Consider the following 57,671-nt stretch of genomic DNA (forward strand, 5'->3'; position numbering starts at 1 on the left):
CATTGTATTCAAAAGGATTTATCACAGAGATAACAATCCTCGAATAAACAATAAATTTTCATACCTGATTATTGTACAGATATTTAAATGATTTGTCAAGTATTATTTTACAAGAGCAAGTGTATCTTTTGCAATAGCAAGCTCCTCATTTGTAGGAATTACATATACTTTAACCTTGCTGTCAGGAGTAGAAATAAGCATGTTCTTACCTCTTTCCTTATTGGCAGCATCATCAATCTTGATACCAAGATACTCAAGGTTTTCACAGATATCTTTTCTGGTAGTGGAGCTATTCTCACCTACTCCAGCAGTAAATGCTATGGCATCTACACCGTTCATCGCAGCGGCGTATGCACCGATATACTTAATTACTCTATACTTAAAAGCATCGTTTGCAAGTTTTGCTCTTTCATTGCCCTCAGCAGCAGCCTTGTCAAGGTCTCTGAAGTCACTTGATACCCCTGAAAGTCCAAGTACACCGGACTTTTTGTTGAGGAGGTTGAGGATTTCGTCAATGCTCTTATTCTCGTGATTTGCAATAAACTGAATAACTGCAGGATCTATATCACCTGATCTTGTTCCCATAATAAGACCTTCAAGCGGTGTAAGTCCCATAGAGGTATCAACACACTTACCGTCAATAGAAGCTGAAATTGATGAACCGTTTCCAAGGTGGCAAACTATAACCTTTCTATGTCCCTCAGGTAGCTCACCAAATCTTATGGTTTCAGCAGATACATATTTGTGGCTTGTTCCGTGGAAGCCGTAACGACGGATAGAGTATTTCTCATAGTACTCATAAGGAATTGCATACATATGAGCCTTAGCAGGCATAACCATACCAAAACCTGTATCAAATACGGCTACATTAGGAGTACCTGGCATAGCCTCTTCACAGGCTTCGATACCCATAAGGTTAGCAGGATTGTGAAGTGGTCCAAGGTCGAAACAGTCTCTTATAACCTTCTTAACATCTTCAGTAACTATTACAGGATCGCTGTAAACTGTACCTGCGTGAAGTACTCTGTGACCAATTGCAGCTATCTCTGAAACATCAGAAATCACGCCATGGTCTTTATCTGTGAGTGCATCCATAACAAGCTTAACAGCTACTGTATGGTTAGGCATTTCGTGCTCAAGAACAAAATCATCTTTTCCTACAGCTTTATGTGTAAGAAGAGAGCCGTTGATACCTATTCTCTCACAGAGTCCCTTTGAAATAACTTCCTCTGTTTCCATATCAATGAACTGATACTTAAGAGAAGAGCTTCCACAATTGATAACTAAAATTTTCATAAACATACCCCTTTTTTTGTTTTTTGTTTTTAGATTAAGATGTCAAGTACTTTTACACCTGTATCATATATATAAACCAGGTTTATATATTATAATCCCGATTCATTTCTAACTATTTGCTTTTGTCGTTAGCCATAAGCTATAACCAAAGATTACATCTGAGCCTGAACTGCTGTAATTGCAACTACACCAACTATATCACTTGCTGAACATCCTCTTGAAAGATCATTTACAGGACCTGCAATTCCCTGTGTAAGAGGACCATAAGCCTCAGCCTTTGCAAGACGCTGAACTAATTTGTATCCGATATTGCCCGCATCAAGGTTAGGGAAGATAAGTGTATTGGCATGACCTGCTACAGTACTGCCCGGAGCCTTAAACTTACCCACCGATGTAACAAGGGCCGCATCAAGCTGTAATTCACCATCAAGGGCAAGTCCCGGATTCTCAGCCTTAGCTATCTTAGTAGCCTCCTGTACCTTGGTCACATCATCGTGTTTTGCTGAACCCATGGTTGAGTATGAAAGCATAGCTACTTTTGGCTCTGCTTCTACCAGTGTTCTAAATGACTCTGCTGAGGATTTAGCAATGGCAGCAAGTTCTTCCGCATTTGGATTCTGATTAAGACCACAGTCAGAGAATACAAAGGTTCCCTTCTCTCCCATGTCACAGTTAGGAACTTCTACTATGAAAAATGAAGAAACAAGCTTAGTGCCTGGCTTTGTCTTAAGTATCTGGAGGCTAGGTCTCAGTGTATCAGCTGTAGAATGGCAGGCACCTGAAACCAGTCCGTCGGCATCCTTCATCTTAATCATCATAACACCATAATAAGTATTGCTGGTAGTAAGTATCTTTCTAGCCTCTTCCTCTGTCATACCCTTGCTTTTTCTAAGTTCAACGAGAGCTGCTACATAAGAATCTAATTTATCACTATTTTCAGGATCTACAATCTTAGCACCGGTAACATCAAATCCGCCTTTTTTAGCATCTTCTAATATCTTCTCTTCCTTTCCAAGAAGTACGAGGTCGGCAATGCCTTCCTTAAGTACTGTATCAGCAGCCTCTAATGTTCTCATATCCTCACTCTCAGGAAGAACTATGACCTTCTTAGATGATTTTGCCTTAGCTTTGATTTGATCAATAAACGACATGACTTTATGCTCCTTTCAAATTTTGTAAAAATTAATACTTTTATTTTCATTGGAAAAACTGTTTATAGTAAAATTCTATGAATTAAATAATTTTTTCCCACATTCTATTATAAACCCTTTATGAAAAACATACAAGGACAGTTGAGAAAAAAATATAAATATATTAGAATGATTGTAAAAAAATACAAATAATCAGGAGACTTATGATAAATAATCGTAAAGTAGGCGCTATAATTGCGGAATATAACCCTTTTCACAATGGTCATGCCCACCATATCGCAGAGACAAAAAGAAGAACAGGAGCTGACTATATAATTATCCTTATGAGTGGTAACTTTGTTCAAAGAGGTGAACCAGCTATAATTGACAGGTATCTGAGGGCAAAGTCTGCAATTTCATCAGGGGCAGATGCCGTATTCGAACTTCCTGTTACCGTGTCAACAGGCAGCGCTGAGACCTTTGCAGACGGTTCAGTTGCTCTTGCACACAAGCTTGGAATTGTTGATTTTCTCTCTTTCGGAGCTGAGAATGAGAATATAGATGAACTGATAAACTGTAGTAAATTCCTTGTTGAAAAAGAACATAATAATGACATTGTTAAACTCATGTCAAAGGGACTAACCTATCCTGAAGCAAGAGAAGCCTACCTTAGAAACACCGGGCATGAAAAAGAGGCTGATTTGCTTAAGACTTCAAACAATATACTTGCAATAGCCTATCTGAGCAAGCTTCTAAGGCTTAATTCAGCAATTACACCAGTTGCAATAAAAAGAGCCGAGGTCTTTCATGATGCTTCAATCGTGCCTGAAGATAACTCCTTATTTGCATCTGCAAAAGCTATAAGGGAAGATTTAAGGACCAACTCCGGAAAAATAAGTGGCAGATATATTCCTGACTCTACTAAAGATATACTTAATCCTAAAGGAAATTATATAAAGAACAATGATTTTTCTGATGTCTTATTTTACAAGCTTGGAAGCATTATCTATATGAATGATAAGAAGGCTGCAATACAAACTTTAATGAGTTACAGCGATGTAACTGAAGATATGGCAGGAAGAATATATAACTTATTTGGCAAGGTCACTACCTACGATGACTTTGCGGCTGCGCTTTGGTCTAAAAATTATACTTATTCCAGAATCGACAGGGTTTTGTACCATATCATTGGCAATATAACGAAAGAGCTTATAGAAATAAATAAATCCTTCGACTTTTGTCCTTACATAAGACCTCTTGGCTTAAGAAGCGAATCTTCCATCATCTTAAATGAAGTAGGTAAGGCTGTTAAAAACAGTGAAGGTGTTGAATTAATAAGCAGAATAGGTGATGCAAATAAGCTGGAAAATAAAGCAGCCATAGAAACCTTCAATACAACAAGATTTATGACTGCTCTATATAATCAAATTTCATATAAGAACTACGGTATACAAAACTATAACGAAGCCTCTGAAAGTTTTATTTATTTTTTCTCTTAAATGAGAATCTGTCACTGAGGTCTACGAGTTCTTCCTCCTCATCCTCTTCTTCAAACTCATCATCTTCGTCATATTCATCAGGGACTCTGTCATCATCGTCAGAGTCCTCTTCTTCAAAGTCTCCGGACTCAACTTTTACAGTGAATTTATCCTCTTTGGCTTCACTATCAGCATTTGCATCGTCTTCATCAGAGCTATAGCCATTTACTTCTCTTGCTTCAAGAATCTGAGCATTTAACTCATCTCTGTTGTTCTTAACTATTTCTAAGTTACTCTTTAAGGTGTCAATTACGCTGTTTGAACTATCTATAGTCATCTTAAGATTATGAGACACCATTTTTTCAACTGCCCCTAACATTTCCTCTGCATAAGAAAGTGCACCTATTTTAATCTGTGTAGCCATCTCTTCGGCCTCTTTAATTATAGCATCTGCATCTTCATCAGCCTGTTCAAGTATTCTTTCGGCTTCTTTATCTGCAGCAACAACAACGGAATCTTCTTTTACAAGCTCCTGAAGCTGATTCCTTGCTTCTTCTTCAATTTGGGCAGCTTTGTTGGAAGCAGCCTTTAATATTTCATTTTTAGCCTTTGTTATTTTATAAGCTTCTTCAAGTTCATTTGGCAATGTCTGCCTTAAATTGTCAATGTAATTAAGGAGCTCATCCTTAGAAATCTTAATTTTATCCCTTGATAAAGGACCTGCATTGTGACTGTCAACAAAATCGGACATCTCATCTATCATTTTAACTATTTTATTGTCTGCCATAACTTACTCTCCAAATTTATTTTTTTCTTAAAAACAAATGTCTGTTGTTTTTATATATTTTATCTTTAACTATCTTGAGTCCCAGATAATCCACGAATGAAAAATCTGTGTTCTTACTTGCCTCAACTATAATTATAACCTCATCTTCAAGTATAGCCGAACCAACAAGTGCAGTCAAGATGCCTTGTTCTAATCCCTGATTATACGGAGGATCTACAAAAACAATGTCAAAACGCTTCTTTTCAAGTTCAAGCGCTCTTATGCCTGATAGAACTTCGAGTTTAAGAATCATAGATTTGTCGGCAAATTTTGTCTTATCAACATTTGCCTTGATGCACTTAACTGCCTCATCCGACTTCTCAACAAATGCTGCAAACTCCGCACCACGGCTTAGCGCCTCTATACCTATCTGTCCACTTCCTGCATATAAATCAAGGAAATTTGAGCCCTCAATATAGCCTTGAAGCATATTAAACAAGGTTTCCTTTATTTGGTCCGAAGTCGGTCTCGTTTCAAGACCTTTAGGCGTAATAAGGGGCACGCTCCTGGCAATTCCCGCAATAACTCTCATATTCCCTACCTTTTCTATCTTTCTATTTCAAAATCCTCTGCCTTTATGACTGACAAATCTTCAACAGACGGCTCAAACAGATGAGACAATCTATTTGCCTGTCCTACAAGCATTTTCTCAAAGATATTTCGTATGCCTCTTGCATTACCAAAGATTCTTTTACCCTGTTCATCCATTGAAGCAAGATATGTCCTCAGTTTTTCCATTGCATCCTCTTCAAGCCTCATTTCCATTTTTTCAGCCATAGAATACATGATTGCAAGCAGCTCATCCTCATTATAGTCCTTAAACTCAATGAACTTATTAAATCTGGATATCAGTCCTGTATTCGCCTTGAGAAAAGCTTCCATTTCTTTGGTATAACCGGCAACAATAACAACAAGGTCATCTCTATGATCCTCCATAAGCTTTACGAGAGTATCAATAGCTTCAGAACCAAAGTCATTTGCAGCACCCGGAGATGAAAGAGAATAAGCCTCATCTATAAATAATACACCGCCTAAGGCCTTAGTTACTACTTCATTAACCTTAAGTGCAGTCTGTCCAACATAGCCTGCGACAAGGCCTGAACGGTCAACCTCCACAAGACCTCCCTTTGAAAGTACACCGAGTTCCTTGTATATGCCTGCTATAAGTCTTGCTACTGTTGTCTTTCCTGTACCCGGACTCCCTGTAAATACCATATGGTAAGACATATCAGGGGAAGGAAGCCCTTTTTTCTTCCTAAGCTGTCTGATATTGATTAGATTTATTAATGAATGAACCTCTTTTTTCACATCTTCTAATCCAACCAATTCTTCAAGCTCAGATACAAGCTCGTCAAGACGCTTCTTTTTATCTTCTTCCTTAAACGGAATAGGCTCAACTACAGCTACATTTGGAAGTTCATCATCCGCAATAGGTTCTTCATTTGCTACTGCTTCTTTTAGTATTGGCACTATCTCATCAGTCTCTTTATTCTTATCATCCTCATTGCTTTTTATTTCATTCTTTACTGAATCATTATACTTAAAGCTCTCTCCGGGCATTGAAATATCTCCCGATGCCTTACGGAAGAGATATCTGTCATTTATCCGCTCAGCTCTGTCTGAAAAGAAAATAAAAGCGTGAACCGAGTTGTAATAATCAACTATAAACTGTGGCAAATACTCATCTCTGTTTGAATTCAAATACGACATTGCGACAATGATATTTAATACCATATCCATGTACGCACTTGACATATTGGAGTTCTTTTCTCTATCGCGTAGTGAGCAAAGCTGCATTATAATTGGTGGAGCTTTAACTACAGCCTCAGCCTGTCTGATTATTTCCCCGCTAATGTCCTCTACATCAGAAATATCATATTGCTTACTGTCAGGTAGAGATACAATGAACTTTACCTCATCCTCTCCAAGCTTGCCTCCATATATCGCAATATTGATTAAAAGCGACTGTATATACAAATCAAGTGTCTGAAAAATAGTCTTGTGGAGAATCTTTTCTGCCTGAATAAAGTAGCCTTCACTTTCAAGCTTATTGCAGAAACCAACAAGACTTCTATAGTTAGCCTTTGCTATATCAAAGACCTGTCCTGCGTTTGTGTACATATACTTCCCCTATCTAACCAAATCATCTAAAGAGTCATAACATCTTCTCCATAGCCATATCCTCTGGAGTAAAATTTTCTCCCTCTATCATAACATTCATTTTTGGTTTTGTCACTCATGCATTTTACAGTTTCTGAAGTTAGTTTTAAAATATCTGCATCACCTATGATGTCTCCTATGTTAAATGCCATTTCGCCGCTCTGTCTTATGCCAAATACATCTCCCGGGCCTCTTAGCTTCATATCTTCTTCTGCTATCTTAAATCCATCGTTGGAGGTATTTAGTATATTAAGCCTTTCCATAGCCTCCTTGGAGGTATTTCCAGACATAAAAATGCAATAAGATTGAGCTCCTCCTCTCCCTATTCTACCTCTTAACTGATGAAGAGAAGCAAGTCCAAAACGGTCAGCATTTTCAATCATCATTACAGTTGCATTAGGCACGTTCACACCAACTTCTACAACTGTAGTAGAGACCAACACATCTATTCTACAAGCAGCGAATTCATCCATGATTTGATTTTTTTCTTCATTCTTCATCTTGCCATGGAGGTATCTAATCCTCGCCTTATTTCCAATCAATGCAACCAACTCTTCCGTATAGCTTATTACATCTGAAAGCTCATCATTGTCCTCAGACTTCTCAATCATCGGACAAATAATGTATGCCTGATGGCCTTTCTTTACCTCATCTAAAATGAACTTATAAGCTGTCATCCTATAATCCTCATCAACTACACAGTTTTTTATAGGAAGCCTGTCGGCAGGAAGCTCATTAACGATTGAAATATCAAGATCTCCATAAAGTATTACTGCAAGGGTTCTTGGAATTGGTGTAGCACTCATGACCATAGTATGAGGCTCATCGCCCTTGTCCGTGAGTCTTTCTCTTTGTTTTACACCAAAGCGGTGCTGCTCATCTGTGATTACCAAGGCTAATTTATCATAAACCACCTTTTCCTGAATGAGTGCATGGGTACCTATAATAATATCTGCTTCGTGCTTTTCTATTTTAGATAATGTTTCTTTTCTTTCTCTGCCCTTAACCGAACCTGTTAGAAGTACAACACTTACTCCATATTTTTCCAGTGCTGTAGAAAAACTCTCGTAATGCTGCCTGGCAAGCACTTCAGTTGGCACCATTACACTTGCCTGATAGCCGTTTTTTGCCATTAATAGGCAGGAAAGCATTGCTATAACAGTCTTGCCGGAACCCACATCTCCCTGTACAAGCCTATTCATTCTTTTGCCTGACATGATATCAGCCTTAACCTCTTCCCAGACTTTCTGCTGAGCGTTTGTCAAAGAAAATGACAGTGAAGAAACAAAGTCTACCACTGTAGAATCATCATTTACAATATAAGGCGATGGTGTTTTTTCTCTCCCAAGCTTCAATCTATCTATTGAAAGTGCAAATAGAAAGAATTCATCAAATACCAGTCTTCTTCTTGCATCTACTAAAGTATTGTAGGATTTGGGAAAATGTATTTCCTGCAAGGCATCTTTTAGTGAAATTAGAGAATTCTCATCTCTAATATTCTTTGGTAAATAATCTATACTTGAAGTTACTTCTGCAAGAACTTCTTTTAATGACTTTCTAAGGAGATTGCTGGTAACTCCCTTGGTTAAATGATAAATAGGTTGAAGCACCTCAGTCTTTCTTCTGTATTCTGCTTCAGTGAGTATTTCAGGCTGAACTATGTTAATAAACTTACCTTTTCTTACTACCCTTCCTCTGAATATCATATGTACACCCTTTTGAAGTTTTGACTTCATAAAAGGCATATTAAACCAGTTCAGTTCGATTTTTCCACTGCCATCACTTACCTCACAGATTAAGATACTCTTCTTACCCATCTGCTTCAACATAGGACATGATACAGGCATAGCAGATATTATAGCTGTCATTCCGCTTTTTACCATGCTTATTGGTATTATTTTATCGTATTTATCATAATTTCTTGGGAAATACTTTAATATATCTCCTTTGGTAAATATACCTAGCTTATTAAGAAGGATGGCAGTCTTTGCACCTATTCCCTTTATGGCTGTAATGCTCTCTTCTAAAACCATAACACCTCCTGTTAAGCCTTGTACTCCCTTGCCTTTATAGCGTCTATATTAACCTGTTTTTTTACGTCTTCAAGTGAGTTAAACTTCATCTCAGGTCTGATATAGTCTAAAAGCTTTACCTTGGCGAAATGGCCATAAACGTCCCTGTCAAGACCGAAAAGCCAGGTTTCTACACCAGCTGCATTATCTTTTCCCACTGTAGGCTTAACTCCTATATTGGTTATGCCTCTATAGACCTTATAGTCCAGCTCTGTGTCAGACACATATACTCCAAATGGAGGCAGTAGTTTATCAGACTCAGGCTTAATATTGATTGTTGGCATGCCTACTGTATGTCCCAGATGATTTCCGTGAATAATTTCACCTGAAAATGAGAACTCTCTTCCAAGAAGCTCGTTTGCCAACCTTATATCACCTTTTTTTATTAGACTTCGTATTCGGGTACTTGAAATAACCTCGCCGTACATTTTCTTTTTTTCTATAACCTTTAATACATAGCCATAATCTTTACTTCTTTTTTCAAGAAGGTTTACATCACCAAGCCTGTCTTTACCAAATCTGAAATCCGTTCCTACAACAAGCATCTTGGCATCTAATTTGTCATGAATAATTGTTTTTATGAAATCATCTGCTTCTGTATTGATAGTTTCCTTAGTAAAAGGATAATCTATCATATAATCAAAGCCTGAATCTTTCATCAAATTTATTCTCTCAGCACCGGTTTCTATTACCTTAAATTCTTTATCAGAGAGTATGCTAAGAGGGTTCACATCAAAAGTGAATAGAACCTTTGTAAGACCATTTGTACTTAACACAATATCAATAAGTTCTTTATGACCTAAGTGTAAACCATCAAATTTACCCAGTGTAACCACAGTATTATGTAACTTAAAGTCACTACCCTTTATATACTCCATATCTCCCACCTTAAAACATCTTATCTATTTTAAATCCTTCTACATCCCCATTATAGCTGTAAACAGCCTTAAATTCTCCCTTATCGTTATACATCCTGAATTTTTCACCGTCCTGAGGCTGCAATGAGTGAAAGTCTGGACTAATCGCTTCAGCCCTTATGATACCCCCATTTTCAAGCAATACTGAGGCATATCCGCCCACATCAACTCTTCTTAGATTCTTGAATACATCCTCAATAGGAATGATGATTTCTGATATTCTGTTCTCTTTAACCAGTTTCTCTATATCACCCAGCTTATAGCTGTTCTCAAGGCAAAATTCTCCTGTTTTTGTTCTTAATAGGCTTTTCATTGCTGCCTTACAGCCCAATTCATTACCTATATCCTTACATAAGGTCCTAATGTAAGTTCCCTTTGAACAATCAACTACAATTGTAGCTTCTCTGTTAGGGAGGTCTATATTTTTAATTTCGATATCGTAAATAGTTATTTCACAAGGTTTACGCTCTATTACCTTACCTTCCCTGGCAAGCTCATAGAGGCGTTTTCCTCCTACCCTCTTTGCAGAATACATAGGCGGCGTCTGAAGCTGCTTGCCTACAAACCCTGATATTACCATAGAGAGATTATCCTCAGTCAGTTTTTCCTCGTACCAGTCATCAGAAAAGCTCGTTTCTTCAATAATTTCCCCTGTAACATCCTCTGTATCTGTAGCTATTCCAAACTTTATTACAGCTATGTACTGCTTTTTATGGTCAGTCAGTAACTCACATAGTTTAGTTGCCTTGCCTATGCACATAGGCAGCACACCTTCGGCTGCGGGATCAAGTGTCCCTGTATGACCGATTTTGCGCTGCCTAAGAATTCCTGTTAACTTAGATACTGCATCTCTTGAAGTAAATCCTACTTCTTTATATACATTTATAATTCCATTTAGCATTAAATATAACCCTTTTCAAGTAACTGAAATTGCAGTTGCTTTGTAATATTATTGATTACATCATGTACTTTTCCACTAGAAATAGTACAGCCTGCAGCCATTTTATGACCACCTCCACCGAAAAATGCGGCAACATTGCTGACATCAATATCAGGCACAGTAGTCCTCATACTTACCTTATATGTATGAGGTTCCTTTTCATGGATAAATATAGCTACCTTAACGCCTTCCGTAAGTCTTAGCTGGTCAATGATGCCTCCAAGGTCATTATTGCCAACCATATAAAAATCAAGCTCTTTTTGAGTAACGTAGGATACTATACCAGCTCCATCCCACAATATAAGGCTCTCCATCAGGCATCTTCCAAGTACCTGATTCTGCTTGAATGTTCTTGAATAGAAATTATGGTCAATAATATGTCCAAAGTCTATGCCTTTAGCCATAAGCTCACCCGCAATTTCCATTGTACGCTTTGATGTACAGTTGTGATGAAATACACCTGTATCATGAATTATCCCCGTATACAGGCAGGCTGCCACATCCTTACTAATAAGCTCCACATCCATCATCTCAAAAACCAATTCGCAGGTAGAGCTAAGTGATGGGAAAATAAAGTTCTCATCAGCTACTCCCTTGCTTGTTATATGATGATCTATACAGATAGTATTCTTTGCTGTCTCAAATAACTTAGACGCAACACCAATCCTCTCAGTATCCCCTAAGTCCATCATAAAGAACACATCGTATACCTTGTTCTCTGCCTTATTTTTAATAACGTCAGAACCGGGAAGTTCCTTAAACTCACGTCCAATAGGTTCAAGATATACATCAATTGCCTTACCTGTATGTTTAAGATAATTATACATTGCAAGCGTAGAGCCGATGCAGTCTCCATCAGGATTGACATGACCTGCAATTGCAATTGTCTCTGCATCCTTTACAAGCTCTAAAATATGTATCAGATCATAATTTCCTACAAACATCGTGCCTCCCCCTCTAAGGTATATCTATACCTCTTCATCATCAGAGTCATCAACATTATCTTCATTCTTAGGTTTTACCTGATCGATTAGTGCAGACATGTGCATTCCATACTCAATCGAAGTATCCAGCTGGAACCTAAGTTCAGGTGTATTCCTCAAATTAATACTTTTTGCAAGCTGACTTCTAAGGTATGGCATTGCACTTTTAAGTCCTTCCAAGGTATCTTTTTGCTTTTTCTCGTCTCCAAGTACGCTTACAAATACCTTGGCTGTTTTAAGGTCAGGGGCTACTTCCACGTCTGTAACTGAGGTGAGTGAGCTTACCCTTGGGTCTTTAACTCCCATACGGATAAGTTCACCCAAAGCTCTCTGAACCTCGGAATTTATTCTGACATTCTTAATACTGTTTTTACGCATTTTAACTCCTTGGTACTTCTACCATCTGATAAAGCTCAACCTTATCTTCCTCTTTAACATCATTGAATTTTTCAAATACAAGACCACATTCATATCCTGCATTTACTTCTTTGACATCATCCTTAAATCTCTTAAGAGAAGCAAGATTTCCGTCAAATATAAGGTCCTTATCTCTTGTAATTCTAGCCTTACAGCCTCTTATTATCTTACCGTCAAGTACGAATGAACCTGCTATATTACCGATACCTGAAGCCTTAAATACCTGTCTGATTTCTGCATGTCCTATAACCTTTTCTTCATAAATAGGCTCAAGCATACCCTTCATCGCAGACTCAACGTCAGAAATAATATTGTAAATAACCTTGTAGAACCTTACATCTACCTTCTCCCTGTCTGCTGTATCCTTAGCAACAGCATCCATTCTTACGTTAAATCCTATTACAATTGCATTTGAAGCACTTGCAAGAGAAATATCAGACTCATTGATAGCACCAACTGCACCGTGTATGATTCTTATAGCTACTTCATCATTGTTAAGCTTAACAAGACTCTGTCTGATTGCCTCAACAGAACCCTGTACATCAGCCTTAATAATAACATTAAGCTCCTTAACTGTACCAGCCTTAATCTGATCAAAGAGACCGTCAAGAGAAAGCTTCTTCCTACTCTCGTCTATAAGCCTTGCCTTGTCCTGTGCTATAAATGTCTCAGAAGCAGCCCTGGCTTCCTTATCGTCCTTAAAGCTAAGCATGGTATCGCCTGAGTTTGGTACTCCGTTAAGTCCCAAAATCTCAACAGGGATAGATGGACCAGCCTCAGTTACATTATTTCCCTTATCATCGAGCATAGCCCTAACCTTACCAAAGGATGAACCTATAGATATAGAATCACCTACATGTAAGGTACCCTTTTGCACAAGAACAGTAGCAACAGGTCCTCTACCTTTATCAAGGCTTGCTTCAATAACTATACCTCTTGCACTTCTATTAGGATTAGCCTTGTACTCAGCAACATCTGCAGTTAAGAGCACCATTTCAAGAAGCTGTTCAATACCTTCTTTGGAATGTGCTGAAACAGGTACGAATATGGTAGAGCCACCCCAATCCTCAGGAATGAGTTCATACTCAGTAAGCTCCTGCTTTACCTTATCTACATTTGCACTTGGCTTATCTATTTTGTTGATTGCAACTATTATTTCAATACCGGCAGCTCTAGCGTGATTAATCGCCTCAACTGTCTGTGGCATCACACCGTCATCTGCAGCTACAACAAGGATAGCTATATCTGTAGACTTTGCACCACGCATACGCATAGCTGTAAATGCCTCATGCCCCGGTGTATCAAGGAAGGTAATCTTTCTACCGTTGATATTAACCACTGAAGCACCAATGCTCTGTGTAATACCGCCTGCCTCGCGGCTGGTTACATTTGTAGAACGGATTGCATCAAGAAGGGAAGTCTTACCATGGTCAACATGTCCCATTACACATACAACAGGAGGGCGCTTAATCATAAGTGACTCATCTTCTTCATCTTCCTTAAGAAGCTCAGCTACAAGGTCAACAGGCTCCTCAAGTTCACAAATGATGTTATATTCTAAAGCTATTTCTTCAGCTTCTTCAAAGGTGATGTCCTGAGTTACGGTATACATCTTGCCCTGTAAGAAGAGTTTCTTAATGATAGCTGAAGGCTGAACCTTCATCTTATCTGCAAGTTCCTTAATAGTCAAGGTATCAGGAATAATGATATTCTTGATTGTATCCTCCTCAGCAGGCTTAGCTACAACTTCAGGCTTGATAAATGCACCCTTTCTGTTAGGGTCTTTCTTCTTTCTGTGTGCTACGTTGTCGTCATCATCAATACTTGAGAGAGCTTTATTCTTGTCAAAGCGCTTGCCAAGGTTCTTCTCTGCACGCTCTCTCTCCTTAGCCTTCTCGCGCTCTCTCTCACGCTCTCTGTCACGATTGCCTGTCTTTGTTACAATGCGCTCTTCTCCGCCTGCACTGCTCTGATTTCTACCCTGTCCACCTCTTGCCTGTGGCCCTCTTGCACCGGCATTACCTCCTGTACGTGAACCACCTGCAGGAGTTCTTTTTTCATTTGAAGAATTTACGTCTTTATTAAATGGCTTATCACCTCTACCTGACTGTGGTCTGTCAGAATTTCTATTTCCTCTAAAGCCTTCACCATTTCTATTCTGACCATCTCCCTGTCTCTGACGGTTATCTCTATTTCCGTCCTTTGAAGCGTCTCTTGAGCCCTGGGGCTTATCACCTCTTTTTCTGTCGCCAAACTTCTGAGACTTGTTTCCTGAAGACTGTGCACCACCCTTTGGAGATAGTGCAGCTGCCTGGCTTGCTTTCTTTCTGGCAAATTCAATAGCTGCCTCTTCAGGTGTAAGACTACGAGTTTCAGGAGTCTTAGCGCTCTCTGCCTCTTTAGCTTCAGAATCCCTAGGCTCTTTAGTTTCTTTTTTATGTTCCTTTGCCTTTGTCTCCTTGGACTTTGTTTCCTTAGCCTTAGTTTCTTTTTCTACGGCTACAGTCTCAACTGAAGAGGCACTGGTAGTCTCAGCTTCTTTTGCAGGAGCTTCCTTTGCTTTCTTTGGCTTAGGAGCCGCTTCTTCTTTGCCGGCAGCCTTCTTAGCTTCAGATTCAACAGAAGCTTTCTTAGCCTTTCTTTCAGCAGCCTCACGAACTTCAGGAGACCTTCCGTCAAAAGTCTGCTCTATCTGCTTCTCTACAGGAGCTGCCTTTACTTTCTTTGGCTTAGGCTCTGCCTTTGCTTTAGGCTTCTCCTTCTTAATAGTTTCAGGAGCAAACTCCATACGTGCAGCTTTCTCCTCTTCATCACTAAGAACGCTGTTCATGTTCTTGACATTGTCATAACCATTTGCTTTAAGGAAATCAACAATTTCCTTACTCTTCTTATTTATTTCAGCAGACAACTCACTTACTTTCATTTTAGACATTTTATCGCCTTTCCCATTTAATAGCTAATTCAATATGTTTAAGATAGCTTTTGCAAATCCTTCATCAAGTACAGCCATTGAGGCCTTCAGTGCAGAGCCCGTAGCATTGCCAAGTTCAGCCTTGGTCTTGTAAAATCTAAGCTCTACCTTGTGGTGATTACATCTATCAGTGAACTTTTTCTTAGTATTGTCTGATGCATCTTCAGCAACTATTACCAGAACCGCCTTCTTTGAATAAATAGCATTTTCAGTAAGGAATTCACCAACTGCCAGCTTTCCTGCCTTTCTAGCAAGTCCTAAGTAAGATAATACCTTATCCATATTCACCTTCCTATAATGACTGTAATTCTTCTATAAGTCTGTCATATACATCGATTGATACTTGTGACTTGAAGGAACGATCCAGCCCTTTGGATTTTTTCAGAGTCTCAAAGCAATCTGAATCCTTGCATATATAAGCACCTCTGCCATTTTTCCTGCCTGTAGGATCTAACTCTATCTCTCCCTCTTTTGTCCTCACTATCCTAATCAGTTCCTTTTTATCTTTAACGCTTTTGCATGCTATACAAGTTCTCTGTGGATTATTCATCCTCTACCTCTTTATTCGGATAATATCTGTGATTCACTCTTTATATCAATCTTATATCCGGTAAGCCTTGCCGCGAGTCTTGCGTTTTGTCCTTCTTTTCCTATTGCAAGCGAGAGTTGTGAGTCTGCCACAACAACCTTAGCTGTCTTTTCCTCAGGATTTGCTTCTACGGATATTGCTCTTGCAGGAGAAAGTGCATTCATAATAAATACTCTTGGATCCTCACTCCATACAACTATATCTATCTTTTCACCTCTTAGCTCATCGACCACAGCCTCAACTCTGGAACGATTTACACCTACACAGGCTCCTACCGCGTCTACTTCAGGGTTGTTGGAGTAAACCGCTATTTTAGTTCTTGAGCCCGGTTCTCTTGAAATACTTTTTATCTCAACTGTTCCATCCTTAATCTCTGTAACCTCTGATTCAAAAAGCCTCTTAACCAAATCAGGATGTGTCCTTGATACCGTTATCCTAGGTCCTTTGGAAGTATCCTTAACCTCTACAACATAGAGTTTAATTCTCTCTGTTGACCTGAATCTCTCTGTCTTAACCTGTTCAGCCTCAGAAAGAAGTGCATCAACCTTTCCAAGATTTATACTAATATTATTGCCTGTATATCTCTGTACTATACCTGTAACTATATCATGTTCTTTGGCAAAATACTGATTATAGAGTACTTTTCGTTCCTCTTCCCTTATTTTTTGCACTACAACCTGTTTAGCCTTTTGGGCTGCAATTCTTCCAAAGTTTTTAGGAGTTATTACTACATTTACTATCTGGCCCTCAATAGCATTAGGGAATGTAGCCTTTGCCTCATCAAGACTAATCTGGGAGATAGGATCCTCGACAGTCTGGACAACCGTTTTCTCTGCAAGAACTGATACTTTTCCGTTATCTCTGTCAATAGTAACCTTTACATTATCGTTCTTACCAAATTCATCCTTGCAGGCAACAAGAAGTGAATTCTCAACAGCTTCAAGTATTACTTCCTTGCTTATGTCATTTGTTTTTTCAAGCTGGTCTAGAGCTGCTATCAGTTCCATACCGCTATCCGGCTGTTCTTTTTTTCTCATTTTGTAATTACCTCCGTTTAACTTTATCAGAAATCAATTGCTAGCCTTATTAAGGCTATGTTTTTTCTTTCGAATGTTGCTTTTGTGTTATCTTCAAAGCCCAGCGTTACTGTATCCGCATCATAAGCCTCTAAGGTTCCTGAAAACTCCTTCTGCCCTTCCAGTGCTTTGTATAGCTTTACCTCTACTTCTTCCCCAAGACTCCTCTCAAAATCCTTATCCTTCTTAAGAGGTCTTCCAAGCCCTGGAGAACTGATTTCAAGTATGTAGGATTCCTCAATGAAGTCTTCCTTATCTAAAAGGTCAGAAAATTCACGGCTTACCTTTTCACAGTCATTCACTGAAAATCCGCCTTCTTTGTCAACATAGGCCCTAAGAAACCAATTGGAGCCCTCCCTTACAAACTCGACATCAACCAACTCATAATTATTCTTGGCTATAATTGGTAAAATAAGTGCTTCAGCCTTTTTTTCATAGCTTTCTCTTTTACTCATAATTCTCCTTTATTGCATAAAAAAAGCGAACCTCTAACGGTTCACTTCCTAAAAAAAATAATAGCCTGTAGGGGAATCGAACCCCTGTTTCTGCCGTGAGAGGGCAGCGTCTTAACCCCTTGACCAACAGGCCATACAAATATGTGTTGCTTGACAACGAAGACAAGTATACATTATTGAAAATAATATGTCAATAGGTTTTTAAAATATTTTTTCAGCCCCCACTCCTGCTCTCTAGGTCCTTTTCAAGTCCTTCAAGATAAGGCACTGTCGTCTTCCCTGTCACATCTAAGTAATATCCTTCAGAAAACTCTTCTCTTTTGATACTCTTTCTACCTCCATTTATAGCCCTGTCCCAATATTTCTTAATTTCCTTAAATGGTGCGTAGTAGTATTCATCAGTATCAGAAAAATAAATAACCATAAAGGCTATCCCATCCTGCGCCTCAAAGTCCTCCATGAATTTAACTTGATGCTCATGAATATTTTGAAGCGGGAAGGTAGTCTTATTACATTCTTTCGCATCAAAGCAGACAGGAATTCCCTGTACAATTCCAATATAATCCACAGTACTCTTGCTGTCAAAGTAAGCGAGGGTAATCTGTCCTTTATCATTTATATTTACAGGGGTAATCGGGGTTGGAACCTTTTGAACTAGAGCAAGTCCCTGTTCTCTGTATTTATCATTGGTCATATTTATAAGAGTCTCAAGTAAAGAGCCTCTAAGACCTCTTGAATTCCAAGATGGCATACTTTCTCCTTTTCACTATAAAGCTAAAACTACATTCATTTATAAATTACTTTGAAATAATCTCGTATAATTACTAAAACCATCTCGCACTTAAGTTTCAATAGCTTTTACTATATATATATTCAAAAACTATAACGCTCTACCACTTTACAAATTTAGTTCGCTAAATTATTTTAATGATCAATAATTATAGAGTTTATAATAATTATTTACTTACATATGGCTAATCATTACCTAGAGTACAGTCCTATAAATTAAAATCCAGCTTATCAGCAACCCGCTTCAGTCTCTCAGGTAAATCGGCCTTAAAGCTCTTACCGCTTAGATATGAAAAATCTCCGTCAACATCAGGAAACTTAATTTCATGGGAATGTAAAAACTGACTATTAAGTCCCATTCTTCTATAGATTGTATTCTCTGATTTAAGTCCGTACTTGCCATCTCCTATCACCGGATAACCAAGGAATGATAGATGCGCTCTAATCTGATGGCTTTTACCGGTAATAAGCTTCACCCTTAACAGGCTGTGACCCAAGCTGACCTTTAGAACTTCATAGGCTGTCTTTATATAATCCGCACCTTGCACCTTGTCTTTATATATTCTAACAGTATTGTGGCTGTCATTTTTAAGAAGATAGGCTTCGGCTATAATATTTTCTTTCATCTCCCCCTTAACAATGGTGAGATAGTACTTTTCTATCTTTCTTGTTTTAATTATATCAGAAAGAAACCTAAGTCCTGAAAGGGTCTTTCCGGCAAGAATTATTCCACTTGTATTTCTATCAAGCCTATTTGCTACAGCAGGCTTAACAGTAATAAGGTCATTTGCACTTAGACTTCCTGATTTGATTAGATAGCTTATAAGCCACTCATTCATAGATACATCGCCTGTCCTAGCTATCTGAGAAAGCACATTTACAGGCTTATTAAGTATAATAATATCTCTATCTTCATAAATGACCTGTGGCTCGTCAAATTCCCACTTCAGATTCTTTAAGCTGTCATACAAAGAATTGTCTGCCTGAACCTCGACCTCATCCTCTGCAGTTGCCACATATTCCCTATCAGCAGCCTGTGAAATAGTAACTTTCCCTCCAAACTTAACCACAGTCTCATCCGAGAGGAAAAGCTTAATTTCATCATCTTCCTTTAAGAATTCACTTCCAGCAGCTTTCTTGCCGTTAAGCACTATGTTCTTCTTCCTTAACATCTTATATATGAAGCTCGCAGGAGCCTCCTTTAAGAACTTCATAAGATACTTATCAAGTCTCCCACCTGCTTCTATATGCTTTATTTTAAGTAATATCATTATTAGTTACCTTTTTATCACACTATAAAGTATTTCATACTCTCAGTAAAACTTTTAATCTCATCCATATCTGTTTCCGATGCCTTTTTTTCAGGAAATGCTTTGATAAACTTCTCCATATCATCAAAAACAACTAAATTATCGCCCCTGCCCTGATTTTTAAGATGTTTATCTATATAAGCCTTGGCTGTATCTACCCTTTTCTTGAAATCATATTCATTACGAGCTGTAGTTCCATCTTTCACCTTATAAGCTAAAACCCTACCCTTGAACACTGCTATAAGGTCAAAGTGCATTACATTTTCAGATGAAGTAAATACAGGAGAATACAACAAAATTCCCTTTCCCTCAATGCTTTCTTCTGCTTTTAACAAATCGTTATCTTTCATTTCTTTATACGGCACAAGAATGAAAAATGTAGCAAGACTCCTCCCTACAGGAAGTACAAACAATAAGGCAAGCACAGAAAATATATTTTTTGCCTGCATTTTATTGAGAAATAGTCCAACTATAAAAATAACAACTGCCACTAACACATTTAGGGCTACATTCAAAAACAGTTTACGCTTTCTAAAGGTTAGATATCCTTTTTCAAACTTATTATATTTTTTCATAAATCCTTGCTCCAATTGTACAGTGATATACCCTAATCACAAAGCTCATCTATTTCATCCTCAGTCAGTTCCCTTACTTCTCCAAGTTCAAGATTCTCATCAAGTACAAGACTACCCATTTGAAGCCTTTTAAGGTAGATAACCTCATTATCGACAGCCTCAAACATCCTTTTTATCTGGTGAAACTTACCTTCAGATATTGTAACCCTCGCTGTAAACCTATTATCATTATCACATATTTCAATTTCTGCAGGCTTACTTATAAAATCTCCCAAATCCAAGCCTTCCCTAAAAGCAGTTATATCTGAGTCTTTAACAGGATATTTAAGCTCAGCAAAATATACCTTATCTACATGGTTTTTAGGCGATAACAGCCTGTGATTAAGCTCTCCGTCATTGGTGATAAGCAACAGCCCTTCTGTATCCTTATCAAGTCTGCCTACAGGTGAAAGTTCAGCAAATCTTGGACAATCTATACCATTTTCCTTAAAAACATCCATAACAGTCTTGGTTTTACCCTTTTCGGTAGAGGTAATCACTCCCTGCGGCTTGTTCATCATATAGTAATAATATTCTACATATCCCACAGGCTTACCATCCAAACAAACTTCATCATTATCTGTGTTCACCTTTGTATCAGGACTTTTAACAATGACTGTATTAACTGTTATTCTACCTTTCCTTATATACTCCTTCACCTTGCTTCTGGTTTCAGAAGTCATATCAGAGAGGTATTTATCAAGTCTTATAGTTTTTGACATTGGTTACATCATCCTCCAGCCTGCAAAGTATTTATTCTTTACTGTAGTTCCGGATAACTTTCCAAATCCCAAAGGAAAGCCATTTATCCCTATCAGAATAAATTCCCCTTTTTTTGCCTTATCAAGTCCGTTCTTTACAAGTTCATCTTTGGTAACCTCTATGGTTTCGCACTTTAGGTACTTAATTACTCTCTCATCATCCACGCCCAAATCAAGAAAATACTTAGATTCAGCCTTAGTTCTAGACATAGCAAAAGGCTCACTTGGCTCAAACCTGCCTTTTTTTCTATCACCTACATAAAGCCCATTCCTAAGGATTCTAAGCCCGGATACATCAGGCAGACCTTCAGGAATGAGGTAGAGCTTATCTCCATGAAGCTCAAGCCTGGTAAGTTCATCATCCTTTAGTCCCCAACTCTTTAGGAAGACTTCTTCCTCCTTCGTGAGTTTAATATTCTTGACATGAGTGTCAAAATACTGCGGGAAACTACTCATCTTCTTATGAAGGAGGCAGAGAAAATGCCCCTCTCCATCCATCCTGTGAGGCCAGATACGGACAGCTCCCTTAATCTCATCTCTTTCAGAGCCTATCCATTCAGGATGTCCGTTATCAAAGCCTTCATACCCTTCATTAATTGGCACTACTTCAAGTTCAGGAAACATAGTTAATATATAGTCTATTGTCCCCTCATTTTCATCAGGAGAAAATGTACAGGTCGAATAAAGGAGATATCCATCATCAGCAAGCATATTTACTGCATTAGGTAAGATGTCCTTTTGTAAATCATTGTAATAACCTGTGCCATACTGTTCCCAGTTCTTTATAATGGCAGGCTCTTTTCTAAACATTCCCTCACCTGAGCAAGGTGCATCTACTAAGATTTTATTAAAGTAACTCTTAAATACATTGCTCAGGTTCTTCGGTGTTTCGCTGGTAATAAGTGCATTCTTAATACCGAACACTCCTAAGTTTTTAAGCAGAGCCTTTGCCCTTGTTGCAGATATGTCATTTGAAACGAGCACACCCTTTCCATCTAACTTGGCTGCAAGTTCCGTACTTTTGCCACCCGGAGCGGCACAAAGGTCTAAGACCCTGTCACCAGGATTTACATTAAGTACATTGGCGGGGGTCTGAGCAGATGGCTCCTGTATGTAATAAAGCCCCGCATAATAATAAGGATGCCTGGTTGCGGCAAATACATTAGCATCAAAATAATAACCATTGTCTATCCAGGGAATCTTATCCATCTTAACCACAGAAAGTCCCTCCCATTCATCAGGAGAGACCTTAATTCTGTTTAGTCTTAGGCCCTGTAAAGGACTTTTATTATAACTTTCAAGGAAATTATCATAATCCTCACCAAGCAGGTTTTTAATTTTGCTTAAAAAGCTTTCAGGTAAATTAATCATCTATACTACAAATTCCTTTCAGGCAGGCTTTGGCTTCTATAACCCTCTGATATATTGTCTAACTCCTTGCTAAATTTAATGAGGGTATTCAGGTCATCTTTTGCATAAATATCATAAAACTCTTTTTGAATCTTGGCTACCTCCCTGTCATTGGCAACCTTATAGAGATTTTGAATATTATTTAGTATCTGGGATACAATCCCAGCCTTGATTCTAAATGAATTCTGGGCGTCCACAATTTCATTTCTTATTGCAGACATTTCAGTATCCAGCTGAACTATAGCGGCGGCCGCATTTTTAAGCCTCTTAGACACAGTTTCAGGCATATTTCCTTTGTACTTATACTGAAGCGAATGCTCTATAATAGCCCAAAAATTCATAGCTAAAGTTCTAACCTGTATCTCAACCTTAACAGTCTTTTTCCCTGTCAGGGTTTCTACATCATAAGTAGCAATTAAATGATAGCTTCTGTAACCACTGCTTTTCTGATTGCTTATATAATCTTTTTCCTCATGTATTTGTAAATCTGAACGGCTTTTTATCATTTTGATAACATTGGCGATATCATCTTCAAACTGACAGATAATTCTAATACCGGCAATATCTTCAATTCTGTTTTCTATATCATAGAGTGGAATTCCTTTTTTCTGTGCCTTTTCAATTATGCTTGAAATCCTTTTCACTCTTCCTACTACCTGTTCAATGGGAGAATACATTCCCATTGCCCTATACTCCTCGGTTATATGATTTAGTTTTACAACCAGCTCATCCACCGCAAGTCTGTAAGGTGCCAAAAATTCACTCCACATCGTTGTTTCCATAGATAACCCAACCTTTAGTTTACTCAATACTGAGAATTTTGTATATCATTTTCAAGGATTAATTCTTAAAACTATGTATAGGAGCAGGGATTCTGCCACCTCTATTGATAAATTTTTCACATGAAAATCCATTTACAGGCATAATAGGGGCATAGCCTAAAAGCCCTCCAAATTCAGCCTGTTCACCAACATCCTTGCCAACTACAGGTATAAGCCTTACTGCTGTGGTTTTTTGATTTATCATACCTATAGCCATCTCATCGGCAATAATACCTGAAATGGTCGCAGATGAAGTATTGCCTGGAATCGCTATCATATCAAGTCCCACTGAGCATACACAGGTCATCGCCTCGAGCTTTTCGATGGTCAGTGCCCCATCAAGCACAGCATTTATCATCCCCTGATCTTCACTCACAGGAATAAAGGCTCCGCTAAGGCCTCCTACATAGGAAGAAGCCATAACTCCGCCCTTCTTAACCTGGTCATTAAGAAGCGCAAGTGCAGCAGTAGTACCGGGAGCTCCTGCGTGTTCAAGTCCCATTTCACGGAAAATATCTGCAATAGAGTCGCCTATAGCAGGCGTAGGGGCAAGAGACAGGTCTACTATTCCAAAAGGAATGCCTAGCCTTTTCTCAGCCTCAAGCGCTACAAGCTGTCCTATTCTCGTTATCTTAAAAGCTGTCCTCTTAATCTTCTCACAAAGAGTGCCAAAATCATCCCCTTCAGAGTGTTTAAGTACAGCTCTCACCACACCGGGACCGCTTACTCCGACATTGATAATCTTATCTGCTTCTGTAACTCCGTGGAAAGCTCCTGCCATAAAAGGATTGTCGTCCGGTGCATTGCAGAAAACAACGAGCTTAGCACAGCCAATTGAGTCTCTGTCCTTGGTAAGCTCTGCTGCCTCTTTGATGATTTCACCCATTAGCTTTACAGCATCCATATTGATGCCTGTACGGGTAGAACCTAAGTTTACAGAACTACAGATATGCTCTGTTTCTTTAAGAGCCTTAGGAATAGACCTGATTAAGAGATTATCGGCAGGAGTGCTTCCTTTACATACAAGGGCAGAATAACCACCTATAAAGTTAACCCCTGTTACCTCTGCTGCCCTGTCAAGAGTCTTAGCAATAGATACGAAGTCCTCCTCTGTTTTGCAGGCAGAATTGCCAACTATAGCAATAGGCGTAACTGATATTCTCTTGTTCACAATAGGAATACCGAATTCCTTGCCTATCTCATCACCTGTTTTTACCAAGTCCTTTGCGGTCTCGGTAATCTTCTTATAGATATTTTCATTTAACTTATCTAAATCATCTGTAATACAGTCTAAGAGGCTAATTCCAAGTGTTATGGTACGTACATCAAGATGCTCATTCCATATCATTTCATTTGTCTCAAATACCTCTCCAATAGTAATCATTACTTCCTCCTAATCAACCTATGGTTAAATGTGATGTTTGTACTCTTAACACTACTAGATACGATGCATGTTGGCAAAGATCTCTTCGCGCTGAATATTTGCCTTAAGTCCGCATTCCTCACCAAGCTTCATAAATCCGTCCGATACAGAAGCAAAATCATCATCAAATCCGGTTACATCAACTATAATCATAAGGTTGAAAAATCCACCTACAAGAGTCTGTGAAACGTCAAGTATATTGATTTGTTTTTCCGCAAGGAAATTGCATATTTCAGCCAGCTTTCCCACACTGTCCTTTCCTACTGCTGTAATTACCGCTCTTTTCATAACTTCTCCTTCTTGGGAACTACCCATATATAATATTAAAATTGTATAGGTGTCAAAATCATAAGACACCTGGTTGTACCCTATGCACTCTTATTACCCGCAATTTCTTCTGCCTTAATTATAACTCTATCAGACAAAGCATTACGGTTTGCTACTATCAGCTTGGTAAAAGACTCAAAATCCTTATGCTCCATCAAAAGCTCACACCTTACTGTCTCAAGTGCAAGTTCCGGCATATTATTCTCATCACTAAGGTGGCCTAGAAAAATCTGCTTGACCTCCTCATTCCAGAGCTCGGCTATAAGCTTACCTGAATTCTCATTTGAGATATGTCCCTCGTCCCCAAGTATTCTTCTTTTTAGCCTAAAAGGATACCTTCCTGCCTCAAGCATTCTCTCATCGTGATTTGCTTCAATAACCATTGCATTAGAGCCGCTTAACCCCTCTTTAATTTCATCGGTTATCATACCGAAGTCCGTACATACAGAGAGCTTAACGTCATACTTTTCAAAGGTAAAGCCCAAAGGTTCTGCCGCATCGTGAGGGATATTAAAACCATTCACCATAAAATCATTAAAGCGGAAAGGCCTGTTTGGCTCAACCTTATACATTAACTTCTTATAACTGCTGTCAAATCCCTTACATCTCGTTATTTCTGAAAGGGTACCGAGGCTTGCAAATACAGGTATCTTATACTTCTTAATAAGCATCATAAGTCCGCTTATGTGGTCTGTATGCTCGTGAGTAACAAAAATTCCTTTTATTTGCTCAGGTAAAACCGATAGTTCACTTGCACTCTCAATTATCCTCTTGCAACTGATACCACAGTCTACAAGAATGTTATTTCCTTCTGAGTCTCCAATAAGGCTTGAATTCCCACTGCTTCCACTGGCAAGGGTAGTCAGCCAGACTGAAGGACTATTATCCATATTACTCACTCCACGCCATCCTAATCTGATCTCCGTCCTTAATAGGTGAGGTGAAGTCCATATCCCCCACACCGTTTACTTCAAGTATCAGCCTTCCTCTATATTCAGTCATATCAAATGTATAGAAGTCCAGTACATCTACAAGCAGATAATGCATCTTGCCTTCTAGTGTTACTACTGTGCCATTTACAGTAACCGTGATATTCTTTGCTGATGGATTAATCTTCTTTTTCAGTCCATTCATCACATCCACTTCAGTCACTGCCGCACTCTTATAGCTTCCTCCGATATTATTTTCTTTAGCACCGCCTGAGTCGCTGTTCTTCTTAGAATAGTCTGCTATAGGAACAGATATAGCATCTTCTCCACTGCCAAATGTAATACTGTCTGCTGTTTTCGTATAAGAAGGTATGTTTTCTGTAGCATTAAAACTAATCTCTTCGCTATACTCATCATCAGGCAGCTCTTCAAAGCTGTTATATTCAGTCTCTTTTGAGATAACCGCCTCAGTATATGAAGCATTATCAGTTATTGTAAAATTGTCATATATCTTAGTATTCTCATCTGCAGGCATATTGTTGACAAGGATTCCTTCATGATAAGGTAAGTCAAGCATTTCCATAACCTGAAGCAGAGTATAGTAGTTCCTTAGAATCACATTATCTCCATCATCAACAGCATAAAAGCCTGATACCAGCTTACCATTTACCTCGGCAAGCTTTGGACAGCTAAGCTCCTTCCCATTAAACATAATATGGAAGGTATTGTCCATCTCTCTTATCTTGCTTACCAGAAGCTTTGCAGGTTCTCCTGTTGTAGATGGTTTGACCGTTAACATATCATTTTTGGATATAGGCTTACTTATACTTACAAGTTCTCCATTTAACCTAATCTCCGCAGGCTCACCGACCTCTCCCCTTTCAACCCTTCTTGCACCATCAAGTGTATAAGTAATTGATTTTCCACGTTTAGGGAAGATATCGTCATTTGAGAAACCATCTTTACTTAAGACATCATAAACTGTCAGCTTAGAGTTATCATAAAGCTTGATTCTTTTGCCATTAAGGGTTACATAGATAAAGTTGTTTTTAGCCTGATAGTAGCTGTAGCATATACCAATAGGCGTAACCAAAAGGGGATCTTTCTCTACACCCTCATCTGCAAATTCAACCTCGCCAAGCACTTCCTTGCCTCTTAGTGCCACTCTTTCCTCAGGAAGCCCTAAGATTTCGGAAATATGCGAGGTAAAGCCCTTTACCTTTCCTCCTCCACCTACTATAAATACTGCACTTACAGTCTTGCCACCATTTAATTCCTTGATTTTATCAACTATTTCTTCGGTGATTGACTCTATGGTAGGAGAGATTGTTTTCAGTATATCAGCAGAATTCATAGTTTGTGTAATGTCCATTACATCCTTAAATTCAACTTTGTCATTATGTAAATCTCTTTTTATTTTATCGGCTGTATTAAAGTCAACCAGACAAAGCCTTGCAATAATCTCAGTGATTTCATCGCCTGCATGAGGAATCATGCCATATGCAATAACACAGCCGTCATTGGTTATGCAGATATCAGAAGTACCTGCTCCCACATCGACAAGCGCAATGTTAAGAAGCCTGAATTTCTCAGGAATTGCTATGTCAATCGCAGCTATAGGCTCGAGTGTAAGGTTGGCTACATTGAGTCCGGCATTTTCAACAGCAGCATACAAGTCATCCACAACATCCTGTGGAAGGAAGGTAGCTATTAACTCAGCATCTATTTTAGTCCCCTTATGCTCTTCAAGGTTGACCATCTGCTGACCGTTTATATAGTAACGCATTACAGAGTAGCCTACACAGTAAAAATCGCTTTCAGCATCCTCAGACTCCCTGATTGCCTTGTAGGCTTCTTCCACGCCCTTCATCTCAAGAGCGTGGATTTCATCATCATGTATTACCGTATCTTCGGTGAATTCAATGTGGGGGTGAACATTTACTGTTTTAAGTACACGTCCCGCAGCGGCGATGGAAACTTCAGTTAATTCTCTGCCAAGCTTAGCCTCAAGCCTAGCCTTCATCTTTCTTATAGATTCTGCCACCTTAGGTATATCGTGAATCTGTCCATCCTGCATGGCCCTTGTTTCGTGTTCTGCCTGTTCTATGGCAAATACCTTAAAAGTATGTTCATCTATCCTTGCTCCAACAGTTCCAACCAAGCTTCTTGTACCTATATCAAGGCCAAATACCAGCTTCTCAGGTAAATCCTGCATAGTACCCTCCTCTAACAGCACTCTAATATATTTTTAATTTGAGCTAAAGTTTCTTCCTCAGTACCTGAATTATCAATAACCTCATCCGCAACTTTCCTATATTCTTCATCAGAATTTTGGTTGTCGATTATCTTGGCAGTCTTAACTCTATCCAGTCCACGGTTGTAATAAAGCCTTTTAAGCCTAATATCCTTATCAGCATAGACATACCAAACTTTGTCACACTTTCTATTATACCCTACTTTTATCAAAAGTGCAGTCTCTAAAGCAATATATTTATAATTTTTTTTAATAAAATCTTCTATTCTTTTATCTACCTCAGCTTCAACCGCAGGGTGTATGATATTATTAAGTTTAGTAAGCAATGCTTCATTTCCAAAAACTTTGTCACCAAGTATTTTTCTGTCAACCGACTTATCTTTTGAGAGCACTTCTTTTCCAAATACATCCACTATTTCATTATAGGCTTTGGTTCCTATTTCCATTACCTCATGTCCTACTGTGTCGGTGTCGATGACGGCGGCACCAAACTTAGCCTGCAACAACTTAGTAACCAAAGATTTGCCTGCGCCTATACCGCCTGTAATTCCAATAACCAACTATCCCCCTCCAATCGATTAATGAGCATCATACCAGTCGTAGCCAAACTTCACTTCAACAGATAGCCTTACCTTAAGGTCAGCTGCCTTCATCATCTCTTCCTTAAGAATGGCCGCTACTGCAAGTCTGTCCTCTTCCTTGGCCTCAATAAGGAGTTCATCATGAATCTGCAAAAGAAGTTTTGAATCCGGATATTCTCTCTTAAGCCTCTTATTCACATTATTCATAGCTATTTTAATAATGTCGGCAGCAGTTCCCTGAACGGGTGAATTCATAGCTATCCTCTCCCCGAACTGTCTCTTCATATAGTTGCTGCTGCTAAGCTCAGGTATAGGACGAATTCTTCCAAAGTAAGTCTTCACATAACCATCTTCTACACCTTTTTGTACCAGCGAATCAAGATATGTCTTCACCTTTGGATAAGCCTTAAAGTAATCATTTATATACTTTTCAGCATCTTTTCTTGATATGCCTAGATTCTCCCCCAGCCCAAATGAGCTAATTCCGTATATTATGCCAAAATTAACTGCTTTAGCATTTCTTCTTTGCATATCAGTAACCTCATCAAGAGGAACCTTAAATACATGAGAAGCGGTTATCCTATGTATATCCTCTTCACTTTGATAAGCCTTTATAAGCTCCTCATCACCTGAGAGGTGTGCCATTATCCTAAGCTCTATCTGTGAATAATCAGCATCCACAAAGACATGTCCCTCCTTAGGTATGAAGGCCTTTCTTATCTTTTTGCCAAGCTCCATCCTTATTGGGATATTTTGAAGATTTGGCTCTGTACTTGAAAGCCTTCCGGTAGCTGTTACAAGCTGGTTAAACTTACAGTGAATCCTTCCGTCCTCCATAATATAGGCTTCAAGCCCATCAGTATAGGTAGACTTAAGCTTTGCAACCTGTCTGTAACTTAGCACCTTCTCAACTATCGGATCTTCAAGCCTTATCCTCTCAAGAACATCGGCAGAGGTGGAATAACCTGTCTTTGTTTTCTTTCCGTAAGGAAGCCTAAGTTTTTCAAAAAGTATCACCCCTAGCTGCTTTGGAGAATTTATATTAAATTCCTCCCCTGCAATCTTATAGATTTCCTCTTCGTAGTTTTTAATCAAAACCTCAAGTTCTTTTGAATACTTATGAAGCTCTTCTCTATTTATCCCTATTCCTCTCTCTTCCATCTCATAAAGAGTAGATACTAAAGGCATTTCAATGTCATTGTACAAATCTCCCATTCCTAACGACTCTATCTGTGCAAACAGCTTTGGAGCGGATAAAAACGCAACCCTTGCCACAAGCTTAGTGTCTTCACCTGAAAGAATATCAGGATAATCGTTAAGCACAGCCTCTACATTATGTTCTGTGGCCAGAGGATTTAACAGGTAATGAGCTACAGAGAGGTCATAAAGGTTAGGATAATAATCATTCATTAAAAATGTAAGCTTTTCCTTCAGTGAAAATGTCACAAAACAAGTATCTTTACATCTGTTAAATAACTTGTCCAAATTTTCCTTTAGAAAATCGAGGTTAATAAACATTTCTTTCTTAATAAAAGCTTCCTTAGTACCACTTGTCAAAGTAAGACCTTCATCACTTATATCAAAGCCCACATATTTTTCACTGCTCTTAATACCTTCAAAGCATTTAAGAGCCTCATCCATATCATTAGTTTCAGAAGTTTCAACCTTAATCTTAGGCTCTGTTTCCCGTTTTATGACTTTCATAGACTCTGCTTTTTGACGTAGTTTCTCTATTAGCTGTATACCGTTATCAGATATTAGCTTCTCTGATATCGCTTCCTTTAAGCTGTAAGGAAGATTATCTACATCTATATTTTTGTTCTCAGAAGTCTTGTCATCATTTTTTAAATCACTAATATCAACAGAGTTAAACTCAAGCGCTTTAATTATCTTTGAACCATTCTCAAAGTCTATATTAGTACTTAAATCAGATAATTCAACACCTGTAATATCGATATCCGTCTTGATGGTAGCAAGCTCTTCGGACAGCCTTGCAGACTTTTCCCCTACAAGCTCGGTATCAGAGGTCTTAAGAAGATATGAAAGCGGAGATCTGTTAATACCAAGTTCCTCCTTCCAAAGCTTCTTAATCTCATCAAGTTCTTTCTTATCTTTACCATCAATGACCTTGTAAAGCCCATCTACAGTATGATATTTACCTATTAGAAGTCTGGCAGTAGCCTCACCTACCCCCGGAACTCCCTTAATATTGTCAGACGGATCTCCCATAATTCCTTTTAAGGAATTAACATTTTCAGGCTCTATGCCAAATTCCTTTTTGATTAGCTCCCTGTCATATACAAAGCATCTATCCGGTGCATTTACCGTGTGTTTATCTATGCCATATTTTTTATATAATTCATCAGTCTTTTCAGCGGAACTATGCATCAGCCAAAGTTTAGTCTTATCATCCACCAGCTGCAAATAGTCATTATCCTTGGTCATTATAAATACAGGTATTTCTGACTTAAACTTCTCTGCCAAGGTGCCGCAAAAGTCATCGGCTTCATAAGTTCCTGACATAAACTGTGCTATACCAAGAGCTTTAACCACTTCCTGACAGATTGCAAACTGGTCTGAAAGAGGAGCCATAGTCTCACCCCTGTTTGCCTTGTATTCTGGATATATCTCTCTTCTAAATGTATTTCTACTCAAATCCCAGGCAATAGCGATATGACTGGGTTTTAGCTCCCTGATTATTTTAAGTAAATATTTAACAAAGCCAAAAACTCCGTTTGTATAGAAACCATCGCTGGTCTGCAAAATCTTATCATAGAACTTCTCTTTTTCTTCTACAGTCTTAGCAAATAATATCTGCCTTGGAAGGCTGCCAAAAAACTGGGTAGACAAAAGACTTGAGCCGTCAATTAACAAAAGGTAATCATTATTCATGCAGGTTTCTCCTACTTTCTATCTCTTTAGCTAATTCATCTATATTTGTATACGGATCAGACAGGATGTGGCTGTCGTTAAATCTGAATCTCATACTTAGGTCATTGTCTATGAAGGTTCTGCTCTCGTTATTCTCACGGACATTGTTCTCGACCTCCATATTTACTGACAGGCCCGTGAAAAGAACTGCCGCTCCGACAACTCCCGGAAAGGCAATCCTTCTTCTAAACCTGTTTTTTTTGTATTTTCTTATCTCTCTTCTTGTCTTTTCAATAAAATCATTGTACTCACCATGGTAATTATCAGAGGTCTCAAGCTTTCCATCAAGCTCCTTTATACAATTGATTATAGTATAGTAAATTTCAAGCTCTTCATTGCATTCTTTGCACGCCAAAAGATGCTCAAGCATTTCTTCTTCCTTAAGCATATTTAACTGTCCATATATAAAGGGCTGTATATTCTTTTGAAATTCACTACATTCCATAAAATCACACCTTCTCTGGCTCAGGATAATCCACACCCTTAGTATCTACTGTAACCTTGGCAATTTTCTGCTCTTCCTTAGGTCTGTCCTCAAAATCTGTCTTTGTCTCAGCTATTTCATTTACAACATCCATTCCTGCTATAACCTTACCAAAGGCCGCATAGCCCCCGTCAAGATGTGGAGAAGCCTTATGCATAATAAAGAACTGTGACCCTGCTGAATCAGGATGCATAGCTCGTGCCATAGAAAGTACTCCCGGCTCATGCTTTAGATCATTCTTAAAACCATTCTGTGCAAATTCTCCCTTGATTCCATACCCCGGGCCGCCTGTGCCTATACCATCAGGGCAGCCACCCTGTATCATAAAACCCTTTATTACTCTGTGAAAGATAAGACCGTCATAAAAGCCTTTTTTTGCAAGAGAAATAAAGTTGTTAACTGTATTTGGAGCAACTTCCGGATACAGCTCTGCTACAATCTTTTTACCATTTTCCATCTCAAATGTTACTACTGGATTTGACATAAACATACCTCTTTCTGTATTTAATATAATTTGATGTAACCAACCTTAAACCTACTTATAAAAGGCTAACACATTTTAGACCTATTATCAATCAAGATTTCATGAATTGGCCTTCCGCTTCTCCTTCTTGTTATCTCCATAAGTCCAAGCTTGGTAATATCAGCTACATTACTTTTGGTGCTATCTTCCTTAAGATAGCTCTCCATCTCATTTATGAGTTCTTTTTCTTTTGATTTTGGTATTTCAATAAAGTCCACCAATATAATACCCGACACATTCCTAAGCCTTAACTGGTCAGCAATCTCCCTTGCAGCTTCAAGATTAATCTTCATAAAGGTGCAGGCATTGGTGGATTTGCCCGCCACCGCTTTTCCGGAGTTTACATCAATGACAGTCAGTGCCTCTGTATACTCTATAACAATATATGCTCCTGACTTCAGCCATACCTTTTTCGACAGGGCTTTTTCAAGAGTAGTATTAACAGAGTAAAGAGCTGAAAGGCTCATCATTTCGTCTTTATAGAAGAAGAGCTTTTTTAGGTCGGTCTCCGAAAATCCCTTCAGATACTCTTCATACTCCCTATATGTTTCCTCATCATCTGTCATTATTTTCTCTATATTGGAGCAATTATCTCTTATAAGGCTTAAATACTCCGGTATTTCCTTAAATATCCTCTCATACTTGACCCCATGTCTTCCCCTATTGATAATAGATATGAATTTTACGTACTGGTCATAGAGTGCATCTTCAAGTTCTTTTTCAGATAAAGAAGCCGCTGAACTCCTGATTATAGCTCCAGCTCCTGTTTCTCTTACAAACTTCTCCGAAAGAGGCAGGAATCTTTCTTTAATTTCGTTGTAATTAGCTTCTTCTCTGTATTTTGTTGAAAGATGAACTCTGTCTAAGCTAGGCTTTAGCACTGTATACTTGCCCATAAAGGTAAAATCAGTTGTTAGCGAATAAGACTTAGTCTTGGTAGGCAGTTTAGCAATCTGAACCAAAATCAAATCATCTACAACAGGCCTTCCACCCGGCTTCCCATTTGCATATATTATCTTCATTTCATCAGACAGTGGTAAATATGCCTGAATTCCCGGAAATATCTCTACAAAGCAGGCATTTATATTCTTAACTATATTTTCTACCCTGCCCACTATAATATCCCCTATATTAAAAGATATCTCCCCATCAACATCCTCAGATATCTTAAATTCTTTTATATCAAAATCATCTGCAAGAGCAGAAACCAGTCTACCCTTAATCTTCGTTGAAATAATTCTTATCATAAATTCCTCCACAGATAATTATACCAAATTTACGAAAAAATTTCATCTTTTTTACTGGATATATATAATTTTGTTTGGTAGAATAAATATAATCGTTTTAACAGATAATAATCAAAAGGAGTTTATTAAATGATTGATGAAGAAAACAAGATCTTAGATTCTGAAGCTACAGAGTCTGTACTAAAGGACGAAGTCTATCCTTATCCTGATAGCGAAGATGAACCTGTGTATAGGGAAGATGCGGCTTATGATAAAAACCTTGAAAGAGCAAAGAGTGTTGACATAGCTAAGAATACCTATGTTTATACCAATGCTGAAGATTCTTTTAACGAAAATATGTCAACTGCTTGGTCTTTCCTTGGGATTGGAATTGTAGGCATCATATTTACTGTACTCAATATTGCAGGTGTCTTGCACATAATGCAGGGTGAAATGCAAAAAGGCCTTACTCTTATTCTTTTCATAGCTTTTATGGTGTATGGAATATGGGTTATAAGAAGTAAGAAGGATATGCTTGCAAAGATTGAAAAGGAGAAGGCTGACAGAAAGAAATACACAGAATGGATGAAGGAGAAATTTACCGATGAGGTTCTCTCTAATCTTGGAACTATGGAAGCATCTGCTGAAGAGCTCGAACTTCTCCAGATAAACTATATGAGCGATGAACTTGTAAAGCATTTCCCTGAAATCAATCCTAATTTTGCCGACAGACTGGCTGAAGACTTTTTTGAGGAGAAGGCTAAATAGCCTTCTCCTCAAGCCTGTTTCGGGGTAAATTCAATTTTTAATTCCATATTCATTCCTTTAGCCAATCTTTTTAACATATTTAACGTCGGATTCCTTGTCCCATTCTCAAGCTTACTTATGTCTGCCTGATTTATTCCTGTCCTCTCTGATAATTGCTTTTGAGTGAGATTTTGAGATGTTCTGGCATCTACAATAGCTCTAATAACATCAAGTTCGGGTTGTAAGTTTTCAAATTCATTTTTAAAATCTGGATCCTTCATTTGTTCTTCTAAAAAAGTATCAAATTTTTTCATTTATCTTCATCAATTCTCCTTTTCATAAAACTCAACTATAAAATTATTCATAAATTAAATTCAAATATTATATTAAGATTATATGGCATATATACCATATGTGTCAATATTGTATTTCTCCTCTCAGATTATTTTTTGTAAACAGCAAACTTCCCTACATATTAAACAAATCCTCAACTTCTTCCTTGGTAAGCTTATTGATAAATACTTCTCCTGCTTTAATTACAGAATCAGCAAGGTTCTTCTTTTTCTCCTGAAGCTTATATATCTTCTCTTCGATAGTTCCTTTGGTTATAAGCTTAACCACATTTACACTGTTCTTCTGACCTATCCTATATACTCTATCTGTTGCCTGATCTTCCACAGCAGGGTTCCACCAAGGGTCATAGTGAATAACCATGTCAGCGCCCACAAGATTCAAGCCTGTGCCTCCTGCTTTAAGTGAAATAAGGTATACATCACGATTACCATTGTTGAATGACTTAACATTTTCGCTTCTTTGTGCAATAGGAGTAGAACCGTCTAGGTAATAATAACTGATTTTCAGTTTCTTAAACTCCTCCTCAATCAAATTCAGCATTGAAGTAAACTGTGAAAATACCAGTATTCTATGTCCTCCTTCAATGGCGTTTTGCACTAATTGAAGCAAGAGATTTAGCTTACCTGAGCCCCCCTCGTAGTTTTCCACAAAGGTAGAAGGATGACAGCAAATCTGCCTAAGCCTTGTTAGAGAAGCAAGTATCATCATCCTGCTCTTTTCAAAACCATTTTTATTGATTTCGCTGTTTATCTTCCTCTTCATATCCTCAAGATATGACATGTAAACTTCCTTCTGCTCATCCGTCATATCTGAAACCATCTTTCTCTCGGTCTTCTCAGGTAGCTCAGAAAGCACATCCTTCTTCATTCGCCTTAAAATAAATGGTTTTATGTGGAAATTAAGCTGCTTAAGCGCTTCTTCACTTTCAAACCTAACCACAGGCTTTTCGTAGAGATTCACAAACTTTGAATGTGAATACAAGTATCCCGGCATAAGGAAGTCAAATATCGACCAAAGTTCAGAAAGATTGTTCTCTATAGGAGTACCTGTAAGCGCAAACCTATGAGCAGCATTTAACATCTTTACAGCCTTTGCATTTCTACTGTTAGGATTCTTAATAAACTGTGCCTCATCCAAAAATGCAGTATCAAATCTTACATCCTTAAGGAACTCTATATCCCTCCTAAGGATTGGATAAGATATAAGCACCACCTGATATCCTTCACATCTTGCAATGAGGTCTTTTCTGTCATTAGGATTACCCAAAATCATAACCACACTCATTTCAGGACAGAAATTCTCAATCTCATCCTGCCAGTTGTAAAGCAGGGATGATGGGCAAACCACTATAAAGGTAGCATTCTTATTGTTCTTCCAGGCATTTGCCATATAGGTAATAGCCTGCAAAGTCTTGCCAAGTCCCATATCATCAGCAAGTATTCCTCCAAGGTAATACCGCGCAAGGGAGCTAAGCCACTCAAAACCAACTTTCTGATAAGGCCTGAGGTCCGCCCTTATCAGAGAAGGCACCTTAAGCTCAGCATTTTCAGGATGTTTAATCTCTTCTATGAGAGTTGTAAATGATTTGTCGGCTTCGATGTCATACAAGCCCTCATCAGCGGCCTGACTTAGATAAAATGCATAATCAATAGAGGTATATATCTTGCCGTTTATGATACTACCCTTGTTAGTTCCTATCTTCTCAATCAATTCACTTAGCTTAGCTAATTCCCCACCTTCGGTAAGATCAATAAAGCTTCCGTTTCTAAGCCTGTAAAACTTCTTCTTTAATTTCAGGCTGTTGAATAGGTCTGTAAGTTCATCACTTGAAATTCCCTCAAAGTCAAAATCTACTTCAAGCATATTGTTATCACTCTGAACTCTAACTGAAGTCTTTACTATCTTAGGTGGGTTTACCTTAAGTTTTTTAAACTGTTCAGAGTAGAACAATTCATACTTATCAGCCAGATAAGAGAGATTGTTTTTGAGGAAATCATATATAGCCTCTTCATCACTTAAATAAAAATACTGTTCTTCCCTCGTAAAGCCAAATGACTCTATATCCTCAAAACACTCCGCCTCGCGGCTAGGCTGCCTTACAATAAGTGCTTTAACATCAGGCATCTTAAGGAAAGGATTGAACTTATATTCTCCGTAAGCAGTAATTACTTCAAGCTTGATTCTCCCCTTAACCATATCCATGTATATTTCAAACTTAACATTTTCAGTAATATAGTTATCTTTAAGTGCATTAGGAATTGTAAGTGAAAAAGTTTCGTGAATTCTTGGAAGAACCACATTCAAAAATCTTTCCTTTTCTTCCCCTTCAAATACAAGGGTATCATCTTCCCCGTCACTAGGTCTGTGGTAAAAAGGCAGGAAATGTCTTGTAAATATCCTGTCAGGATGATAGATTGCATTGTCATAATAAAACAAATTGCCTCTTTCATCCAAAGGAATAATTCTCTCCTCATCCCAGGACAAAATGACTGAATCATCCTCGTCTGAGAGATTGAGATAGAAGTTAAGATCAGGCTTTCCCATAATGAATCTTACATTTTCAAAGCTTTCTTCAGCAAAGGTAAAATTAAACGGAAGCTTTATTATCTTAAGCAATCTGAGAAGCATATGCCTGTCAAAGAAAATCTCCGATTTTGAAAAAATACCGGTAGAATTGCCTTTGCCAACAATCTCCTGTATGTCAAGAATTTCACAAAGAAAATCCAGCACACTCTCAGACTCGTGATCAAAGCGGTTCTCTCCCGGAAAATAAGAAAAGTCTTTACCAAGAGAAATAGGCTGACTGCATATATAGTCAGATAAGAATTTCCTTATGTTCTGCACCTTATAAAGTCTGGTGCTTCCCGCTGATATACTAACAGCAGCCTTAACAGAATTGTCCGCCCTAAGCATGGCATCAAGCCTTATACCAAGCCTTACATGGAAAATATCACCAAGTCCTGCCATATAGTCCATGTTGTCAAAGTAATCCAAGATTCTTGTTATACGTCTCTTTTCTCCGGACTCAATCTTTTGCTGCTTTCTTCTATCTGAATAGTCATTTATAAAAAGCATTACAGCTACAGCATGCTTGCAGGCGCCGGGATGCTTTCTGCTTCCAGGGCAGTTACACTTATACTCTATATTCTCAGGATTTGTAATATCAATATCTACAGTATAATCACTCTTTCCTTGGACAATAGCCCTGTAGTGCTCCCTGCTTTTAGACTTTGATATACTCTTTATAGCCTTTGAAGAATAGTACCTCACACCTCTGTTATATGTAACTTCATCTGCTGCAAGGCTTTTAACAAGTGCTCTATTTATTTCCGACATACTCTCCCTCTAAAATTATAATTACCTTATGGATTCAAAGAATCCAAGTTAACTTTTATCCCTAGGGTTACTTTCTACTCCAAGTTGCCCTCGAGAACAACAGGAGCATAGGGAAAATCTCAAGCCTTCCAGCTAACATGTCAAAGGTTAAAACTAATTTTGAGAGATTGGAAAACTCTGAAAAATTCCCGGTAGGCCCAACTTTTCCAAGTCCCGGACCTATATTATTAAAAGTAGCCACAACTGCCGTAAAACTTGTTTCAAAATCGAAATTATCAAGTGCTACGATTAGCAGTGAAACTGCCATTATCATCAAGTAGGATACAAGATAAACATTGGCATTTCTTATGACGGAGTGTTCAACTATCTTTCCGTCCATCTTAAGTACCTTAATGCTCTTTTGATGAATCATTCCTACAATTTCTTTCTTAACTGTTTTCACATATATCAGTATTCTTGAAACCTTCATACCTCCACCGGTACTTCCTGCACAAGCTCCTATGAACATAATCATTACAATAACAAACTTAGAAAACATCGGCCATAGATTAAAGTCAACCGTTCCATAACCTGTAGTTGTTATTACAGTGGCAACTGAAAAGAAAGCGTGGTGTATGCTGTAATACAGATTGTCTAAATTGCCCCAGTTAAGAACTATGGCAAAGACTGCTCCAAATACAATGATGAGATACCATTTCACCTCTTCAATATTAAAGATATCTTTTACTTTCTTACGTACAAGAAGGAAGTAAACATTGAAATTAATACCAAAGAGCAACATAAATACCGCTATTATTGTCTGCTGTAGCATGGTATAGCCTAGACAGCTGTCATTATGTATGCCAAAACCTCCTGTTCCTGCAGTACCAAAGGTTATGCATATGGCATCAAAGAGATTCATCCCTGTTATCAGTAAGATAATAAACTGCAACACTGTCATACCCAGATAAATCTTGTAAAGATATGATGCAGTTTTCTTTACGTTTGGAACCAGCTTGCCTACAGAAGGTCCCGGGCTCTCTGCTCTCATAAGATGCATATCAACTCCACCAAAGAGAGGTAGGATTGCAAGTATAAATACAAGGACTCCCATTCCACCTATCCAGTGTGAAAAGCTTCTCCAAAGAAGTATGCAATGAGGTACAGGAGTCAAGTCAGTAATTACACTTGAGCCTGTAGTAGTAAAGCCTGAAACTATTTCAAACAAGGCGTCTATGTAGTTAGGCAATACGCCTGTTATAACAAATGGAATCGCTCCTACAAGGCTTATGACTACCCAAGTCATGGAGCAGATAACAAAGCCTTCTCTTGCATAAAACCTTTTGTTTGTAGGTTTTTTAAGGACAATTATCCCCCCTGCCACAAAGGAAATCAATGAGCAGATAAGAAAAGCATACCCCTCTTTTTCTCCATATACTAATGCCGTAACAGCTGGCAAGAGCAAAAATGCCCCTTCAAAATTAAGTACCCAGCCCATAATATAGGCTATAATCCAATAATTCATTCCCTTATTCCGCAATAATATCATCTATGCTACCAAGTCCTGTATTGGTAGTGATTATAATTACGCTGTCTCCTTTTTGAATAGTATCCTTACCAGAAGGTGTAATAACCTGATTATTCCTGTAAATGGCTGCAACTATGACATTAGGCTTTAAGTTCAGCTTCTCAAGTGTTTTCTTAGTTATCTTAGAGTCCGATTTTACAAGAAATTCCATGGCCTCAGCTTCATTGTCAAAGAGCTTATACAAAGTTTCCACATTGCTGCCCTTTGAATTCTGCATCGAACGCACATATTTCAATATATAATGTGAGGTTATCTTCTTAGGTGCAACTACTGAGCCAATTGGAAGCTCTCTTATAACCTCCTCAAACTCAATTTTATTTATCTTGGTTATCGATTTGGCTTTAGATACATGGTGTGTATACATTGAAAGCAGGATGTTCTCTTCATCAATATTGGTAAGTGTCACAACTGCATCTGCGTTCTCTATCCCTTCCTCAAGGAGGATTCTCTTATCTGTTGCATCACCATGTATAACTATGGCCTCCGGAAGAAGCTCTGAAAGCATTGCACAACGCGCTTCGTTTGTTTCGATTATCTTCACATCTATTTTTGCCTTAATCAGCTCAATAGATAGGTAATAAGCAACAGTACCACCACCACAGATTATGACATTTTTAATCGGCTTTGCGGCTACACCCACCTTATTAAAGAAGTCAAATGAATCCTTAAACTTTAAGATGCAGGAGAATGTATCTCCTTCCCTTAGTACAAAGCTACCTGTAGGTATCTCTACCTTTCCGTTTCTGCGAACCATGCACACAAGCACATTCCCCGGTGTGTTCTTTGAGAAATCTATGAGATTCATCCCATCAAGCACAGAGTTTTTGCCTATGGTTAGTGAAATAAGATTTACCCTACCCTTGTAGAATGTATCAACCTCAATAGCAGAAGGGAAATGAATAAGCCTGGCTATTTCAAATGCTGCTATCCTTTCAGGATTGATTGCCATTGAAAGTCCAAGTTCTTCTTTAATATAGTTAATTTCCTCGTAGTACTGCGGATTTCTCACCCTTGCAATAGTCTGGCAATTACCTGCTTTCTTGGCCATAAGACAGGCAAGCAGATTAATCTCATCCTTGTCAGTTACAGCTATAAGAAGGTCCGCATCCTGAACTCCCGCATCAAGAAGCATCTTATAACTGGTGCCGTCACCGCTGATAGCCTGAATATCAAGTATATTTATTGCATTTTGTAGGACTTTATTATCCTTGTCAATCAGGCAGATATCATTTTTCTCATTGCTAAGCTCTCTTGCAAGTGCATATCCTACTTTCCCACAGCCAACTATTATAATATTCATAATCCAAATTTTCTCCTAAGCTACAACTCTCCCATTAAGTAAAACCTGCAATTTTCAGTGATTTTAACATCTAAAAGTTTCCCGATGTAATCATCCTTATTCTGAGTAGGCACATTGAAATGTACCAGGGTATTGTCGGACATACGACCTGTGATGACAAGTGGGGACTCACTGTTAACCTCCTCAGCAAGCACCTCAACCGTCTGTCCAACCTGACTTCCGAACTTATCATCCGAATACTCCGCCACAGTATCCTGAAGCCTCTTAAAACGTCTTTTAACGGCTTCTACTTCTACTTGTTCCTCCATAGCGGCCGCAGGAGTTCCTGTACGCTTTGAATATTCAAACATATAGGCACTCTGATAGCGTACCTGTCTTACTACATCCAAGGTATCTTCAAAGTCTTCTTCAGTCTCTCCCGGAAAGCCGACAATTATATCGGTTGTAAGAGCAATCTCAGGAATCCCAGCCTTTATCTTGCTCACAAGTTCCAGATAAGATTCTTTGGTATAACGCCTGTTCATCCTCTTTAGCACATTGTTGCTTCCTGCCTGAAAAGGAAGATGGATATGTCTGCATATCTTCTTTGAATCTGCAATTACTTCAATAAGCTCCTCTGAAAAATCCTTTGGATGAGGTGTCATAAAGCGTATGCGCTTAATCTTATCAACCTTTTCTATCATTCTTAAAAGTCCGGCAAAGGTAATATCCTCACCTGACTCACTAACGAGTCCTTTTCCGTAAGAATTGACATTCTGACCAAGAAGCATAATCTCAATTACCCCTGCATCAGCAAGACACTGCACCTCCTTAACTATGTCCTCAGGGCGCCTGCTTCTCTCTCTTCCCCTTACATAAGGAACTATGCAATAGGTACAGAAATTGTCGCATCCATAAGTGATATTAACACTTGCCTTAAAAGAATATTTACGCTCATCAGGAAGGTCCTCAACTATTTTATCGGTATCTTTCCATATATCCACAAGCATTGTATGCTTAATTTTATATTTTCCGTTCTTTTTTACAGGATTGTGTGCGGCATAGCTCTTGGATGCAAACATCGCAAAAACGAGTTCCGCCAGTTTATAAATGTTATGAGTTCCGTAAATAAGGTCAATAAATGAATAGCTTTCCCTTAGCTTTTGCACTACCGTTGTTTCCTGCATCATGCAGCCACAAAGAGCAATAATCATGTTAGGGTTTAGCTCCTTCATTTTCTTAAGATAACCCAGATTGCCATATACCTTCTGATCTGCATTCTCCCTGATGGTACAGGTATTTAAGATAACAAAGTCCGAGTTCTTATCATCATTATTTACAAAGCCTATCTTCTCGAGTATTCCTGCTATTTTTTCTGAATCTCTAAAATTCATCTGGCATCCAAAGGTATTGCAGGAAAATGAGAGGCGTTTACCTGCATTTTCGCAAATTAGCTTGTATACCTCAGCAGCCTTTTCAATGTAGTAAAACTGCCTCTCAGGCTCGTTTACAGGCTCTAAGGCCCTTACAGCATCAAAGTCATAATCAACCTTAAATATATTATTTACTGTATTCTCCATTTTTATCCAATCTAATCTTTATTTCCGTCATAATTCGGATTACTCTATTACCGTCCTAATCAATCCATCTGTTTTCAGTTATAACCAAATCAACCTTGCTGTCATACTCATCAGTAGGAATAACCTCAAATATCTGGTATTCATAGGCTAGAGCGGTTATATGAAACTTCTCCCTGTCAAATTGTGACAAATATCTGTCATAATATCCGCCTCCATAGCCTATTCTATTTTTCGTGAGGTCAAAGCAAAGCCCCGGGATGAGAATTTCAATCCTCTTAGTGCCCAAGGCAGGAGAAACTCTCTCTCCACATCCGGGTTCCATTATACCATAAACTCCCCTATCATATAAAGTATCCCCGTCAACCAGTAAGAATTCCATCATCGCACCATCTGAGACAGAAGAAATCACCTTGGGAAGAGCAACCCTTTTGCCACTCTTTAGGGCAGTTTGTATTATTCTCTCAGTTGGGATTTCATCTTCCATCGAAGAGTAAGCAAAGATAATATCAGACTTCTTAAAATATTCACTGTCTAAATACCTGTTTACTATTATCTCTGCATTTATTCTATCTTCATTGGTGGCTAAGCCGTTACCTCTCCTAGCCTTTACAACTTTTCTAAAACTATTTTTATCCTGCAAATTACCACCTCTAAATTCGCTTTTCTATTATCTTAAGAGCAGCCTTAACTCCGTCTACAGCTGCACTTGTTATGCCTCCTGCATAGCCTGCTCCCTCACCTATAGGATATATACCTGTAATATTGGCTTCATAGCTCTCACTATCCCTTAGTATCCTAAGAGGAGACGAGGTCCTTGATTCTACACCAAGCAGTACTACATCATCCCTGTCAAAGCCTTTTATTTTAGTACCGAAGCTTCCCATGCCAAGGATGATTGACTCACTTATATACTTAGGCAGTATCTCTCTTAGATTTGCAAATTCAGTTCTGCCCTTTGATACAGTGGTTATCCCTCCAAAGCCTGTGCTGTTTTTATTCTCTTTAAAATCTCCCAAAAGCTGGATAGGAATAGCACCTTTTGCAAGCTCATAAGTCTTTTTCTCCAGTTCTCTCTGATATCTTACTCCTGCAAGTGCGTCATCTGCACCAAAATCAGTAGGATTAACCGCTACTACTATTGCACTGTTTGCATTCTTTGAGCCTCTATCGTTATAGCTCATACCATTTACAAGAGTTCCTCCCTTTTCAGAAGAAGAATTGACTACATATCCGCCGGGACACATACAAAACGAATATACCCCCCTGTCTTCAACTCCTTTTGCTGTCACCTTATAATCTGCAGGCGGAAGTCTGTCATACATCCTGCCATACTGATATTTACTAATCATTTCCTGCGGATGCTCAACCCTTAGCCCGACTGCAAAAGGCTTAGGAGTCATAATTATCCCCTTTGATGAGAGCAATTCAAAGGTATCCCTTGAAGAATGTCCTATGGCAAGAATCAGTTCCTTACAAGGAAGGATTTCCTCATCATTTAGCACAATGTGGCTGACATCTCCATTCTTTGCCTCAAAGTTAGTGAACTTAGTTTCAAACATATACTCACCGCCTAAGGATAATATCTCCTTACGCATATTTATCAGTATATCTTTAAGTACATCAGTTCCTATATGAGGCTTATTGAGGTATAGGATTTCGGGATCAGCCCCGAACTTAACAAAGGTTTCAAGCACAAAAGGAATGCGCCTGTAAGGATCCTTTACCAAGGTATTTAGCTTACCGTCTGAAAAGGTGCCGGCGCCTCCTTCACCAAACTGTACATTGGTTGTCTCAGACAGTTCCCCGGTCTCCCAGAACTTGTCAACAGTTGCAGTTCTCCTCTCTACATCCTGTCCCTGTTCAATGATAATAGGCTTCAGTCCCGAAAGGGCAAGCACATAGGCACAAAAGAGTCCTGCAGGACCGCTCCCCACAATCACAGGCCTCATCTTGTCATCAATCTGAGTAATCCTTTTTATCTCGAGCTTTTCTTCCTTGTAGACCGTCACATCAGAGTTAGGCCTCTTTGCAGATACAATCCTGTTATAAGCCTTGTCCGTAAGCGAAACAACTACAGATAAGCTATAATGTATGTCATCTTTTTTTCTTGCATCAACTGACTTTTTCTTGGTTTCATAAGCCAAAATCTCATTATCATTTATCTTAAGCTTTCTAATACAGGCTTTCCTTACATCTTCGGCTGTATAGCCTACAGGAAGCTTTACCTGCGAAACTTGAAGTAATTTACCTTCTATCATCTTCCTCCGTTTCCAACCTCTAAGGCACTTGCAAAGGCCCAAGTCAGATTGTATCCTCCACAAAGTCCATCCACATCAAGTACCTCTCCCACAAAGAAAAGTCCGGGAACAATTTTTGATTCCAAATTATTTGTAACCTCGTTCATCGAGACTCCGCCTGAGGTTGTCTGTGCAGCTTCAAAACCGCTAACTTTTATTATAGCAAATTTTGACTTTTTAAGCCAGCTTGTAACCGAAATAATTTTATCATCTGGGATATCTTCTACCTTGGTTTTGTTGCTTAAATATTTATCTGTTAAATATCTTGATATTTTCTCATAGGTAAAGCCTGTTAAAAATTTATCAGAAGTCTTATCAGCTAACACTATTCTGCGTTTTTTAAGTATTTCAAGAAGTTCGCCCTCTGAGGTTTCATAACAAAAATCTAAGAAAAAATCCACCTTTTTACCCTCGTCTATAGCCCTTGCCACCTTGCCTGAAAGCTGCATTACAGGTATGCCACTAAGGCCCTGCTCGGTAAACTGGATTTCTCCTATTTCGCTGCCGATTGATTCTTCTTTACCATCTTCATACGCTATAGCTTTAACCTCAGCCACAGTCCTAAGGCCTGCAAAAAGTGAAATATCTGTTTTTACTGATGTAAGCGCAGGAAGAGGCTTGATTATGGTATGTCCAAGACCTTCAATAATCGGAAATAAACTCCCGTCACTTCCCGTACTTGGCGCAGCAAATCCGCCGCAAGCAATGACAACCTGCTTTGCAAAATATGAATAATAGCTGTCTGCACTTGTGGTAACTATCTCAAAGCCCTCTGATATAGGCTTTATATCTGTAACACTTATATTCGTTTTAATCTTTACCCTATATCTAATCAGTTCGTCATTTAATATATTTACAAACTCTTTAGCACTTTCTCCTGCAGGGTAGACATAGCCTGCGTAGGCCCTGTCAAAACTCCTTCCTTTTTTTATCATCCATTCAATACCAAAAGAAGAAAAAAGGTCTGTTATTCCCTTTTTCCCCCATTTATTGATGATATTATATGATTTTTCTATATCTCCGCTGTTATAGCAGAATGGTTCCTGATAAAGATTGGTAAAGTTGCATCTCCCATTACCTGTGATTGCAAGCTTTTTACCGAGAGCCTTATTATGCTCAAGTATGCTTACGCTCTGCCCTCTCTTTGCAGCAATTATTCCTGTAAGCATACCTGAAGCACCGCCTCCAATAATAATTAAATCACGAATATCGTTAGCCATAATTCCTCTATTTTTTCTTAAATTTAACCATTTCTTTCCTATTTGCCGGAAATACAGCGTAGTAGGTCTTACCTGCATTTACAAGAACCTCATCTTTATGCTCCTTGTCATAGAAGAACTTAGTCTTGTCAGCACCGCCTTTTTTCTTCCAGTATACCTTTATTCCTCTTCCACCAGTCAGATAATAGCCACTTCCGGAGTTATTCATCAAATCCATAGTCTGATATCCATTGTGGTCTTTGTTGTACTCATTTACAAACTGAATAAAAATATTCTTAAACTTAAGAGCCTTTCCTGTACCTTTATCGATATGTTTGGTACCAAAAGCAAATCTGGTATAAGACTTGTCCTTTTTACCATAAGTAAAGTAAGGAGTCATATAGGCTGAAAAAGGAACCTTCACATATTCCGACTTAAATGAACCCTTCTCATCATTTTTAACCTCTTCATCTGAGAAATTAAAATGTGAAGTAAGGCCTTTTCTTGGTTTCGTTCTTATTTTCTTGTCCTTTACAGCCTGCATTATACCCTTGGCACTTGCAAAAGCGTTGTGTGGGGCACGGATAGTGTTATCTCTGTAAAATGCCTTAGCTCCCTCCCAGGATAGCCCGGAAACAGTATCTACTCCAAGTTTTTTAATCTCATCTATAGCATAGTGTGTCTGACCGAAATGAACAAAAATGGCATCAAACTCATTGGCAAAGTCCACATAATAATGTCTTGCACTTCTTACAGAACCTATCCTATCTCCCTTCATATAGTCAAATACTCCCATAAGCCTAGTGATTCCACCCTCTGCAAGGATTTCATATAAAATGTCCGCTCTGCCGGTCCCTGTCTGTGGATAGGCAAATTCTATGTTGTTGAACATAAATGCAAAGGGGCGCTTATTCTTATACTTTTTATCAAGAGCCTTACCGCTTAAAGGGCTGGTATACTCAGGCTTTATAACTCCTGCAGGTGTTACAGTCGATGATATATTCAGACTTGATGCAGGCTTATTATCTACAACTACTTTAGATGAATCAGTCTTTGCACTTGAAGTGGTAACATTGTCTGCCTTTTTGCCACAAGCAGATAAAAGCATAAACACTGAGGTAACAGCCAGTAATCCGGTAACTAATATTTTCTTTTTCATATCATCCTCCATTTCTTGTTATACCGAGGGCATCAAGTATGGCTTCTTGTTTTACTTCCATCACTTTTCTCTCTGCCTCGTCTATATGGTCATATCCAAGCAAATGAAGCATACTGTGTGCAATAAGAAATGCAAATTCTCTTTTTCTGCTATGTCCATACTCATCTGCCTGCTCATATACTTTATCGACAGAAATCATTATATCTCCTAGCAGGAGCTCATCTGTTTCAGGATTTATATAACTTTCCGGATTTTCTTCAACATAAGAAAAGTCAGAAGGGAAATCATAGTCAACCATAGGAAACGAAAGCACATCCGTAGGCCTGTCTATTCCCCTAAACTCCTTATTAGCTTCATGTATTTCCTCATTTCCCGTAAGAAGTACATTTACCTCGGTTTCATAAGGACAGTTCTCAGTTTCCAGAGTCTTGCTTATCACAGTCTTGATAACTTCCTCATAATCAAAGTCAAGCCCTCTATTAGCTTCGTTCTCCACTAAAATAGTCATAGCTTACCCTTGCCTCCTCCAAAAGAAAATCCTTTATGAATTTGTATTCGTTAAGAGAAAGACCTGATGCATCAAGCCTTCCAGCCATTAAGCAAGAATCCATTACACTGTCAACTATAGCAGTAACACTTCGCTTCACTCCTTTATCTTCTAAGAAATCAACTGTAGAACCAAGCTTGCAAACTATCATAGTTATAGCTGTCTCCTTAGACCTCGGATAACCAAGCTTAAAATTATGTTCTTTTATAAAGTCCGTAACCTCTATCGGAAAATTATTCTCCTTAGCTAAAATCAGGCCTTCTTTTATATAATTATTGCTAACAGCTCTTCCACATTCAGCAAAAAAACCACCTACTTCTGCAAGGCTTATCCTTCCTTCAATAAGTTCGGTTATGTCTTTAACCAGCTTTGAAGTTCTAAGGGCTTTATTAAAGAGTCCTTCATTGCCTACAAGCAGTCTATACGCCGAATTATTTTTGCTTAAAAGATATGAGTAATCTCTATCTTCAGGCTCTTTATCTATTAAGCTTACGCCAACAGGCTCAGTTTCAACTTCTTGTTTTAGTACAGGCCTCTCTTCTACAAGTGTAGTAGTGTCCTCTTTAGCATATTCTTCAGTAGCAGCTTCTGACAAAACTTCTTTAATCTCTGCCGTTTCAGCACTATCAGTCTTAGTAATTGCCGCTGAATTGGTAGCAGCTACCGCATTTATAGCTTCATCTTCTTTATCCTTGGTTTCGGAAGTTTCATTTTCTTTGCTAGCAGTCAAAGCAGCCTCAACACCATCCGAAGTAGAGTTTATCTGCTTAAATATAAGCCAACCAATAATAAGACAGATAGTAATAACCAAGGCTTCCTTTAGATAGTACTGGCTAAAAAGCATTTCCATATCCATACCGTGTAGAATCAAAAAGAAGGCTGCTTCAAACGACAACAGACAGATAATCGAATAAACTAAGCTCACAAAGTCTGAGTAGTATCTGGTTAGAATGATGAGTATAACAGCAGTTAAGAGACTCTTTGCCACATACTCAGGAGTAGCTTCGGTAAATATAGTAGTTATAAGCACATAAGCAAATACAGACATAAATGAGCTGATTATTCCTGAGAAAAACACTGATAGCAATATACCTATCAAAAACAGCCATCTAAACATAGATATATCCGAGAATACAGCAACACACACTGTAAAAATAAATCCTGATACAGAAAAAATTTCCTGCTTGATTCCACGCTTTTTATTATCTAAAGCAGCTCTTGTATATCTGTCATATAACTTATAGATTATACAAAATGCACAGACAAAAAGGGTGATTCCAGCAGCCTTAAATATATCACCAAATTGAAGCATCCCAAAGGCTGCACATAAGGGTACCGAAAAAAATATATAGTAGTCTTCCAAAAAATAATGCTTAGGCTCATCTACGGTCATCTACGATAGCTCCTTTTATTTTCTTTATGCAGATTCTTCTTCTCGTACTCATCATAAGCAGTAACTATTCTTTGTACTAAAGGATGACGAACCACATCCTTGTTGGTCAGGTTAGAAAAACCTATACCCTCAATATTCTTAAGTATCTTAACCGCCTCTTCAAGACCTGATTTGACGCCATTTGCAAGGTCTTTCTGCGTTAAATCTCCTGTAATAACAACCTTGGAGCCAAAGCCTATTCTTGTAAGAAACATCTTCATCTGTGCAGGAGTGGTATTCTGCGCCTCATCAAGTATGATAAAGGCATTATCAAGAGTCCTTCCCCTCATGTAGGCTAGAGGCGCAACTTCTATCAGTCCCTTTTCTGCATTTGCCTGAAAGGTCTCCGCCCCCATAATCTGATTAAGGGCATCATAGAGAGGCCTTAGATAAGGGTCTACCTTGCTTTGTAAATCCCCCGGAAGGAATCCCAGCTTTTCTCCCGCCTCAATGGCAGGTCTTGTCAGTATTATCCTCTCTATCTTGTTATCCTTAAAGGCCTGAATAGCCATAGCCATGGCTAGATAGGTCTTTCCCGTACCTGCAGGGCCCAGTCCAAACACTATTATATCCTTCTTTATCTGGTCTACATACTTCTTCTGGCCGATAGTCTTAGGCTTGACAGGCTTACCGCTCACAGTATGTGCAATTATCTCTTTATCTATGCTTTCAAGGCTCTCAGCAGAATCTACAGGCTCTTTGATAATGGAAACGGCATAGTTTACCTGTTGCTCAGTTATATCAGTTCCTCTTAGTGAAAGAGCTAAAAGCTGCTCCATTACCTTAAGAGCCCCTCTCACATCTTCTTTATTACCTTTTATATGTGTAACTCCGTCTCTTGAGACTACTTCCACCCCAAAAGACTTCTCTATTATCTTGATATTACTGTCAAATGCACCTGATACATTTGACTCGTGACTAACCGGTATATTTATTGTAATTTCAGAAACCGCCAAGTTATATACTCCTTTATTGTTAATAATTAAACTAATTAATACGCTAAAAAGACGCAGAGCCATATCGACACTGCGTCCTTTCAACTTTAATTATTTGAATTTGCGTTTTCTAGCAGCCTCAGACTTTTTCTTACGTCTGACAGATGGCTTCTCGTAATGCTCTCTTTTACGAATCTCCTGCTGAATACCAGCCTTCGCGCAGTTTCTCTTGAAACGGCGAAGAGCGCTATCAAGAGTTTCGTTTTCTTTAACGATTACATTTGACATTCTCTCACCAACCCTCCCCTCCAGCTGTAGATTTAGTGCCGACAACTGATTGGGTAATAATAACCATAGCACAATAGGTATTTTACACTAATTAACCTCATTTGTCAAGCCGAATTTTTAATTACTGCTTGCGCAGGATTTCGTGAGTAGTTTTTCAACTTAAATGCAACATGGTGTTGCACTTACTCTGACAGGTACCTCTGTTGCATTTACTTTGAAGTATATCATTAGCTCAGTTTCAAAATTATTAAATATAATACATAGAGCCACTCTAATTGATAAATCAAGGAAATATAAGGCTATTGTGTAGGTTTTATTTATGGTTATATTGGGCTTAATTTATAATAAATTTCACTTACGAAATTCTAGTCAAGGCTGGGCTGAAAGCCCATTCACTTTAGCCTTGACAGATTTCGTGTAAGTGAAATATAATCGATTAGCCCAAATATAAGGTTTATAAGTAGATATTGGTAAAATTTTTCAAAGTAAACGCAACACTAAAAACCGTTGCATTTAACCTGAAAGATGTAGTTTCAGGTCTGTTTGCTATACCCTTTTTTCGCCAAAAGCAATAAAATCAAACCAAATTTGATTAAATTCAGTCAGATTTTATTGATATAATTTTATCATTTTATCTAGCAATAGTGTTGCATTTACTATTTTTACAAAGTGTTGCACTTACCTTGAAAATCTAGCGCAGGATTTCGTGTAGTTTTGGGGCTTAAATGCAACATGGTGTTGCACTTACACTGACAGGTACCTCTGTTGCATTTACATTGAAAGATATTGTTGCTGGCACAGGTTTTTTCAATCAGAAGTATTGCTGATTTCCTCGAGAAATCCCCTTCTACCATTTCAAGAGAAATACATAAGCATTCACTTGTCAAAATGCCTAATTCCTGTGACTGCAATGATTATAATGGATGCAATGTTAAGCATGTATGTGGTTCCAAAGACTGTAATAAAAAATGCCGCTCCTGCCATCTTGCCAAAAAATACTGTGAACATTATGACAAAAGAAGCTGTGAACACCGGAACGGTTCCAAGGTAAAGCTGTGCAACGGATGTACAAAACTAAAGCTTAAAATAATAAGCGAAAGTGATGTAAATTTGACTCCAAAACTATTAAAACACTAAACAGGAATAAAGTAAATACCTTTCAAAGTAAACGCAACACTAAAAACCGTTGCATTTAACCTGAAAGATGCAGTTTCAGGTCTGTTTGCTATACTCTTTTTTCGCCCAAAGCAATAAAATCAAACCAAATTTGATTAAATTCAGTCTGATTTTATTGATATAATTTATCATTTAGTCTTATCTTTGTTTAAGCCGCAACAGCAATCATATTCGCCCCGGCAATAATAATGTTCAATCCAAAATTGATTCCGATAGCAACAATGAGACCTGTCGGATTGAACAGGCTGAGCACTCCGCAGACAATGAGCAGGATTCCCGCAATAAGGATAAGCCACCAGCGTCTTCCAAGGATCTCTGCATCGAGAGCCTTTCTTACTTTGTGGATACGAAGCGCCACCATGATTCGGATCACACCTACTACGATCAGCCAGATTGCTGCAAGATAAACAATTGTCATATCTACGATCAGCTGCATAGCCGTACTGCCGATCAGGATGATGCCAAATACGAGAGAAGCAATCGCTCCGGCAAGCTCCCAACCGGAGGACATTCCCTCCTTCTTTCTTTCATGCCAGAGTATGATACCGCCAACGGAGTCAATGATCATATTGACGCCGACTACATATCCGAGCGTCATATATGTCATAACCGGATTCATAAGGCAGTACATGCCCGTAATGATCATCACAATTCCAAGGATAAAGGTTACGATTCTACTTGTTTTCATAATAATCTCCATTCCGCCGCCTTCGGCTGGCGGCACAAATAGTAATGAAAGTGTTTCAACTCTCTACGTTATGCTTTAAAATGGTTTGCAAGAAGCTATACTACAAAGCACGTGAGGAGGAGTTGTAATAACTTTCTTCGTTTTAGACAGCATATAAATCAGTGTAAGTTCTGCCTTTTCAAGCACAAATGAGTGGTATTACGAATCCGTACACTAAGAATTGCTTAAGCGCCTTAGTTTAATTGTGTGGCAGTTCAGTCAATGGCTTCTTATCATTTACGAAAGGAGTCTGACTATGAAAGTTACTTACCAAACCTGTTGTGGTGTCGATGTTCACAAATCTTTTCTCGTTGCCACGATTGTAAAAACTACGGGTGGCATTGAACCATCTTACCAAAAGAAGCGCTTTTCCACCTTTAACAATTCAATTCTTGAGTTCAAGCAATGGCTTCTCGACAATGATTGTCATGATGTCTGCATGGAATCCACAGGTAAATACTGGGTTCCTGTCTTTAATCTTCTGGAAGATGAGATCAATGTTGTCATTGCCAATCCCAAGTGGGTAAAGGCTGTGAAAGGCAACAAAGATGATACCAAAGATTCTAAATGGATTGGGGATTTATTCCGTCTCGGACTTGTCAAAGGCAGCTATATCCCTTGTAAGATAGTCCGTATTCTCAGGGAATACACTCGCTATCGTTGCAAGCTTGTTTCCTGCCGTTCAAGTGAAAAGAATCGATATCAGAATGCTCTTACTGTTTGTAATGTTGCATTAGATTCTGTTGTTTCCGATATCTTTGGGAAGTCATCCACGTCCATTATCGACTATCTACTTGAACAATCGGGTACATCCATTAACCACGAAGAAATCGCATCTAAGCTTCTTCGGAGCCTCAAATCCAAAGAAGATGCTGTTATAGAATCCGTCGAAGGATATCAGATGACTGATGCCCAAAAATACCGTATGCGCCTCGTCCGCGCACATATGGATTATATCACAGCAGAAATCAAAGATGTTGATAAAATGATAGAAAATATGATTTCTTCTAATCCTGATTTTGAAAATGCTGTCCAGTTCCTCTGTACCATTCCGGGTGTCAAATGTGATAGTGCAATAACTATCATCTCCGAAATCGGTACGGATATGTCTCAGTTCTCAAGTTCCAAACGTTTATGCTGTTGGGCTGGTTTAACACCTGGCAGCAATGAATCTGCTGGTAAGAAGAAATCTGTTCGGATTACACGTGCCGGAGTCTACCTCAAACCTGCATTAGTACAGTGTGCTCATGCAGCCGTAAAATCTGACCAATCTCCTTACTACAAAAAGAAATATGAATCTCTTGTTAAACGTCGTGGCAAGAAAAGAGCCATTATCGCTATTGCCCGTATGATTCTTACTGCCATCTACCAAATGCTGTCTACTGGCGAGCAGTGGAATCCGAGCGACCTTTATAAAATCGATGTGCCTGAAGCTCTTATTGAAAAACAAAAGGCAAAAGCTATCAAGCAAGCCAAGAAACTATTGCAACGAGAGGGACTACTTCCTCCTGATGAGCCAGTAGCTTCTTAATCGAATTTTCTAACTCAATAACACTTCAAAAAGTTGCCTGCCTTAGACAGCTTAGTTAAGTGCGCCAATCTATGGCTTTCCTATACTTTCTTTCACACTATCCACCTCACAGTTCTATTACATGCGGAGCAATGTCCGGATCATGATTGGCAATCACTTGAATACAGTTGTTTTTTTTTGCTTGCGTGAAAAAATTAATTTTAATATCGTTTGTTATTTTTGTTGCCCTTCATATTTTTGATAAATCGAGTATACAGAAAAAAAGGCTCTTTGTCAACTGAAGTGGGTTGAATGGTTTGTGTCAAGTAATCGTTGTAGTTTTGAAGCTTAAATGCAATCTGGTTTTGCACCTACTTTGGCAGTTATCCCCTGTTGCGCAAAAAAACTCCCACCCTCAAGCGGGGTGGGAATCTCATATTTTTATTTACCTAATGTATAATATACTAAAAGTAAATCAGATGAATCCTATTAGATTTCTTCTTTACGTCTTCTAAATGCAAAACCTGCCATAAGTACAAGTCCTGCACCGGCAGCGTAGTACCAAGTTGTAGCCGCGCCACCTGTCTTAGGAAGCGCCTTACGGTTCTTCTTTGCCTTGAAGCCATCTAAAGGAGTCTTATCATCTTCAAATACATACTCTTTCTTTCCATTAGGCTTAGTCACCTTTACAACCTTACCCTGAGGTGTTCCATCATTTCCTATAACCTCGAATTCATCAGGGCTGTTAGGATCATTAGGATTAGGTGTATTGTTTATTGGATATGAAGGTATGCTAGGTGTTGGAGTTGGTGTATCAGGTGTCTTAGGTGTAACCGGAATCAGAGGTGTCGGATTCTCAGGTGTTGGTGGGTCAACCGGCTTTTTAGGATTCTCAGGTGTTGGGTTAACCGGAGTAGGAGGCGTAACAGGTTTTTTCTTGTTAATTACCGTAAGCACTCTCTTCTCAAGTGTTGCCTGACCTTCATAGTTACCGTCTAAAGCAATGTTTAAGTCACCATTTTCGAGCTCAACCACCTTTATCTTGTAAGTAACTCCGTTTGTCTCATAGCCTTCAGGAGCCTTTGTCTCAGTAAGCTCATAGCTGCCTGCAACGATATTTTCAAACATAACTGCTCCATCTGTAACAGTCTTTACTGTTCCCATATCCTGCTCAGTTACGTTAGAGTCTGCAAGCCTCTTTAATCTAAACTCTGCTCCTGCAAGTTCTTCACCATCGGCATTCTTCTTAACGATCTGAAGCTTGTCATAGTTTATATCCTTAAGACTTCCCCAAGCATTAGCTTCTATGCTGTGCTTAACACCAACTTTCCTACCTATCTGCTTTGATTTTTCTATAAGGACTACATCATTTTCAAGCTCATCACCCTTCTTTGCATCCGGTGCAAAGTCGGTAATATATGATATCTTGTATGATGTGTCATTGTCCGGAATATTGACTATTAACTTTTTCTGCTCAAGGTCATAAACAAAAATCTTATCAAGTCCTTCTGTAATCTCCACAGGATTTACAAAATTTCCTTCTGCATCAAAGCTACCCTTCCAGATTTTGTAATTGTCATCATTAAAGGCAAGATTAGCAGTACCCTTTTCTTTTCTAAGCACAAGATTTCCTTTAAGCTGATCTTCAAGCCTGAGCTTGGTTTCATTGTTATCGTTATAAACCTTATAAGGCTTGTAGAAGAGGTTCCACTTTATGTAGCCGTTCTTGTCAATGAAGATCTTGTCGCCATCATAATTCTTCCAAAGGAATCTATCGTCGTAATCAGCTTTCGCAGTCTTCTCAATTTGAATGTAGGCTCTTTCATCGCCCTGAATCCACATTTTTGCGGTATTCCAAACCTGGCCAATTTCGTTCATTGGCTCGTCACTCTTAAGCTCAGCCATTACAAAAATAACATAAGGGCTATTTAGCTTGTCGAATGTAAATCTTATTTTATCATAATTATTATAATAGTCTTTATCGAGAAGCGCAAATATATTGTTATCTGATATTTCCTTATCGCTTAGAGGCTCACCTACAGCATTAACAATGGAGCCTACACTTCTTGCTCTATCAGAAGGGATATGCGAAAACTTACCGAATCTATGGTCAGCTTCACTGGTATCTTTGTATTTAAGAGCTGGCTCTCCCTTGTAGATAAGGAAATACTTATCACGGCCTCCCTCTTTCTTAATAGGTACAAGCCTTAAATGATAAGATAATTCATCGCTTAATACGAATTTACCTATATCACCCTGAACATCCTTTATGTCTTTTGCATTTACGCTAATCTTAAATACCACGCTTCTTGTCTCTTTATCATAAGCTGTTTCAGTATTATCAATAGCAATTTTATTGTTAGCGTCAAACACATCATTATTTGCAGCTGCTACATCATAATCGGTAAGGAACTTCTTAGCCGCTGTTCTTGAGAGTACCTGCTTATCAAGAAGCTTTGACTGATAATGGTATTCAACCATCTTGTTTAGTAATACGTTGCCTCCTGTCGCAAGCAAGTAGTAGTTCTGAAGCCTGTTTAATCCGTCTTCACGCTCGGATACAATCAAATTGTGCTCCATAACTTTTGACTTAAACTTAACAAAGTTATCTACTCCCTGAACGAGCTTTACCTCAAGGACATGTCCTACTACATTACCGTCCTTAACCACTTCGTATACATTATTTGTAACACCTTCTGTAGCTTCAGTGATTGGTTTGTTGATGTTCATTAACTTCTGGTGTCTGCCCATAGTTTCATCGCCAGCAGGATTTTTTGAAAATAATTTTTCCAGGCTTATACCGCTTGCAAGTGCTGCCGCAGTGTTTTCACCAAGCTTTCTTAGAGAATATCCGTTCGTAGAGTTGATTGTATCACTATCTACCCTTACATTCTTATCAAAAATGAAGGCATCGTACATGTAGTAGTCACCAGGTGCGGCTACTGTATTCTTATCAGCAGTCATTGTCCACTCAGGCTCATTGCTTATATACTCACCTAATCCTGCATCAAAAGCATTATCACTGCTTACTGCTAACTGGCTTTTAGCAGTCTTATTGATTGTACCTATCTGACCATTGCCACCATGTACGTCTAAAATAGATGCATGTAGCTTTGTCTTAAACTTAATGTTATTATTCCACCATACATACGCATCATTGTCAAATCGTGAACTGTAATTATCAGCGTCTACCTTTGTTAGGATAGTAAGAAGGAATCTCTCTTTAACATTAGGTATGGTAAAAGTATGATTATCCCCGGAAACTACAGGAGTTAACTCTGTTTTCTCCTCTTTCCAGGTATTTTTTGTCTTATCAAAGGTCTGTACATATGCCTTCTCAAATTTCTGAGGTATTCTTCCGGTTTTATCTTTGGTAAGTTCATCAGAAATGGTTACATCACCTAAGTCGTACTCAGGTCGGTTAAACTCCACTGTCCAGGTAATTGTCTTAGTGCCTGCATTGAAGCTTCCAAGCTTTTCGCCCATTTTTCTAACGGTAACGTCTCTATGTTTAGACCAGAACTGACTTGTTCCATATTTTACGAGGTGTATATCATTAGGATAATTTCTCACACCTGATGAGCCAAAATCACCGCCAAAGTTTACATCAGTACTATACTTTAGTACTGCTTTACCTACATTAGAAGGATCCAGGTCATCTGCCTTTACCGTATAGTACATGATATTGGTATACCCTGTATCTCTAAGGGTTGCAATTGATAAGCCCGATGATTTATCTCTTGATTTACCATTTACGGTAAATGTACCTTCTATAAAATTGTTTCCGTTTACTCCACCCTTTGGATAATCACGGAAGGTATAGCCTTCAAGACTTAGAGGTGCCC

At 38.5% G+C, this 57,671-nt stretch carries 49 protein-coding genes and 1 tRNA gene (1 of these 50 running past the window's edge); 4 read left to right on the top strand and 46 right to left on the bottom strand.

The window, feature by feature from the left end; translation table 11 throughout:
* Window positions 1–102: 102 nt before the first annotated feature.
* Both ACO6HM_RS04335 and pta read right to left on the bottom strand, forming a co-directional pair.
* On the bottom strand, window positions 103–1,296 hold the full coding sequence (locus tag ACO6HM_RS04335) for an acetate/propionate family kinase (RefSeq protein WP_485389940.1): 1,194 nt from the start codon (window positions 1,294–1,296) through the stop codon (window positions 103–105).
* 152 nt (window positions 1,297–1,448) lie between these two features.
* Window positions 1,449–2,447 carry a phosphate acetyltransferase gene (gene pta, locus ACO6HM_RS04340; RefSeq protein WP_485389941.1) on the bottom strand — a complete coding sequence of 333 codons (999 nt, stop codon included), beginning with the start codon at window positions 2,445–2,447 and terminating at the stop codon, window positions 1,449–1,451.
* Between the two features lie 203 nt (window positions 2,448–2,650).
* Here pta and ACO6HM_RS04345 point away from each other — a divergent pair, with 203 nt between their 5' ends.
* Window positions 2,651–3,925, top strand: coding sequence for a tRNA(Met) cytidine acetate ligase (locus ACO6HM_RS04345; RefSeq protein ID WP_485389942.1), 1,275 nt, complete (start codon window positions 2,651–2,653; stop codon window positions 3,923–3,925).
* On the opposite strand, the gene ACO6HM_RS04350 is transcribed toward ACO6HM_RS04345, so the two are convergent.
* From ACO6HM_RS04350 to ACO6HM_RS04490, 29 genes are all read right to left on the bottom strand, one after another.
* Window positions 3,906–4,691, bottom strand: coding sequence for a hypothetical protein (locus ACO6HM_RS04350; RefSeq protein ID WP_485389943.1), 786 nt, complete (start codon window positions 4,689–4,691; stop codon window positions 3,906–3,908). The two genes, ACO6HM_RS04345 and ACO6HM_RS04350, sit on opposite strands and share 20 nt — an antisense overlap.
* A gap of 16 nt (window positions 4,692–4,707) precedes the next feature.
* Window positions 4,708–5,280 (bottom strand): 16S rRNA (guanine(966)-N(2))-methyltransferase RsmD, encoded by a 573-nt coding sequence (gene rsmD, locus ACO6HM_RS04355; protein ID WP_485390032.1) that lies wholly within the window; start codon window positions 5,278–5,280, stop codon window positions 4,708–4,710.
* The gene (locus ACO6HM_RS04360; protein ID WP_485389944.1) at window positions 5,277–6,851 is read right to left on the bottom strand and encodes an AAA family ATPase; all 1,575 of its coding nucleotides are present in this window, start codon (window positions 6,849–6,851) and stop codon (window positions 5,277–5,279) included. The genes rsmD and ACO6HM_RS04360 overlap by 4 nt, the downstream gene beginning before the upstream one ends.
* A gap of 26 nt (window positions 6,852–6,877) precedes the next feature.
* Window positions 6,878–8,923 (bottom strand): ATP-dependent DNA helicase RecG, encoded by a 2,046-nt coding sequence (gene recG / locus ACO6HM_RS04365; protein ID WP_485389945.1) that lies wholly within the window; start codon window positions 8,921–8,923, stop codon window positions 6,878–6,880.
* Window positions 8,924–8,934: 11 nt separating this feature from the next.
* Window positions 8,935–9,840 carry a bifunctional riboflavin kinase/FAD synthetase gene (locus ACO6HM_RS04370; RefSeq protein ID WP_485389946.1) on the bottom strand — a complete coding sequence of 302 codons (906 nt, stop codon included), beginning with the start codon at window positions 9,838–9,840 and terminating at the stop codon, window positions 8,935–8,937.
* Window positions 9,841–9,850: 10 nt separating this feature from the next.
* Window positions 9,851–10,780 carry a tRNA pseudouridine(55) synthase TruB gene (gene truB / locus ACO6HM_RS04375; protein WP_485389947.1) on the bottom strand — a complete coding sequence of 310 codons (930 nt, stop codon included), beginning with the start codon at window positions 10,778–10,780 and terminating at the stop codon, window positions 9,851–9,853.
* On the bottom strand, window positions 10,780–11,763 hold the full coding sequence (locus ACO6HM_RS04380; RefSeq protein ID WP_485389948.1) for a DHH family phosphoesterase: 984 nt from the start codon (window positions 11,761–11,763) through the stop codon (window positions 10,780–10,782). The genes truB and ACO6HM_RS04380 overlap by 1 nt, the downstream gene beginning before the upstream one ends.
* A gap of 24 nt (window positions 11,764–11,787) precedes the next feature.
* Window positions 11,788–12,180 (bottom strand): 30S ribosome-binding factor RbfA, encoded by a 393-nt coding sequence (gene rbfA, locus ACO6HM_RS04385; protein WP_208428697.1) that lies wholly within the window; start codon window positions 12,178–12,180, stop codon window positions 11,788–11,790.
* 1 nt (window position 12,181) lies between these two features.
* The gene (gene infB, locus ACO6HM_RS04390) at window positions 12,182–15,151 is read right to left on the bottom strand and encodes a translation initiation factor IF-2 (RefSeq protein WP_485389949.1); all 2,970 of its coding nucleotides are present in this window, start codon (window positions 15,149–15,151) and stop codon (window positions 12,182–12,184) included.
* 24 nt (window positions 15,152–15,175) lie between these two features.
* Window positions 15,176–15,472 carry a L7Ae/L30e/S12e/Gadd45 family ribosomal protein gene (locus tag ACO6HM_RS04395; protein ID WP_236013703.1) on the bottom strand — a complete coding sequence of 99 codons (297 nt, stop codon included), beginning with the start codon at window positions 15,470–15,472 and terminating at the stop codon, window positions 15,176–15,178.
* A gap of 10 nt (window positions 15,473–15,482) precedes the next feature.
* Window positions 15,483–15,740 carry an RNase P modulator RnpM gene (rnpM, locus tag ACO6HM_RS04400; RefSeq protein WP_485389950.1) on the bottom strand — a complete coding sequence of 86 codons (258 nt, stop codon included), beginning with the start codon at window positions 15,738–15,740 and terminating at the stop codon, window positions 15,483–15,485.
* A gap of 11 nt (window positions 15,741–15,751) precedes the next feature.
* Window positions 15,752–16,816, bottom strand: coding sequence for a transcription termination factor NusA (gene nusA / locus ACO6HM_RS04405; protein ID WP_485389951.1), 1,065 nt, complete (start codon window positions 16,814–16,816; stop codon window positions 15,752–15,754).
* Between the two features lie 26 nt (window positions 16,817–16,842).
* Window positions 16,843–17,310 carry a ribosome maturation factor RimP gene (gene rimP, locus ACO6HM_RS04410; protein ID WP_485389952.1) on the bottom strand — a complete coding sequence of 156 codons (468 nt, stop codon included), beginning with the start codon at window positions 17,308–17,310 and terminating at the stop codon, window positions 16,843–16,845.
* Between the two features lie 61 nt (window positions 17,311–17,371).
* Window positions 17,372–17,443 (bottom strand) — tRNA-Glu (locus ACO6HM_RS04415).
* A gap of 81 nt (window positions 17,444–17,524) precedes the next feature.
* Window positions 17,525–18,061: a Holliday junction resolvase RecU gene (locus ACO6HM_RS04420; RefSeq protein WP_485389953.1), complete on the bottom strand. Its 537-nt coding sequence runs from the start codon at window positions 18,059–18,061 to the stop codon at window positions 17,525–17,527.
* Between the two features lie 247 nt (window positions 18,062–18,308).
* Window positions 18,309–19,370 (bottom strand): RluA family pseudouridine synthase, encoded by a 1,062-nt coding sequence (locus ACO6HM_RS04425; protein WP_485389954.1) that lies wholly within the window; start codon window positions 19,368–19,370, stop codon window positions 18,309–18,311.
* A 17-nt stretch (window positions 19,371–19,387) separates the two neighbouring features.
* Window positions 19,388–19,984: a hypothetical protein gene (locus tag ACO6HM_RS04430; protein ID WP_485389955.1), complete on the bottom strand. Its 597-nt coding sequence runs from the start codon at window positions 19,982–19,984 to the stop codon at window positions 19,388–19,390.
* 32 nt (window positions 19,985–20,016) lie between these two features.
* The gene (locus ACO6HM_RS04435; RefSeq protein ID WP_485389956.1) at window positions 20,017–20,745 is read right to left on the bottom strand and encodes a pseudouridine synthase; all 729 of its coding nucleotides are present in this window, start codon (window positions 20,743–20,745) and stop codon (window positions 20,017–20,019) included.
* Window positions 20,746–20,748: 3 nt separating this feature from the next.
* Window positions 20,749–22,155 (bottom strand): RsmB/NOP family class I SAM-dependent RNA methyltransferase, encoded by a 1,407-nt coding sequence (locus ACO6HM_RS04440; protein ID WP_485389957.1) that lies wholly within the window; start codon window positions 22,153–22,155, stop codon window positions 20,749–20,751.
* Window positions 22,156–22,160: 5 nt separating this feature from the next.
* Complete coding sequence (locus ACO6HM_RS04445; protein ID WP_485389958.1) at window positions 22,161–22,976, bottom strand: GTP pyrophosphokinase; 816 nt, start codon at window positions 22,974–22,976, stop codon at window positions 22,161–22,163.
* A 58-nt stretch (window positions 22,977–23,034) separates the two neighbouring features.
* Window positions 23,035–24,399: a DUF711 family protein gene (locus ACO6HM_RS04450; RefSeq protein ID WP_485389959.1), complete on the bottom strand. Its 1,365-nt coding sequence runs from the start codon at window positions 24,397–24,399 to the stop codon at window positions 23,035–23,037.
* A gap of 54 nt (window positions 24,400–24,453) precedes the next feature.
* Window positions 24,454–24,726, bottom strand: a complete 273-nt coding sequence (locus ACO6HM_RS04455; RefSeq protein WP_208428685.1) for an ACT domain-containing protein — start codon at window positions 24,724–24,726, stop codon at window positions 24,454–24,456.
* Window positions 24,727–24,806: 80 nt separating this feature from the next.
* Entirely contained in the window at window positions 24,807–25,655 is an 849-nt protein-coding gene (locus ACO6HM_RS04460) for an MBL fold metallo-hydrolase (protein ID WP_485389960.1), read from the bottom strand.
* A 1-nt stretch (window position 25,656) separates the two neighbouring features.
* On the bottom strand, window positions 25,657–27,909 hold the full coding sequence (locus ACO6HM_RS04465; protein WP_485389961.1) for a cell division protein FtsA: 2,253 nt from the start codon (window positions 27,907–27,909) through the stop codon (window positions 25,657–25,659).
* Window positions 27,910–27,920: 11 nt separating this feature from the next.
* The gene (gene coaE, locus ACO6HM_RS04470) at window positions 27,921–28,508 is read right to left on the bottom strand and encodes a dephospho-CoA kinase (protein WP_485389962.1); all 588 of its coding nucleotides are present in this window, start codon (window positions 28,506–28,508) and stop codon (window positions 27,921–27,923) included.
* Window positions 28,509–28,526: 18 nt separating this feature from the next.
* A complete protein-coding gene (gene polA, locus ACO6HM_RS04475) occupies window positions 28,527–31,421 on the bottom strand; it encodes a DNA polymerase I (RefSeq protein WP_485389963.1) in 2,895 nt (964 codons plus the stop codon).
* A complete protein-coding gene (locus ACO6HM_RS04480) occupies window positions 31,414–31,905 on the bottom strand; it encodes an anti-sigma factor (RefSeq protein WP_485389964.1) in 492 nt (163 codons plus the stop codon). Before ACO6HM_RS04480 ends, polA begins: the two co-directional genes overlap by 8 nt.
* A gap of 4 nt (window positions 31,906–31,909) precedes the next feature.
* Complete coding sequence (locus ACO6HM_RS04485; RefSeq protein WP_485389965.1) at window positions 31,910–32,428, bottom strand: peptidylprolyl isomerase; 519 nt, start codon at window positions 32,426–32,428, stop codon at window positions 31,910–31,912.
* Window positions 32,429–32,493: 65 nt separating this feature from the next.
* Complete coding sequence (locus tag ACO6HM_RS04490; protein ID WP_485389966.1) at window positions 32,494–33,714, bottom strand: ribonuclease E/G; 1,221 nt, start codon at window positions 33,712–33,714, stop codon at window positions 32,494–32,496.
* A 129-nt stretch (window positions 33,715–33,843) separates the two neighbouring features.
* On the opposite strand from ACO6HM_RS04490, the gene ACO6HM_RS04495 reads away from it, so the two are divergent.
* Entirely contained in the window at window positions 33,844–34,461 is a 618-nt protein-coding gene (locus ACO6HM_RS04495; protein ID WP_485389967.1) for a hypothetical protein, read from the top strand.
* An 8-nt stretch (window positions 34,462–34,469) separates the two neighbouring features.
* Here ACO6HM_RS04495 and ACO6HM_RS04500 read toward each other — a convergent pair whose 3' ends face one another.
* The 13 genes from ACO6HM_RS04500 to rpsU all read right to left on the bottom strand — a co-directional run bounded on the left by ACO6HM_RS04500 (window position 34,470) and on the right by rpsU (window position 50,413).
* The gene (locus ACO6HM_RS04500; protein WP_485389968.1) at window positions 34,470–34,754 is read right to left on the bottom strand and encodes a helix-turn-helix domain-containing protein; all 285 of its coding nucleotides are present in this window, start codon (window positions 34,752–34,754) and stop codon (window positions 34,470–34,472) included.
* A 154-nt stretch (window positions 34,755–34,908) separates the two neighbouring features.
* Window positions 34,909–38,130 (bottom strand): DEAD/DEAH box helicase, encoded by a 3,222-nt coding sequence (locus ACO6HM_RS04505; protein ID WP_485389969.1) that lies wholly within the window; start codon window positions 38,128–38,130, stop codon window positions 34,909–34,911.
* Between the two features lie 67 nt (window positions 38,131–38,197).
* Window positions 38,198–39,634, bottom strand: coding sequence for a TrkH family potassium uptake protein (locus ACO6HM_RS04510; protein WP_485389970.1), 1,437 nt, complete (start codon window positions 39,632–39,634; stop codon window positions 38,198–38,200).
* Between the two features lie 4 nt (window positions 39,635–39,638).
* Window positions 39,639–40,997, bottom strand: a complete 1,359-nt coding sequence (gene trkA / locus ACO6HM_RS04515) for a Trk system potassium transporter TrkA (protein WP_485389971.1) — start codon at window positions 40,995–40,997, stop codon at window positions 39,639–39,641.
* Window positions 40,998–41,017: 20 nt separating this feature from the next.
* Window positions 41,018–42,556 carry a tRNA (N6-isopentenyl adenosine(37)-C2)-methylthiotransferase MiaB gene (gene miaB / locus ACO6HM_RS04520; protein ID WP_485389972.1) on the bottom strand — a complete coding sequence of 513 codons (1,539 nt, stop codon included), beginning with the start codon at window positions 42,554–42,556 and terminating at the stop codon, window positions 41,018–41,020.
* Window positions 42,557–42,611: 55 nt separating this feature from the next.
* Entirely contained in the window at window positions 42,612–43,196 is a 585-nt protein-coding gene (locus ACO6HM_RS04525; protein ID WP_485389973.1) for a 5-formyltetrahydrofolate cyclo-ligase, read from the bottom strand.
* A 10-nt stretch (window positions 43,197–43,206) separates the two neighbouring features.
* On the bottom strand, window positions 43,207–44,814 hold the full coding sequence (locus tag ACO6HM_RS04530) for an NAD(P)/FAD-dependent oxidoreductase (RefSeq protein ID WP_485389974.1): 1,608 nt from the start codon (window positions 44,812–44,814) through the stop codon (window positions 43,207–43,209).
* A complete protein-coding gene (locus ACO6HM_RS04535) occupies window positions 44,811–46,073 on the bottom strand; it encodes an aminoacetone oxidase family FAD-binding enzyme (protein WP_485389975.1) in 1,263 nt (420 codons plus the stop codon). The genes ACO6HM_RS04530 and ACO6HM_RS04535 overlap by 4 nt, the downstream gene beginning before the upstream one ends.
* A gap of 7 nt (window positions 46,074–46,080) precedes the next feature.
* Window positions 46,081–47,211 carry a DUF3048 domain-containing protein gene (locus tag ACO6HM_RS04540; RefSeq protein WP_485389976.1) on the bottom strand — a complete coding sequence of 377 codons (1,131 nt, stop codon included), beginning with the start codon at window positions 47,209–47,211 and terminating at the stop codon, window positions 46,081–46,083.
* 1 nt (window position 47,212) lies between these two features.
* Window positions 47,213–47,719, bottom strand: coding sequence for an rRNA maturation RNase YbeY (gene ybeY, locus ACO6HM_RS04545; RefSeq protein WP_485389977.1), 507 nt, complete (start codon window positions 47,717–47,719; stop codon window positions 47,213–47,215).
* Entirely contained in the window at window positions 47,691–49,151 is a 1,461-nt protein-coding gene (locus tag ACO6HM_RS04550; RefSeq protein WP_485389978.1) for a hypothetical protein, read from the bottom strand. Before ACO6HM_RS04550 ends, ybeY begins: the two co-directional genes overlap by 29 nt.
* Window positions 49,148–50,146 (bottom strand): PhoH family protein, encoded by a 999-nt coding sequence (locus tag ACO6HM_RS04555; protein ID WP_208428664.1) that lies wholly within the window; start codon window positions 50,144–50,146, stop codon window positions 49,148–49,150. Before ACO6HM_RS04555 ends, ACO6HM_RS04550 begins: the two co-directional genes overlap by 4 nt.
* Before the next feature lie 90 nt (window positions 50,147–50,236).
* Window positions 50,237–50,413: a 30S ribosomal protein S21 gene (gene rpsU / locus ACO6HM_RS04560; protein ID WP_021886387.1), complete on the bottom strand. Its 177-nt coding sequence runs from the start codon at window positions 50,411–50,413 to the stop codon at window positions 50,237–50,239.
* Between the two features lie 789 nt (window positions 50,414–51,202).
* Between rpsU and ACO6HM_RS04565 the strand changes: the two genes are divergently transcribed.
* Window positions 51,203–51,550 (top strand): helix-turn-helix domain-containing protein, encoded by a 348-nt coding sequence (locus ACO6HM_RS04565; RefSeq protein WP_208428663.1) that lies wholly within the window; start codon window positions 51,203–51,205, stop codon window positions 51,548–51,550.
* Between the two features lie 187 nt (window positions 51,551–51,737).
* Here the strand turns inward: ACO6HM_RS04565 and ACO6HM_RS04570 are convergent, their stop codons facing one another.
* Window positions 51,738–52,277 carry an HdeD family acid-resistance protein gene (locus ACO6HM_RS04570; RefSeq protein WP_208428662.1) on the bottom strand — a complete coding sequence of 180 codons (540 nt, stop codon included), beginning with the start codon at window positions 52,275–52,277 and terminating at the stop codon, window positions 51,738–51,740.
* A 295-nt stretch (window positions 52,278–52,572) separates the two neighbouring features.
* Here ACO6HM_RS04570 and ACO6HM_RS04575 point away from each other — a divergent pair, with 295 nt between their 5' ends.
* Window positions 52,573–53,847, top strand: a complete 1,275-nt coding sequence (locus ACO6HM_RS04575; RefSeq protein WP_208428661.1) for an IS110 family RNA-guided transposase — start codon at window positions 52,573–52,575, stop codon at window positions 53,845–53,847.
* Window positions 53,848–54,315: 468 nt separating this feature from the next.
* On the opposite strand, the gene ACO6HM_RS04580 is transcribed toward ACO6HM_RS04575, so the two are convergent.
* Window positions 54,316–57,671, bottom strand: partial view of a SpaA isopeptide-forming pilin-related protein gene (locus tag ACO6HM_RS04580; RefSeq protein ID WP_485389979.1) — the 3' portion only. The gene runs 685 nt beyond the window's last position; the window shows 3,356 of its 4,041 coding nt (coding positions 686–4,041); the start codon falls outside the window, past its right edge; it ends in the stop codon at window positions 54,316–54,318.

The organism is Catonella sp., assembly GCF_057250765.1.

Excerpts from the sequence above, each read along its gene's own strand:
- ACO6HM_RS04465 (WP_485389961.1), bottom strand. The coding sequence starts at position 27,909 with ATGCAGGATTTACCTGAGAAGCTGGTATTTGGCCTTGATATAGGTACA.
- infB (WP_485389949.1), bottom strand. The coding sequence starts at position 15,151 with ATGTCTAAAATGAAAGTAAGTGAGTTGTCTGCTGAAATAAATAAGAAG.
- ybeY (WP_485389977.1), bottom strand. The coding sequence starts at position 47,719 with ATGACTATTTTAGTGGAGAACGAAGCTAATAGAGGGCTTGACTTTGAT.
- ACO6HM_RS04540 (WP_485389976.1), bottom strand. The coding sequence starts at position 47,211 with ATGAAAAAGAAAATATTAGTTACCGGATTACTGGCTGTTACCTCAGTG.
- ACO6HM_RS04435 (WP_485389956.1), bottom strand. The coding sequence starts at position 20,745 with ATGTCAAAAACTATAAGACTTGATAAATACCTCTCTGATATGACTTCT.
- ACO6HM_RS04420 (WP_485389953.1), bottom strand. The coding sequence starts at position 18,061 with ATGCCATCTTGGAATTCAAGAGGTCTTAGAGGCTCTTTACTTGAGACT.
- ACO6HM_RS04575 (WP_208428661.1), top strand. The coding sequence starts at position 52,573 with ATGAAAGTTACTTACCAAACCTGTTGTGGTGTCGATGTTCACAAATCT.
- ACO6HM_RS04425 (WP_485389954.1), bottom strand. The coding sequence starts at position 19,370 with ATGATATTACTTAAAATAAAGCATATAGAAGCAGGTGGGAGACTTGAT.
- ACO6HM_RS04380 (WP_485389948.1), bottom strand. The coding sequence starts at position 11,763 with ATGTTTGTAGGAAATTATGATCTGATACATATTTTAGAGCTTGTAAAG.
- ACO6HM_RS04445 (WP_485389958.1), bottom strand. The coding sequence starts at position 22,976 with ATGGAAACAACGATGTGGAGTGAATTTTTGGCACCTTACAGACTTGCG.
- ACO6HM_RS04480 (WP_485389964.1), bottom strand. The coding sequence starts at position 31,905 with ATGGAATGTAGTGAATTTCAAAAGAATATACAGCCCTTTATATATGGA.
- ACO6HM_RS04430 (WP_485389955.1), bottom strand. The coding sequence starts at position 19,984 with ATGAAAAAATATAATAAGTTTGAAAAAGGATATCTAACCTTTAGAAAG.
- ACO6HM_RS04535 (WP_485389975.1), bottom strand. The coding sequence starts at position 46,073 with ATGGCTAACGATATTCGTGATTTAATTATTATTGGAGGCGGTGCTTCA.
- pta (WP_485389941.1), bottom strand. The coding sequence starts at position 2,447 with ATGTCGTTTATTGATCAAATCAAAGCTAAGGCAAAATCATCTAAGAAG.
- ACO6HM_RS04550 (WP_485389978.1), bottom strand. The coding sequence starts at position 49,151 with ATGACCGTAGATGAGCCTAAGCATTATTTTTTGGAAGACTACTATATA.
- ACO6HM_RS04490 (WP_485389966.1), bottom strand. The coding sequence starts at position 33,714 with ATGATAAGAATTATTTCAACGAAGATTAAGGGTAGACTGGTTTCTGCT.
- rbfA (WP_208428697.1), bottom strand. The coding sequence starts at position 12,180 with ATGCGTAAAAACAGTATTAAGAATGTCAGAATAAATTCCGAGGTTCAG.
- ACO6HM_RS04570 (WP_208428662.1), bottom strand. The coding sequence starts at position 52,277 with ATGAAAACAAGTAGAATCGTAACCTTTATCCTTGGAATTGTGATGATC.
- recG (WP_485389945.1), bottom strand. The coding sequence starts at position 8,923 with ATGGTTTTAGAAGAGAGCATTACAGCCATAAAGGGAATAGGTGCAAAG.
- ACO6HM_RS04485 (WP_485389965.1), bottom strand. The coding sequence starts at position 32,428 with ATGTCAAATCCAGTAGTAACATTTGAGATGGAAAATGGTAAAAAGATT.
- nusA (WP_485389951.1), bottom strand. The coding sequence starts at position 16,816 with ATGAGAAAAAAAGAACAGCCGGATAGCGGTATGGAACTGATAGCAGCT.
- ACO6HM_RS04395 (WP_236013703.1), bottom strand. The coding sequence starts at position 15,472 with ATGGATAAGGTATTATCTTACTTAGGACTTGCTAGAAAGGCAGGAAAG.
- miaB (WP_485389972.1), bottom strand. The coding sequence starts at position 42,556 with ATGGAGAATACAGTAAATAATATATTTAAGGTTGATTATGACTTTGAT.
- ACO6HM_RS04345 (WP_485389942.1), top strand. The coding sequence starts at position 2,651 with ATGATAAATAATCGTAAAGTAGGCGCTATAATTGCGGAATATAACCCT.
- trkA (WP_485389971.1), bottom strand. The coding sequence starts at position 40,997 with ATGAATATTATAATAGTTGGCTGTGGGAAAGTAGGATATGCACTTGCA.
- ACO6HM_RS04530 (WP_485389974.1), bottom strand. The coding sequence starts at position 44,814 with ATGATAGAAGGTAAATTACTTCAAGTTTCGCAGGTAAAGCTTCCTGTA.
- polA (WP_485389963.1), bottom strand. The coding sequence starts at position 31,421 with ATGAATAATGATTACCTTTTGTTAATTGACGGCTCAAGTCTTTTGTCT.
- ACO6HM_RS04455 (WP_208428685.1), bottom strand. The coding sequence starts at position 24,726 with ATGAAAAGAGCGGTAATTACAGCAGTAGGAAAGGACAGTGTGGGAAAG.
- ACO6HM_RS04370 (WP_485389946.1), bottom strand. The coding sequence starts at position 9,840 with ATGGAGTATATAAAGGGTAGTGACTTTAAGTTACATAATACTGTGGTT.
- ACO6HM_RS04510 (WP_485389970.1), bottom strand. The coding sequence starts at position 39,634 with ATGAATTATTGGATTATAGCCTATATTATGGGCTGGGTACTTAATTTT.
- rnpM (WP_485389950.1), bottom strand. The coding sequence starts at position 15,740 with ATGAATAATCCACAGAGAACTTGTATAGCATGCAAAAGCGTTAAAGAT.
- ACO6HM_RS04460 (WP_485389960.1), bottom strand. The coding sequence starts at position 25,655 with ATGGATAATAGTCCTTCAGTCTGGCTGACTACCCTTGCCAGTGGAAGC.
- ACO6HM_RS04450 (WP_485389959.1), bottom strand. The coding sequence starts at position 24,399 with ATGATTACTATTGGAGAGGTATTTGAGACAAATGAAATGATATGGAAT.
- rpsU (WP_021886387.1), bottom strand. The coding sequence starts at position 50,413 with ATGTCAAATGTAATCGTTAAAGAAAACGAAACTCTTGATAGCGCTCTT.
- rimP (WP_485389952.1), bottom strand. The coding sequence starts at position 17,310 with ATGAGTAAAAGAGAAAGCTATGAAAAAAAGGCTGAAGCACTTATTTTA.
- ACO6HM_RS04440 (WP_485389957.1), bottom strand. The coding sequence starts at position 22,155 with ATGATTAATTTACCTGAAAGCTTTTTAAGCAAAATTAAAAACCTGCTT.
- ACO6HM_RS04505 (WP_485389969.1), bottom strand. The coding sequence starts at position 38,130 with ATGTCGGAAATAAATAGAGCACTTGTTAAAAGCCTTGCAGCAGATGAA.
- ACO6HM_RS04350 (WP_485389943.1), bottom strand. The coding sequence starts at position 4,691 with ATGGCAGACAATAAAATAGTTAAAATGATAGATGAGATGTCCGATTTT.
- ACO6HM_RS04335 (WP_485389940.1), bottom strand. The coding sequence starts at position 1,296 with ATGAAAATTTTAGTTATCAATTGTGGAAGCTCTTCTCTTAAGTATCAG.
- truB (WP_485389947.1), bottom strand. The coding sequence starts at position 10,780 with ATGCTAAATGGAATTATAAATGTATATAAAGAAGTAGGATTTACTTCA.
- ACO6HM_RS04500 (WP_485389968.1), bottom strand. The coding sequence starts at position 34,754 with ATGAAAAAATTTGATACTTTTTTAGAAGAACAAATGAAGGATCCAGAT.
- ACO6HM_RS04495 (WP_485389967.1), top strand. The coding sequence starts at position 33,844 with ATGATTGATGAAGAAAACAAGATCTTAGATTCTGAAGCTACAGAGTCT.
- ACO6HM_RS04360 (WP_485389944.1), bottom strand. The coding sequence starts at position 6,851 with ATGTACACAAACGCAGGACAGGTCTTTGATATAGCAAAGGCTAACTAT.